We start from the raw sequence: 57,671 nt of genomic DNA on the forward strand, positions 1-57,671 counted from the left end.
CAATAGGTCAGCGAATTAACCGGCCGGGACACTAGTGTCCCGTTTGGTTAATTCGCTGATCCACTGAGCCCCTGAAAGCCTTGAGAGCAAGGCGCGGTGGTGAAGGTTTGGTGGCTCCAAATCGAGACACCGCAACACAGCTATCAAGGCTTTCAGGAGCTCCCGAAGGGCTTGCCGCTGGCGCCTCTGGACCTGTGTTGCCAGCCCTTGATGTGGAACCACCACACCTTCGGACTGGCGCCTTGGCCAGAGGCGCCAGCGGCAAGCAGTGGATCAGCGAATTAACCAAACGGGACACTAGTCTTTCCTGGGTCGCCCGAACAGGTCCCGGAGCTCGTCTTTCGCCTGCTCGAGCCGATCCCGCTGGTCATCGGAGAGTTGGCTGCCGGCCCTGTTCATGTAGAAAGTCAGCATGGACATGGCTGACTGGAACGGGTCTGCCTTGCGTCGGCCGCTGTCTTCTGCCGATCTCTTCAGGGACTTTGCGATCTCCCGGGGATCCTCAAGAGTAAACACTCCTTCCTCAAGATCCAGAGAATCACTTTTCTCGGTGACCTCCTGGGACCACTGATTGTTGTCATCGGAGCTGCCGGATTTTGGTTTATCTGACACGACGTTTCCTCGCTTCAAAGTTCTCGAGCCCCCTCCCCTTTCCTGTAAAACCGGAACAAGAGACGGGCGCGATCCGGATCAGGACAAAACTGTTCAACTCACCACGGCGTATCGGCTCACTGAACACCTACTATCAAGGCTAGCAGAACATGAGGAATTAACGTGGTGTACATAGCTTTTCCACGGGCATCCGTCACCACTCACCACCCACCACCCACCACCCACCGTCCCCTGTCGACCGTTGCTGCGGAAACCCATCTCTTTAATTGTTTTAGGCTATAGGTTCATCTTATTTATTCAATTATCGCAATCATTAAAATTGTTTGATATTTCGCCCGTACGCCAGCGCGTCGCCGGCCGAGGAATGGAAAGTTCATGACCGATTACGAACAGGCACGCCTCTCGACACTGAGGCGACTGAATATTCTCGACACATCGCCCAGCGAGAGTTTCGATCGAATCACTCGCATGGCCAGCCAGCTCTTTGACCTGCCGATTGCCGCGGTCTCCCTTTCCGACGCGGATCGGCAGTGGTTCAAGTCACGGGTCGGCGTCGATCACCGGGAAATCCCCCGGGATCGGGCCTGCTGTGGCGAGGTTTCAGATACCTCAGAGGTTCTGGTCGTCAACGACCTTATGGAATCCGAGCATTACCGCACCGGTACCCTGGCCGAATCCGGTATACGGTTCTACGCGGGCGCCCCCCTGACGACCCGTGATGGCTATACCCTGGGCGCCATGTGCGTACTTGGCCATGAGCCCCGGGAAATCACCGAACACGAAAAGGCCATCCTCGGCGACCTCGCCGCCATGGTCATGGCCCAGATCGATCTTCAGCACGCAGTGGGACGAGTGGACGCCACCACGGGCCTGCCCAACCACCTGCAGTTTATCGAGGATTTTCAGGACCTGGAGATCGACAATCCCGGTGGCGCCTGCCATGCCCTGTGCGTGGAGCTCCTGGATTACAGCCAGGCCGGGGCGTTGCACCAGGCCCTGGGACCGGGCTATGTCAGGGAAGTGATCCGCTCAGCCGCCACGGTTCTCCACGAGACTCTGGGGGATCGCGGCCGGGTGTACTACACCGGCCCCGGACAGTTCATGTGCCTGGACGCCGGCAACGAGGCGACGGTGATGACCCATGCCCTTCGGATACACGAGGCGCTGGCGTCATCGAATCGGGACGGCACCTCGCCATTCATGGTCCGTCCCGCCATCGGGCTGGCCCCCTTCACCCTGGGCACGCACAAGCCGGATTCCGTCCTGCGAATGACCCTGAGCGCGTCACGGGACGCCAGGGCAGCGGAAAACCCGACGGGGCTGTATTCCTGTCAGTCAGATGAGAGCCACCAGAGGCGGTTCAGCCTGATCGCCAGCTTCAGTGAGGCGCTGGAGGCGCCGGATCAACTGCGCCTTGTTTTCCAGCCCCGGGTTGACGTCAGGTCGGGCGCATGTGTTGGTGCCGAGGCACTGATCCGCTGGCAGCATGGAGAGCTTGGGAATGTGTCACCGGCGGAATTCATTCCCCTGGTTGAAAACACTCCCATGGCCCGCTCCTTGAGCGACTGGGTTCTGCGTGAAGCCATCGCTCAGGCCGGCATCTGGTTCAGGGAACGCCGGGGCCTCCGGGTTTCCATAAACATTGCCGCCGTCAACCTTGAGGAACATGACTTTACCGAACGTGTGCTGGCTTACCTCAGCCAGCAGGGTCTGCCGGTCAGTGCCATTGAGCTGGAGCTCACGGAAAGCGGCCTCATCGGTAATGGCCGCGTCGCCAGAAAGCAGCTGGACGCACTGATTGATGCCGGCATCGAGATTGCCATTGACGATTTCGGTACCGGATACAGCAGCCTGGCCTACCTGCAGGAGATCCCAGCCCACGTCGTAAAAGTGGACCGCTCCTTCGTGGATGGCATTGAAGGTCACAAGCGAGGTCAGATCCTGGTGAGGTCCATGATCGAGATGGCCCACGCCCTGGGCTACCGGGTGGTGGCGGAAGGCGTCGAAACCCGGGAGGGCCTGGCTTTCCTGCAGTCACTGGACTGCGACGAGGTTCAGGGCTATCTGTTCGCCAGACCCCTGGAAAAGCAGGAGTTCGAGGGCTGGCTTGCAGCCGAAGGTGGGCGACCGGCCGCCTCACCCTAGCGCCCTCGAACAGGAACGCCATCAAATTCCTTCAGTTTATTTCCATGTTTATTGCCCCGGGCGGTAAGCCGCCGGGGCACCGGATCCGTATTGTTGTCCGTTTTTTCTAAGCAACCGCTCGCCGAGAAGAGTTTTATGCGCATCAACCAACCTGTTTCCCAAAGAAATATCCCGGTCGCCGAGGATGCCAACATCCTGTCGACAACCAACCCAAAAGGGCAGATCACCCACATCAACGATGAGTTTGTCGAGATCAGTGGGTTCTCGAGGGAGGAGCTCATCTCCCAGCCCCACAACATTATCCGGCATCCGGACATGCCCCGTGCGGCCTACGAGGAAATGTGGCGGCGTCTGAAGGCCGGGCAGTCCTGGATCGGCGCGGTGAAGAACCGTTGCAAAAATGGCGATCATTACTGGGTCCAGGCTTACGCCATTCCGGTAACGGGCAAGAACGGTGAACTGGTGGAGCTGCAGTCGATTCGGTCCCGACTGAGCGAGGAAAGAATCAAGAGGGCCGAAGCTCTCTACGCCCGGGTCAAGCAGTCCGAACCGGCCAAAGGTCCGCTCCCGGCTGTTTCACTGAAGCGTTCGCCAGCCCTGGCCTCCCAGCTGGCACTGGCGGCGGTGATTCTTCTCTCGCTCCAGGCAGCCGGGCTGTTTCTTTTCGAAAGCCCCGCCGCGATGGCTCTGACCTGGCTGAGTAGCGTCTTCCTGGGTCTCGGGGTCATCGCCTGGCTGACCAGTCCCCTGAAGCAACTGGTCAGGCGGGCCAGGAATATCATCGATGATCCGGTCGCTGAACAGATCTTCAGCGGACGGCTGGACGATATTGGCAGCATTGAACTGGCCATCACGCAAAAAACCGCCGAGCTGGATGCCGTGGTCAAACGGCTCGACGATGTCATCGGCCAGCTCGATCAGGGTTCCGAGAATACCATCCGCCTAAGTGAGAACGCCCACGGTGCCGTCCGGGAACAGGCCAGCAAGACCGGTCATATAGCAACCGCAGCGGATCAGATGTCTGCCATGTCGCAGAATGTGGCCGACAGTGCTGCCCGTATGAAGGAGCAGGTCAAAAAAGCCAATGAGCGGGTGGCACAGGGCCAGAGCCTGACGAAAACCACCCGCGATAGCATGGATTCGCTGTCCCGTGAGCTTCGGGAAGCATCCGATGCGGTCAGCCAGCTCGCCGAAAACAGCCGTGGAGTTACCGACGCGCTACGAGTTATCGCGGAAATCACCGAGCAGACCAACCTGCTGGCACTGAATGCGTCGATCGAGGCCGCGCGGGCCGGTGAGGCCGGCCGGGGATTTGCCGTGGTGGCCGATGAGGTTCGTGGGCTCGCCTCACGCACCAGGCAGTCAACAGAGCAGATCGAGGAAACCCTCGGTGAGTTTCAGAACACCGTAACCCAGGCAACGCAGTCCATGCACCAGTGCGCCCGCTATGCCCAGACGACGGTTGAGAATGCCGTCGGCTCCGAAACGACCCTGACGGAGCTGGTTAACTACATCGAGCAGATTGCAGCAGACTGCGACGCCACCTCGTCGGCAGCGGAACAGCAGCATGACTCCGCCACGGAAATCTCCACCAAGATTGAGAGCATCAATGATCTGGGTGATGAGGCCAGAAATCTTGTTCAGGAAGCGCAGACCTCAACGAAAACCCTGAAGGACCAGATCGTTCAGGTCTCCGGATTGATTCAGAGGCTGCGCTCTCGTAGCCTGTCCTGAGGCACGGGCCCTTTCATTCCATTTCAGCAGGAGGTTCATGACAATGACCCAGGCTTACTCCCCAGATGCACCGGATCGTGATGAAATCGACCGCATGTCGGGTCCCGTAGTGGTGGAATTCGGCACCGACTGGTGCGGTCATTGCCAGGCTGCCCAGCCACTGATTGCCGACGCTTTCGACGATCACCACTCGGTTACCCGTCTGAAAATCGAGGATGGCAAGGGTCGTCGGCTGGGGCGGAGTTTTGGCGTGAAGCTGTGGCCAACCCTGATCTTCCTGCGGGACGGCGAGGAGGTCAGCCGTCTTGTCCGCCCCCGGGACAGTGCCGAGATCAAGCGAGCACTTAACGGGATCGACCGGCACGGCCAGGAGGATTAGGACCCAGGGAGAGATCACTGGCAGTTTGCCGTCAGTGGCTTCCCGGTTCGCTGATTCCGTGGATGAGAGCCGACCAGAACGGCGGCCCTTCGTTTTGCCGGGCCCTTCCGGACCCGGCATTTTGTCTCTGGGAGCCTCTTATTCAGGCCAGAGATCCCAGACCTCTTTGGAATGCATTTCCTTCACTTTTTTCAGCTCGCCCGGCTCGAGATGCCGATCCATGACCTTCAGGACGGCTTTGACGGTGAGCTCGGCGTCAATGTCAGGGCCATCGATATTGCTGTTGACGGCTTCGAGGTACTCGTCCCTGTGACGCCATTTCCTCGGAGTTTCTGTCGGTTTCCACTGCTCATAGAAAAGCCCCCGGACAATGATGGGAAGCTGGGCCCCGAAATGGATCGCCTCATCGGTCTCAATACGATCCCGCACAGTCAGCAGAACCGCCCGAAGCCGGCCCCACGCCTGCTCCTCGTCAATATCTCCGATTTCCTCCGAGATGTCCTTCAACCATGTATTGATGATGACGATATTGCGATCGATGATATCTATACTGCGTTGCATAAGGATCCTCGCTGTCTTGAATCCAGGTGAATTATCTGACTCCTATCAAAAGACATTTGCGGCTGTAAGCATTTTTTCAACCGTGGCGTCGTACTGTCTTACCCTCCCGCATAGTCGATTTTTTTGCTCACGCCCCTTCCCCGGGGAATGCGCCGCAAAGGATCCGCTTCGGTCGAAGTGACCGGTATTCCGGTTGAAATTCCCACTGCGGGGACCAAGAACTGTAGAGTACCCAATACATTCAAGGCAAAGGGGGAGTTTATGTTGCAGGTCAACCCGGACACCGTGTGCCGACTGATTGAGCTGGCCCAGAGTTTTCATGTCAGGGAGCCAGCGAGTATCCCCGAGGAGGGCAGCAATGCGGCGGACGACTGGACCCAGCAGATGCTGGCGGACCACGCCGACAACACCAGTTATGATGAGTTCAAGTCCATCATCAAGGACCTCGACGCCGATCATCAGCAGGAGGTTGTCGCCCTTCTCTGGCTGGGACGTGGTGACTACACCCTGGAAGAATGGGACAGCGTCGTGAAGCAGGCGAAGGAGCAATGGTCGCCAGAAACCGCGGAATACCTGATTGATCACCCGCTGCTGGCCGATGAGCTCCGTGAGGGACTGGAACTTCACGGCTACACCTGTGAGGAATTCGTTGCAAAGCCCCCCTACTGACTGGCCGCTATGACCGGGCGTCAGGAACCGAGCGCCTGACGCCGCCGGTTCCCTGGCGAGATCACCACGCAATTTCCCGTCATTGTGGCTGTCCCATCCGAAACCAACGGCAAAAGGCCCTTGTGGTCATTTGACCAAGGAGCCAGACTTGCATCACACAGGCAACAAGGGAGGTTCGGCCATGCCGACCATCGGATGGGTATTCATCCTGGCTGCTTTCGCCCTCGTTCTGGGCAGCCTTTTCATGCTGCGTGACAGCGCGAACATGCCGATTTCCAGAGAAAAGATGAAGAAAATTCGCGAGCGAAAAGCGGAAGTTGAAGAAGAGGAAAGGCAGGAGAAAAAAGACGACTGGTAGGTCCGCCTGAACCGCAGGACGGCGACCATACGGAGCGCCGTCCTGACAGATCCGGTTTCTAGCCGGCTTCCTCCTCGTAATGGGGATAGGAATGTTTCAGGGTGGCATGGTTGAGCAGCATCTCCGCCTTGAGGACCGTGCCGCCAGCGTCGTAGATGCGAGACCGGACCCAGTAGGATTCGGTGCGCTTGCTTTCAGACAGGGCGACGATTTCACGGCGGATCAGGTATTCCTCGCCAACAAAGAGCGGCCCATCCACCATCCGGATTTCCTGATCGGCGAAAAGACCCACCACCGGCTGTTTGACCGGAAACTTCGCCAGCTTGCTGCTGTATTCCGCCAGCACACTGACCATTTCCAGGGGAATGATGGCGCGGCCCCAGGGCGAACTGCCGGCCTCGGAATACCAGGGCGAATTCTCGGTAATGCGCTCCAGTTTGTCATTCAGGGAAAACGGATACAGGTTACCCATGTGCTTGTCGGCATCCATGCGAACGGGCTCGTCCTCGGCACCGGCCATACCCTCCCTCAGCTCCGCCAGAATCACCAGCTTGTCGGGGGCGCGCAACTTTCTCATGCGTTGGTCCAGCAGGGTCTCACCGTGATCTGGCCCAAGGCTCGCACTGGCTTCAAGTACGGGCGTTCCATCGGCCTTTTCCGCCCAGGCCCGAACCCGGGTAGCGCCCTCCGCCGGCCGCTCCACAAAAGCCCGGACCTGCTCCCCCTCCACGACCATGTTCTGGAAGTGAGCGGAGAAGCAACCGCGCTCGAACCAGGCCTGCCCCCAGATCTCGGCGAGCATCGGCACAAACTGGCTGAAATGGGTCGGCCCCTCAATGGGACCCGCCTTGAAACCCAGCTTCTCCGCCATGTCATTGTCGTGAATCGAGGTATGGCCACTGTACTCCTGATCGGCCAGCATCTGCCGCGGTTCCCGCAGGGGACCGCACAGGTAAAGAGGGGTGTCAAAACTCATGGGTATGTCCTTGTTGTTGATGATAGCGACGTTTCCAGCGCCCTATTATCGCCAACTCAACGCCCCTGTGCACCCCGGCGAAGCCAGTCATGGATGAAAGCGAGTTTCTCGCGGGCAGGCTCCGACAGCACGAACGGATAAAGGTCTGCCAGCTCCATGGAACGGTTGACGTTATTGACCCGCATCGCCAGGGTCGCTGCAGACTGGATGAGAAGCGCCGAATCCGATTCTGAATACGGGTCCCAACCTGAATAGGGCAGCTCCGGTGAAGAAAGACCAGCGGCCACAAAGCTGTCGGCGATATCGGTCAGGTGTAGCAGATGCGCAGCGGTTTCTGCCCAGTCTTCGTGGGGGTGGGCGGACGCGTAAGTGGTCAGGTACCGCTGTTTCCAGTCCTCTGGCGGCCCATTGACATAATGTTGCTGAAGAGCGGCGCCGTAGTCGGCTCGCTCATCGCCAAACATCCGCCGGAAGGCATCGAGGAAGTCCTCCCTGAGGCTCAGCCGCCACCACAGCATGTGCGCGATTTCGTGGCGCATATGGCCGATCATTGTACGGTATGGCTCCTCCAGCGCCTCGCGACGGGTCAGTCGCAGTACCGGGTCAGCCTCCTCCACACTGATGGTCACCACGCCATAGGCGTGACCCATCTGCACGGGGGTAGGCCCCTCGGCAAGCATGTGGAAAACCGGACGCGTACCGGGATCTTCAGGTCTGAACCAGTTCCAGCGGCCAAGGTTGTCCAGCGCCCAGCGCTTGGCGGCCTCCGTCTTGGCCCAGTTGGGCATGGCGTTGGGTATCGAGGGGTCCGGGGCCAGGGCCGTCATGGCGCAGGAGCGACAGAAGGCACCCTCCTCGGGCGCAATCCAGTTGCAGCCGATCACCGCCCGGTTTTTGCAGAAGGGCGGCATGGTCAGGAAGGCGCGGGCCTGGGGATCGTAGGCCACGGGAACGCCGTCGGCAGTGGCAAGATTATCGAACCAGAGTGATCCGGGACCTACCGGATTTGAAAAGACGCGCATATGACAAGCACTCCCGAAAGCAGCAAGGCAACACTGACAGCATAGACGTTATCGCGTTGCGGCTTATGATTTGTGGTGGCTTTGCTGTTCAGGTGTCTCCAGAGTGCCACTGCAGATCAGTGCCGGGAATCCCTTCAGCCCGTTTTTCTACCTTCCATGTTACGCTGGCCGGACTACGATTCATATGGAGTAACGGAAGATCATGAGTCAGAAGTCATCCACGACCCGCACACTGACCGATTTCACGGGGCCGGCGGCGGAATCGGCCTGGCGATCCATCAATGACACGGTCATGGGCGGTCATTCCGAGGGAGTTCCGGCCATACGGGATGGAATTCTGCATTTTACGGGTCACCTTTCCCTGGATAATAACGCGGGTTTCGCTTCCGTCAGGGGTCGGGAACAACAGTACGATCTCAGTGACAGCGAAAGCCTGCAGATACGGGTAAACGGAGACGGGAGGACCTACCAGATCAGGCTGTACACCAATGCACGGTACCAGGATTCAAAGATCAGTTACGCTGCGAGCTTCTCTACCCCGGAAAACCAATGGACTACAGTCAGGGTTCCCCTCAACGATCTGACGCCCACTTTTCGGGGGCGCGAGCTTGAGGGGCCGGCTTTCGACCCATCCGAGGTGACTGAAATAGGCTTCCTCATCGCCGACAAGCGCGATGGACCGTTTCAACTGCTGGTGGACTGGATCAAAGGACAGAGCCATGGCGGGAAATGACTGGCATCCCCCCCACCATGACACCGACCGGTTTTTTGGTCACAGGCCCTGATCAGGCCCATTCCCTGCGGAACAACAGGGCGTAGTCCTCAGGCAGCTGGCCCTGGACGTCCGCCATCTCGCCGGTTGACACGGCCTCGTTGAGAACGCCCATCACCACCTGGGCATGATGGGTGGCCTGGTTCTCCGGCACTCCCTCGCGCTTACTGACCCGGGCGATAAAATCGTCGACGTTGAAGCGTTCGCCCTTGCCGGCGGTCCCGGTCTTCAGGTGGTTGCCGATCTCCCCTGGCAGCTGGGCAGCGAGGTTTGCCGGCTCATTGCCACTCAGGCGTTCCGCGAGTGTGTTCAGTGTCGCACGGGTCGCCAGCATGGCGGCATCCGGGGAATCAAGCTTGGCGCGATTCTGTACCTGGCCGAGAAATTCATGGAATTGCATATCTGCACCTCCTTTTTCGGTTGCGGCAGTCTCGATTACTGGTGTTCCTGTGACTCGGGATTCGAATCCCAGTCAACGGGTGGTTCTGCTTCATCAGCGCCGGTCTGGGGGCGGGCGCCGGGCTTGTTGATGATCTGCACGGTGGTGGCCCGGGGGCCTTCCTCACTCATGGCGGATTCAAAGCGGACTTCGGTTCCGGGCGTCAAGCGATGAAAGTCGTCATGGAGAACAGCGTTGCGGTGGAAATAGTATTCCTGCCCGTCCACGGGCGACTTGATAATGCCGTAATCCTGCTCCGGGTAAAGCTGCACCACCAGGGCATTGGGAACATCGTGAAACTTGACCGCTCCCCTCTGGCGGGCCGTTTCCTTTTCGATCTGCTTCTCGATCGCTTCAAAAGCCTTGCGGATAATCGGCCGAAGCTGGACATGGGGATCAGCGACGGTACCTTCCTTATCGGACACAAGATCCTTCTTGGGCGGTAAGGTGACCTCGACACGGACACGATAAGGGTTTCCGGTATTGTGGTGATGCTGTGCACGCTCCACCACCACCCGGCAGGACATCAGGTGGTCGCACATGCGGTCAAGGCGGTCGGCCCGTTCGCGGATATAATCCTCAACCCATTGAGTGTGATCGACATCGGCAAATTTCACTTCCAGAGGGATTTGCATGCTTGAGCCCCCTTGCATTGTTTGAGAATGGTATCAACCGCCGACTCTCTGATCGGCTCGCTTAATAACTACCTGAGAGCGGCATCGGCGATTTCAACCCTCCTCGAAGAGATCCGGCACACAGAATCCGGTCGCTCCCCTTATGCGCCGTTGGCCCTGGCCACCCAGCGCCTGGCAACGTCATGGGAATCGTAGGGGAACGACCGGATCTCCGCATTGACGAAGTGAGACGCAACCCGTCTCACAATGTCACCCACGAAGGAGTCCGTAACAAATGCGACCCGCGCGATATCCCGATGATGGTTTTTCACGAATCGCAGATGGGAAATCAACGCCCCGAACGACTCCCAGCCGTGGAAAGACGGAGTGCAGACAATCAGCCCATTCAGTTGGCCGTGTTTCTCGATCACCGGATCAACCACCTCGGCGGCGGTATGGAAGTCGACCTCTGACAAAGGGGTCTCGGGTTCCAGAATAACAATCAGATTGTCTTCGTCGACGGTTACACTCAGCATGACCTATGCTCCCTCTCGGAAGGATGGACGCCACCTGTCACTGCCCGGGATGCCCGGTTACACGGCTGGCGACCCACCCTGTGAGTATAGGCCGGATTTTCGATGAAGGAGGCCAGGCAGCCATGAAGCTGACGTTCCTTGGCACGAAAGGTTACGTCGATCCGGTCACCGACCGGCATCGGCGACACACATCCACGCTGGTAAGCTATCGTCGACGGCACGTCATGATCGACTGCGGTGCAGACTGGCGCCGCGAGGTATGGAAGGTCCGGCCCCACGCCATTGTGATCACTCACGCTCACCCGGATCATGCCTTCGGCCTGCAGGATGGTTCCCCCTGTCCGGTCTGGGCAACCCGTGAGGCGTGGGAAATGATGAAGGACTGGCCCATCGGGGAGAATCAGCGCCACCTCATCAGCGAACGGACTCCCCGGACGATTGAAGGGATCCAGGTGGAAGCGTTTCCGGTAATTCACTCCACCAAGGCTCCGGCAGTGGGATTTCGCATCACGGCGGGTCGGGTGGCGGTTTTCTATGTTCCTGACGTGGTATGGATCGAGGAACGCGGCGATGCCCTCTCAGGCGTCCGCTGCTATATCGGCGACGGCGCCAGTCTTGATCAGAACCTGGTCCGCCGGGACAAGAACGGCAACCTGATTGGCCATACGCCGGTTCGTACCCAGCTTACGTGGTGTGAAAAAGAAGCCGTGCCATGGATGATCGTCACTCATTGCGGAAGTCAGATTGTCGGGGGCGATGAGCGTCAGCTTGGAGCCAGGCTCAGGCAGTACGCCGATGAGAGGGGTGTAAGGGCAGAAATTGCCCACGACGGCATGACGCGAATCCTGCGGTGACGGGGCCACGTTTTGAATCATCTCGAATCAGACAGTGAATCAAGAGGGCTCGATGCTTTCGTACCATTCCGCGTAGGGGTGTTCTCAACCCTGCACTGACTGTAATCCGGTTCCCCGTCTGTCCACCAGACCGGGCCCCGCTCTCCAAGGGCGCGCTTGGACTCATCAACACTCGCCCTGGCCTGTTTTTCAGCCCCGGCATCGCCGTCCCGCCTGGCCTGCCCGACTGCCCGGCGAGCACTCATCAGCCGGTCCACCCAATACCGGCGCTCACTTTCCGGCAAGTGCGGATCGGTGGCACGCCAGAGGCGACCGCGAACCACAATATAGCGTCCGTCCGGTGTTTTCGGTGCTTGGGAGGAAGACATGCGGCTCCGCTTGTGTGGGGTCCATCTTTTACCCGGGGCCTTTTCCCCGTTCCCGAGAGCAATGACAGCACTTGCAAATGTGCCACGAAGAACCAAGCTTTAAAAGACGGGCCCGCTCTCGGCAGGCCAGCAAAGATTTTGCCCCCGCCAGTTCGCCCGTATTTGCATGACAATGTGGAGGAACAGCGAATGACTCAGTACAGTGTCCTCGTAGCCGAAATGGCAAGAGCGCGGATTTTCACCCTCGAGTCCTCCGAGACGCCGGAAATAGAAAACAGCCCATTTCTGGTGGAACGCAAGACCCTGACCAACTCCCAGCACAAGGCCAGTGATTCACAGCTCTGGACCGATACCCGACGCGGCGCGAACCGTGAACACCAGGGCGGCCAGGTTGCCGGCCAGACCACCGGCATACCCCACCATAACTACGATGAACACCGGGAGAACAATGAACGCAAGGCGAACCGGGAGTTTGCCAGTGAGGTGGTGTCCGACCTCAAGCGCGTTATCGACAGGCACAACGTGGACCGGGTGGTGCTATGCGCCGAGAAACAGATGCTCGGCTTCCTGCGGCCTGAACTCAGCGGGTTGCCGGAAGGCAAGGTTCAGCTCACGGAAGTGCCAAAGGACCTGACCGGCCTGAAAACCCACGAACTGCATAAGAGGCTGGCAAGTGATGACCTGCTGCCTCCGTCCCGGAAGCCAAGAACGCTCGTCTAGTGTCTCGGCCGGTTAATTCGCTGACCTACTGAGCCCCTGAAAGCCTTGAGAGCAAGGCGCGGTGTCGAAGGTTTGGTGGTTCCAAATCGAGGCGCCGCAACACAGCTCTCAAGGCTTTCAGGGGCTCCCGGAGGGCTTGCCGCTGGCGACTCTGGACCTGTGTTGTCAGCCCTTGATGTGGAACCACCACACCTGCGGACTGACGCCTTGGCCAGAGTCGCCAGCGGCAAGCAATAGGTCAGCGAATTAACCGGCCGGGACACTAGTATCCCGAAGGAGGCATTGGCGGAATCGACATTTACAGGAATTCGCTCCGCAGCTGCTCCCAGGTCTGGACCATCTGTTTTTTTGCGGTGCCCCATCGGTAGCCTCCAAGGGCACCACTTTGCTGGATGACCCGATGGCATGGAATCAGCAACGCCACGGGGTTGGCACCAACGGCGTTGCCAACCGCCCTCGATGATCCCGGCCGCCCCAGAGCGGCCGCGATCAAGGAATAGCTGGCCAGCCTCCCCGGCGGGATGCGAAGCAGGGCCCGCCATACCGCCACCTGGAAATTGGTACCCGTCACATGCAGTGACAGCGGGCCGGTCGGCCTGCCCGGTCGATCACGGAACAGGACGTCAATCACATGGCGTGTGGCCATTTCGCTGCTGATCAAGGTGCTCTTCGGCCAGGCACGGCGAAGCTCTTTCAGGGCGGCCCCGGCATTGGTGTGGTCAATAAATCCCATGCGGCAGATACCTCGGGGGGTGATCGCCACGAACATCTGTCCCAGGGGAGTCTGATGAAAGCCGTACTCGATACAGAGCCCCTCCCCCCCGTTTCTGAACTCACCGGGAGTGACCGCTTCCAGTTGCACAAAGTGATCATGGAGTCGCGAACTGCCACTGAGCCCCACGTCATGTGACACCTCAAGCAGAGCTTTATCTTCCCTGAGCAGCCGCTTCCCGCGCTCCAGGGTGATGGCCTGCAGGAAACGTTTGGGCGTCGTGCCCGACCAACGGCAGAACACCCGCTGAAAATGAAAAGGACTGAGATGGACGTGAGCCGAAATCTCGTCCAGGGTCGGCTGGCGACTGGCACTGCCAGCCATGAACACCATGGCTTTTTCGATGCGGCGATAATCCGACATCTGCTGCAATCTCAGGTCATCCGACTGATCCATACCTGCCCACCACCCCGGTTTGTAAACGCACTCATCGCTTCTTTTCCAGTACCTGTCCACGACTCCTTCGTGGGTACATGATCAGTTTACGGCACTGGTCTCGCTCTTCCGACCCGGATCTTGCTGTTTTGTCAGCCGCTCTGGACCTGCTCGCTGGCAGGGAGAATTTATCACGCGGGGCCTTACTTTCGACCTTTCCTGCCATCCTGAATGACCGAAGCCCTTGAAATACGCCCGCAAGTACCAAGGGTTAAGTACAGAGGCGAACCCCGGGCAGTGCGACTAACAATCTCGGGACCGTTCGCGAACATACGCAGCAACCAGGAGGTACAGCGAATGGCTGAATACAGCGTTCTCGTAGCCGAGATGGCGCAAGCGCGAATCTACACCCTCGAGTCCTCTGAGGCACCGGAAGTGGAGAACAGCCCTTACCTGGTGGAACAGAAAAGCCTGACCAACTCCGAGCGCGAGGCCAGCGATTCGCAAGTCTGGACGGACACCCGTCGCGGTGCCAACCGGGAACACCAGAGTGGCCAGGGTGCCGGTGGGACGGCCGGAATCCCCCACCACAACTATGATGAGCATCGCGACAATAACGAGCGGATGGTCATCCAGTCTTTCGCCAACGACGTAGTAACTGAACTGAAGCGCGTTGTTGACAGCCAGAACGTCAAGAAAGTGGTGCTCTGCGCCGAAGTGCAGATGCTGGGGTTCCTGAGACCGGAACTCGATGCCCTTCCCGGCGACAAGGTGCAGATCGAGGAGGTTCCCAAGGATCTGACCGGTTTCAGCGCCCACGAGCTCCACAAGAAGCTGGCAGACGATGGCTTGCTTCCTCCGCAGAAGCGGCCACAGTCACTCTCTTGATGGCTGTTCTTCACGACTGAAATATCGTGTCGCGTAACGGTTGCCGGGTAAAGCAACGCCCAGCATCCGTTCCAACGCCGATCTGATGTTCCAAGTAGCAGAAAATCGAAAGCTCATCGATAAAACGAGGAGAAAACGAATGTCCAGCCCAGAGCACAAGCAGAAAATCTGGAGTCTCATCAAGGATATCAAAACCGGAATGCTGACCACGAAGCACGGTGAGGAGCTGCGTTCGCGCCCCATGGTTCTGGTGCAGGACGAGTACGACGGAACACTGTGGTTCTATACCGACCTGGAATCCGAGAAGGTCTTTGAGGTTGAGGGTGACAACGACGTCTGCGTCACTTTCTCGGACACCGAGAACCACGTCTACGTATCACTTACGGGTGTCGGAAGAACCACCGACGACAAGTCTCTGATCGAGAAATACTGGAATCCGTTCGTGTCCGCCTGGTTCCCGGATGGCAAGGACTCCCCCAATGTCGGTATGCTCGAAATCAAGGTCGAGAAAGGCGAACACTGGAACAGCGACTCCAGCAAAATGGTCAAACTGGTCAAGACGGCCAAGGCCAAGGCCAAGAACGAGCAGCCGGATCTTGGCGAGAACGAGAAATTCGGCACGAAATAACCGAAGATATCGGTCGCCGCTGCGCGACCTGATCGCCTAAAAGATTGTCCGGCCTACCATAGCCTATGGCTGGCCGGCAATTTCTGGCGGCCTGACTCTCCCAGTCAACCCCAAGGCTTCTTCCACAACACTGATCAAACCTTGAACTGCCCCACCAGCTGTCGGAGATTCTCGCTCAAACGCGCCAGCTCATGGCTCGCTTCATTGGTCTGGGTCACGCCACCGTGACTGCGCTGGGCAGCATCCACAATACGCACGACGTTCTGGTTGATCTCCTCGGCGACCTGGCTTTGCTGCTCTGCGGCCGTCGCAATCTGCGTAACCTGATGGTGAATCTGCCCCACCGAGGTCTCGATGGTCCCCAAGGCGTCGGTGGCATGATTGATCCGTGCGACCGTTTCCTCCGAGCTCTTGCGGGAATCGCCCATGCGATCGACTGCCGCCCGGGACTCGGAGACAAAACCATTGATCATTTCCCGGATCCGATCAGCCGATTCGGCGCTTCGCTTGGCCAGCTGACGCACTTCATCGGCCACCACCGAGAATCCCCGACCATGCTCACCAGCCCGGGCGGCCTCGATGGCGGCATTCAGTGCCAGTAGGTTGGTCTGCTCGGTCACCGCGTGGATAACATCCAACACCTGTTGAATGTCATCAGATTTCTCCGCTAATGCGGTAATTGCGCCAGCGCTACCTTCAATCTCACCTGACAACCTGTTGACAGCGCCTTGGGCACTGCTGATGGTTTCGCCGCCTTCCCGCGCCATGCGGTCGGCATCAGAGGCCGCATTCTGTACTTCCCGGGCATTCCCCGAGATCTGCTGGATAGTTGTTGCCATTTCATGGATGGCAGAGGCGATCTGATCGGTCTCAGAACCCTGCTCCTGAACAGATACCCGAGTTTCGGTTGCCACCCGACTGAGCTCTTCAGCCGCCGAGGCAACCTGGTCGGTGGTCGTTCCCACTTCGCGCATGGTGTTCTGAATCTTGGTGACAAAGGCATTGAACCGGCGCCCCAGCTCAGCCAGCTCATCATTCCCTTCATCTGGCAGCCGGTGCCGCAGGTCGCCCTCACCTGCAGCGATTTCCTGCATCATGTTGCTGATGCCTTTCAGCGGCAGAGTCACTGTGCGGCCGACAAAGAGCCCGATCAGCAGGGAGCCCACCACGACAATTACGGTTGCCAGAAAAATAAAGCCCAAGGCAGCGTTTACACTTTCCTTGACTTCCTGCCGGGCGGCCAACAGCTCCTGCTGGATACCAGTGGTATATACGCCGGCGCCAATCATCCAGTCCCAGTCTGGAATAAGCGTGGCGTAGGACATCTTTGGCTCTTCGTTGCCGGAAGCAGGATTCATCCAGTCATAGCCGTAGAATCCGTCGCCCGCGGCTGCAGCGAAGAGAGCCCCCACCAATTCTTTCAGAACCGGATTTTTAGTCGGACCTTCCTTTGAGGGATCAGGAGCGTATGCCAGGTTATAGACATCACGGGTGTAGGCGAAAACGTAATTGGACTCGTCGAAACGAATCGACCGCAGTCTTTCTGCCGCCTCCGCCTTGGCCTCCTCCTGACTGAGCGCAGGATCGTTCTTGGCTTCGAGCACCACGGCCCGGGCCGCATCAACCAGGTTCTGAAGGCCAGCCTTGTTGGCCTTTGTCAGGCTGCTCTCCAGCCGCTTCAGTTCGTCTTCTCCGTGGGCCTGGATCTGGCTTACCGTGATCCACGCAATGGCGGCCGCCGTGAGCAACACGGGCACGAGTATGGCCAGTAGCAAACGGGTGCGAACGGTGAATTGGTTCAAAAATCGCATCGGTTCCGGTTCCCATGATTGTTCGGATTGCGAATTATCTACGGGAAGTCCGGCCGTTTCTGTTTCAGTTTTGTTACCAGCAATGCGACATCGATGATGTGTTTTGCATACCGGTGCGGGGGTAACGGGTGCGATTTTCCTGCCGCTGTTCAGTGTTACTGACGCCCAACGCCTTCAGCTTGCCCCCCATGTGGTTTACCTCGAGTGAACGGCCTCACCCCTCGCCATTACCATGTGGTGAGGCTGGTGAGGTTTGCGCAGCCGCGAGTTCTCCAATTCCACCTTACGCAGCCCGGGGTCCGGGTTATGGAATGCCATGTACGGTCTCCTCTCGTTCGATCCCTGAGCCATCATTCCAGATTGGCCTTGCCTTTTGGCCCGGATTTCCCACCCGCCTGAGCCCCCCTTTTCCCCTCTTCGGGTTTCAGTCGGGAAGGCCGGGATGCCCATCGTCCGGTTACGAGGCGTAACCAGCCTTTTTCGCGCTGATCGTAAAACAAGCGTATGATGTAAGTATTGTCCCTAATACCCGACCCGATGAGTCGGGTAGCCAGTATCCAATGGAGCGGAGTAGCGGCACAAACACAGACCAACCCAAGTCACTCAGGATAACCCGCATCATGATGTACTACAGCCACGAATTGAGCCGTCTCGCACTGACCCCGGCCCGCTTGCTGGCCGGTATCCAGAGCAAACTGCTTCGCCATGAGCTGAATCCCTTTTCCGGGGCTCCTGGTACCCGCAGTATCGCCTCGGCCCTGCATGTGTTTGAGGATCTCACCAAGCGTTATCCGAAGCCCGCCTTCAATCTCGACACGACGGTCTGTGACGGCAAGACGGTTCTGGTCAACGAAACCATCGTCGAGCGCAAGCCTTTCTGCCAGCTTAAGCACTTCGAGCGCAACATTGATCGTCCGGATGATCCCAAGCTGCTGATTGTGGCGCCACTTTCCGGCCACTTTGCTTCGCTGCTCAGGGGCACCGTTGAGGCCTTGCTGCCAAATCACGACATCTACATCACCGACTGGCGTGACGCCAGTATGGTACCGATTTCAAAAGGCAATTTCGGACTCGATGATTATATCGATTATGTCATTGACTTTATTGATCACATTGGCCCCGATACGCACGTTTTGGCGGTGTGCCAGCCGGTAGTGCCGGTACTGGCAGCTACAGCTCTGATGGCCGAGGATGAGCACCCAGCAGCTCCCCGTTCCCTGGCCCTGATGAGTGGTCCAGTGGACGGCCGGGTGGATCCCACGGAGCCTTGCGAGCTTGCTGTCAAACATAAGCTTTCCTGGTTCAGGCGCAACCTGATCCACACGGTGCCGGTGAATTACCCCGGCGCCATGCGAAAGGTGTACCCCGGTTTTTTACAGTTGACCGGATTCATCAACATGAACTTTGACCGTCATCTGGATGCTTATCGTGGCCTGTTCAGGTCCATTCGCGACGACGACGATCAGGAGGTCACGCGCCACCGGGAGTTCTACGATGAATATCTGGCGGTAATGGATCTGCCCGACGAGTATTACCTGGACACCATCGAGCGTGTCTTCCAGGAATTCCATCTGGCCCGTGGCTGTTTCAAGCACCGCGGCAGGCTGGTAAACCCTGGCGCCATCCGCAAAACGGCGCTGATGACCATCGAGGGCGAGAAGGATGACATCTCCAGCCCAGGCCAGACCCAGGCCGCCCACAAGCTCTGCAACAATATTCCGGATGGGCGCCGGGTGCATCACCTGCAGCCCGGAGTCGGTCACTACGGCACCTTTAACGGTCGCCGCTGGCGGGAGGAAATTTCCCCGAGGCTGCAGAAATTCATTCGCAACGCCTGAATCGACCCTTTCTCCGGCGTTTCTTGTTGCCCTCTCTCCCCTCTGCTAATTTGAAGTCAGTCGTCCTGATAAATTCACCGCAGAGGAAACCCCCGGGTTTCCTCTGCGGCTGACAGGAAAGACATTGCTGTGTTTGCGACCGCCCAGACCTCCCGGTCTGTCAGTGGTGGTGAATCGAGGGAGAGAGCATCCATGTCCACGAAATCCGTCAAGAAATTTTCCGAAAGCGATCAAGAGCCTCGTGTCGTGCGCAAGTCCCTGGCCAGGATCGGAACACACGGAAGCCGCCTGATTACCCGCTCCGTGTTACGTCGCCTGAAAGGCGGGCGGCCTGATCCGGTCAGCAAGAAGAGTGTGGCGAAACCCTTTGTCCGCTTCACCCTGAAGTTTGCCACCCAGCCGGATGCCATCATCACCGCTCAGATGCGCCTGGTTCAGAACACGGCCATTCTCAGTGGTGGCGCGGTAATAGGACTTGTCAGCCGGGAGCCCATGCAGGTGGCGGTCCCGGAGAAAGGCGACAACCGCTTCAGGGATGATGCCTGGACCAACGTCGGCTATTTCAATTTCCTCAAGCAGGCCTATCTGATGTCGGACCGGTGGGTGCGGGACACCCTTGATGATGTTCGTGGCCTTAAGGATCACGACCGCCAGAAACTCCGTTTCTACACCAGCCAGGTGACCAATGCGCTGTCGCCCAGCAACTTTGTTCTGACCAACCCCGTGGTGTTGCGGGCTACCGTAGACAGCCGGGGCCGCAACCTGGTGCGTGGTCTTGCCAATTTTCTGCGGGACATAGACGAGGCCGATGGCCATCTGTTTTTCAGGATGTCGGATCCTGACGCCTTTGAAGTCGGCCGAAACCTGGCGGACACGCCAGGCGAGGTGGTCTACCAGAACGATCTGATGCAGCTCATCCAGTACCGGCCGACCACCGAGACGGTTCATCGCCGGCCTCTGCTGGTGGTGCCGCCATGGATCAACAAGTATTACATCCTGGACCTTGGGGCGAAAAAGTCCTTCATACGTTACTGGGTGGAGAAAGGCCATACAGTTTTCGTGATTTCCTGGGTTAATCCCGGCAAGGAGCACATTGACAAGGGGTTCGAGGACTACATGCTGGAGGGGCCCGTTGAAGCCCTGGATGCCATCAAGCAAGCCACCGGCGAGAGCGAGGTCAACACCGTCGGTTACTGTATTGGCGGAACACTGCTTGGCTGCACGCTTTCCTGGCTGGAGGCTCGCGGTGACGACCGTGTAAAGAGTGCCACTTTCTTTAACAGCCTGTTGGATTTTTCTGACGTCGGTGACCTGAATGTCTTCATTGACGAGGACATGATCAAGAAGCTCGAGAAAGCCATGAAAAAGCAGGGCTATCTTGACGGCACCTCCATAGCCGCCGCGTTCAACATGCTACGGCCCAACAACCTGATCTGGTCCTTCTTCATCAACAATTATCTGTTGGGTCTCGATACACCGCCATTCGATCTTCTGTACTGGAACTCGGACACCACCCGTCTGCCAGGCTCCATGCAGAGTTTTTACCTGCGCAACATGTACCTGGAGAATCGCCTGAAAGAGCCCGGCGGCATCACTCTTGCCGGAACGCCCATCAACCTCGCCAAGGTCAAAGTACCCGCCTACTTTGCCTCCGCCATCGAGGATCACATTGCTCCCTGGATCTCCTGTTTCAGGGGGTCAAGATACCTTGGGGGACCGGTTCGCTTTGTGCTGGGTGGCTCAGGCCACATCGCCGGCATCATCAACCCGCCCTACCAGAACAAATACGGCTACCGAATCAACGAAAACGATGCTCAGACACCGGATGAGTGGCTCACCGGAGCCGAGCAGTTCCAGGGTTCCTGGTGGCCGGACTGGGTCAGGTGGGCGGAGCAGTTCGGCGGCGGTGAAGTGCCGGCAAGAATACCGGGAGACGGCGAACTGGCCATCATCGAACCGGCCCCCGGATCCTACCTGCGCAATGAACCGGCTCCGGCGATGCCATCGAAGCGCAAGCCCGGAACCGTGACCGCCAGGGGGACCACCCGCAAGCCTGCAGCCCAGAAAGCAACCCAGCGCCGGGGAAGCCGGAAACCAGCCAAAGTGGGCTGACCGCCGGATCGCCATGGAAGGCGGCTATAGGAGGAGCCCGGGGACCGTAGGATAAACCCGTGCCCTGTTGTAAGCTGGGCAGGAAGCCTATTCCATGGTCGTGCGAGGCCAATTATTGAAAACCGCAGCCATCCTGCTTGTACTGGCCATGTTGCTGGCCGCGTTCACCGCGGGCGTTCATGATCCCCAGCCTCTGGAGCACCGCCTCGTTCGCATCCAGGCCCACGAAAGCCTCCCGGGTATCCCGGGGCTCGAGGATCTGCCCCTGGAACTCCAGGCTGCGTTATTGGACCTCTCGGATGATCCGCTGGTTTCCCTGAAGGCCCGGGCGGCGGTGATCCGGTATCCGGACATGGCGGCGCGCGTGTTCCCCCTCTATGCAACCGAGCCGGAATTCCACGACATCCTCCGCCGTTATGGCGAAGCGATTCTGCCTCCCCTGGATTACTTCCTCAGCAACCCGGTTGCCACCATCGAGGCCATGAACACCATCGCCCGGCGCTTTGACCAGGCCCGCAACTATGTGGAACGCTGGGGAAGTGACGATGAGGGTGGGACTGGCCAGCCATCCTCTCCCGCGGAGGCAGAGGCCGACGCCCCGTCCGACCAGCTTACCCCTGAGCAGCGTGGCTGGTACGCGGTGAATTTCATTGACGCCGAGGGGCATGGGTTCCTGGGCCAGTTCGAGGTAGCCGAGGATGGCTCGGTGCACTGGATTCAGACCGAGCGTATCAGCGAAGGCGTGACCGACTTTTTTACCAGCGGCATCCGGCAGTTGGAGACCCGGCAGCGCACCGGCGAGGAGATTCGCCTGTCCGACATCGGCTGGGCCTCCGTGGATGTGCTGCTTTTTACCAGCGCGGTGAAAGTGTTACGGGCGGGCCGCGCGGTCGCAGCAACCACCCGGGGCGCGAGCCTTTCGACACGGTCCGCGGCCCTGGCGGCCAGGGTGACCGGCGCCGGCCGGATGGTGCTCCGCAGCGCCCGTTACGCCCGCTGGCCGGTGATCATCGGGGCCGGATACCTGGTGGTTCGCCACCCTGCGGTCATCAGCGATGTGCTGGCGGAAGTCGCCCGGGTCGTTGGACTGCCCGCCTGGTTCATGCAATGGCTGGGCTGGACATTGATTCTGCTGCCGTTACTGGTACTGGCGCGATGGCTTCTGATTCCGCTGGCCGCCCTGTTGAGGGCGCTGGTGCCCGTGCTGCTCTGGCTCGCTGGGAAGGGGCGCGAACGTTTTGGCCGCGGGGTGTGGTAACAGGTCTGTGCACCCGGGACTTTGTGGCTGCGCCATTACTCTCTTGTAATTGACTGGCGGTGCCGCGGTGCCTGCTGCTAGCTTTAAAATGGCAGTACCCATTCCGGTTCAAGAAGGAGACACGCCATGAAGAAGTCAGAGGAAGACAAGGCAGAAGGAACCCTCGACAAGGCCAAAGGCAAGGTGAAGGAAACCACCGGCCGGCTCATCGATGATGAGGAAACCGAAGAGGAAGGCAAGCTCGATCAGACCAAGGGTAGTGGCAAGAAGGCCAAGGGCGAGCTGAAGGACGCGGTCAAGTCCGGGAAAAAATAGAGCGCGCTCCTATGCAGCTCTGATGAAGTCATTGTGGCTGAGCCATGTACTTACGGCGATGGTGTCGGCGCAGCCGCAATGTCTGCTGATCTGAAAGTAACGTTGCCCTGCCCCTGATCCAACTGATCAGCCGTCGATGTTCAGCACCGGCCTGCCAAAGTCCCTGCCCCGGAAAAGCATCTCAGGATGTTCGGGGAACCTCTCCAGACCTCAGAAATTACGCCACTGGCGTTTCAGGCGGTCGTGGGGCGTCCAGGCCGCCATGTCTGTTTTCTTATGGGATCACCTGACCTTTTCCCATCCAACTGCATCGGTTTTTTTTGAGCATGACGATGGCAATTCATCCAAACCCGTCTATTGTGATAGCAGAAGAACATAACGGGTGTTATGTTCAGGTGTAATCCTGTAAATCCCGGGTCCGTTCTGAGGAATTGCCATGACAGCGACACAATCACCGCCGGCCTCCGGTTCGGCATTCGAACCGCTCGATCAGGCCGTGGCGGAACTCAAGGGCAATGCACGTACCTGGGCCCGGACATCTCCGGAGGAACGTGTCCGTCTTCTTTCCGAGGTCCGCGACCGCCTGATTGACGTCGCCCCCGCCTGGGCAGAAGCAGATTCCCGCCGGCTCAACCCTGGCCGGCGAGGAGTGGATATCGGGGCCCTACGCCGTAATGAGCGCCTGTAACCAGTTGATCCAGACTCTCTCGGCGATGGAGGGGAAGAGCTTCCTCGATAACATTCCGGTCAGAGAGTCGGTGACCGGACAGGTGGTCGCCGGCATCGTGCCTCATTCAATCTGGGACCGTTTGTTGCTCTCCGGCGTGCGGGCCGAAGTCTGGATGCAGAAAAGCGTCACCAAAGCCAATCTGGCAACCCATACCGCAAGCGCCTACGACATTCCCATAGCGCAACGGGAGGGCAAGGTGGCGCTGATTCTCGGGGCCGGCAATATCGCGGCCATTCCGGCACTGGACTGCTTCCAGAAGCTTTTCTCGGAGCATCAGGTGGTCATTCTCAAGATGAATCCAGTGAATGAATACCTGGATACGTACCTGAAGGACGCCTTCAAGCCCCTGATTGATGCCGGCGCGCTTCGAATTGTCCGGGGCGGTCTCGAGGTGGGGCAGCATCTCTGCAATCACCCCGATGTTGACGAGCTGCATATTACCGGTGCCGGCGCCTCCCATGACGCCATCGTCTGGGGCGGCGGTGAGGAGACCGCGAAGAACAAGGCTGCGGGCAAGACGGTCAACAATCGCAGGATCACTTCTGAACTGGGTGCAGTGTGCCCCACCATTGTGGTTCCCGGACCCTGGACCGATGGGGACATTGCTTTCCAGGCCGAGCACATTGCCACCCAGAAGCTGCACAACTCCGGATTCAACTGTGTGGCCTGCCAGATGCTTGTTCTTCCGCGGAACTGGGGCCTCTCCGACAAGCTCATGACCCGCGTTCAGGAAACCATGGCAAGGATTCCGGCCCGCCCCCTGTATTACCCCGGCGCCGCCGACCGTATGGCCGGGTTCTCGGCTCAGGGCGACAACATCCTCAGGTTCGAGCGTCCCGGTGCGGAAGCCTGCATTGTCGAGCCCTTGTCGGAAGACTCATCCACCGGAGGCACCAAGCCCTGGTTTGGCAACAATGAAGTGTTCGCGCCCGCCATGAGTACCCATCGGATCGAGGGCGATGATCCAGCCGAGTATCTGCGCAAGGCGGTCGCCTACGCCAACGATCACCTGCATGGCACCCTCGGCGCCAATATCCTGATTCACCCGGCGACAATCCGTGAGATGGGCACTGATACCTTCGAGGCCATCATTGCCGAACTCCGCTATGGCGCCGTTGCCGTCAACGCCTGGACAGGCCTCGGGTTTCTGATGCCACAGTGCCCCTGGGGCGCATTTCCCGGCCACACCCTGGACGATGTCCAGAGCGGCATCGGTTTCGTTCATAATACCTACATGTTCGACAGGGTCGAGCGTTGCGTCGTGTACGCGCCATTCCGGCCGTTTCCACGAAATCTGGGCAGCCTCAGCTTCACCTTGCTGCCGAAACCACCCTGGTTTGTCTCCAACCGGAAGCAACACGTGCTGGGCAGACTGCTCACGGAGTTCCAGTATCAGCCTTCGATCCTGAAGGTCCCCAGAATCTTCGTGAATGCCTTGTTGGGGTAAAAGGGGTGGGTTAAAGTCAGGCAAAATCGTCCTGGAGATATGATGGCAACCGTTGAAAAAGCACGAAAGATCAAGGCGGATGCCCGAAAGCGATCGAAACAACGGGTCGAGGCTAGGAATGAGCTCGCTTCCCATGCCATAGTGGCGCTCTCCGAGCTTGGCTACGCGAGGACAGGCCTGCGGGACATTGCGAGCCTGTCCGGACGTTCCGTTGGTGCGCTTACCTACTATTTCGACGACAAGATCGATCTCATTTCCTACTGCGTCCGCGTTTATAAGGAGCAGTTCGTCAGGCAGATCGATGCGGCGATGAACGGCCAGGGCAGCAATACCGAGGTTATGGAGGCAGTGACCAGTGCCTTCGCCTGGGCCATCGAAAATGACGCCCACAAGCACCGGCTTTGGTATGACATACGCTCACAGGCCCTGTTCGAGGAAGCCCTCCGCCCGGCGGTACAGGAAATCGAGGACAACCTGACGGCCATGGTCCTCCGCTTTCTTGCCAGGCTTGGACGGCCCAACGAGAACGGCCAGGCAATGTACTTCCTGCTCGATGGCCTCTTCCGCGTTCACCTGCAGGCGGCTCTGGAGGGCGACACCTACGCACCGGAGAACCTGAAAGCCGCCATGTATGAGGTGCTGGCACCCAGCCCATGAACAAACCAGAGCCAGGCACCATCTGAACAAACCAGGGCCAGGCACCATCCGTATCGGAACCTGATCCGCCAGCCATTCCCGGCCATGGCCACCTCATGGTCGGAAACAATTCCCTTTCCTCACCCAATTCCTGTCCGGGCCGGCTCCAGTCCGGCCCCGGCGAACGCACAAGTAGTTGCCGGGGGCCCATATTCAGCAGGCTGACTCTGTGACCGCGGGTCCGGTAGCGACTATAGTTAACTTCGCAGGCCATGGATCAGAATCGGGACGAACCGCGCATGCAGGAAGCACGTATCAAAGCCATCAAGGAGAGTTTCTGGTTTCTCCCCGCCATATATAACGCGATCGCCTTCCTTCTGGCGATTACAACGGTTCTGGTGGATTACCAGTTGACTCCCGAGATGTCGTTGCTTGGTATCGCTCCGCTTTCCCTGAACCGTACCACCGACATGGTAAGCTCGCTGGCCGGCGGCATCCTCACCATGACGACGATCACCTTCTCGGCCATTCTCATTGTACTGACTACCTACTCATCCCAGTTCTCACCACGGGTATTACAGGATTTTATCTCCAGTCGCCCTACCCAGCGTGTGCTGGCGCTTTTCAGCAGCGGGTTCACCTTCTGCATTTCCGCCATGCTGATTGTCAGTGAAGAAAAGACCTACCAGCTTCTGGCAACGCCGATTCTTGCCGTCCTCTGGTCGCTGGCGGGAATCGCCGCGTTTGTTTTTCTCCTCAACCACACTGCGGACTGGCTGCGGGTCAACAACCTCATTGGCTATATCGCCGCCGAGACAAGCGCCACCATCGACCACATGCTTGCGCGGGATGTGAACAGGATGCGCCAGAGTGTTGAAGCCGATGACCCGGCCTGGAGCAAAGAGGGCGTTGAGATCAAGTCGCCCGCTTCAGGTTACGTCGTCACGATTGCCCTTGAGCGCCTGATCGCCAAGGCTGCCTCCGACAACCTGGTGGTGCGCCTGGAAGTGTATGCAGGCAACTTCATACTGGAAGGGCTGCCGTTGATGACCCTGACCGGGGAAAACGCCAACGACGTGAAACCCGGTAGTTATGCGGATCTTGTCCGCGTTGATAACGAACCGAAAAGCTGGCAGGACATTGGTTTTGGCATTCGCAAGGTGGCGGAAATAGGCCTGAGGGCAATTTCGCCGGGTATCAACGACCCCTACACCGCTGCCACCTCCATTCACCACATGTCTGTATTGCTGGTCATGCTCTCCCAGTTCAGTGAAGACCGGAATGGCTTCTTTGAGGAGGAGGAACTACGCCTCCTGGCTCGCGAACCCGGTTTCGAACACTACCTGCTGAGTGCGTTTCAGGAATTAAGGCGCTATGGCAGTAAGGACAACACCACCCAAGTGGCCATTCTCAATGCCCTAGGCTGGATCGCCCGCCTGGTGGACCATCGCTGGCACAGCCTGCTGTGGGACTTCGGAGCGAACACCTACCGCCTGGCCGTGACCAGCCTCGATCTGCAGGAGGCCGAACATGCGCGCCTCCGGGCGCCCCTGGGAGATCTGGCCCACGCTACCGGCAGGCGTCATGACTACAGCGAGCTGCTGTCAGCCTCCTAGTGTCTCGGCCGGTTAATTCGCTGACCTACTGAGCCCCTGAAAGCCTTGAGAGCAAGGCGCGGTGTCGAAGGTTTGGTGGTTCCAAATCGAGGCGCCGCAACACAGCTCTCAAGGCTTTCAGGGGCTCCCGGAGGGCTTGCCGCTGGCGACTCTGGACCTGTGTTGTCAGCCCTTGATGTGGAACCACCACACCTGCGGACTGACGCCTTGGCCAGAGTCGCCAGCGGCAAGCAATAGGTCAGCGAATTAACCGGCCGGGACACTAGTATCCCTCGACGCCAGGAGCCATTTCGGCGATTCATCAATTTTGCGGATCTAAACTAGACTCATAAAACAGCGGTGCCTCCTGCGGGATGAACCGCCCCTCTCTGATGTCCATACGGTAGAGAACTCTTCATCAAACCAGACAGGCTGTTATTCCGCGGTGCCAGCGTGATGCGTTCGCGCGCACCAGACTCATGGGGTGACCAAAATGGATATCGAACTCATAACCAAGAATGAAAAACTCGCGGAAATCGTCAGAATCACCAGAGAAGATTGTGAAAACAAGAGCTTCAGCGATGTAGTCGACGCATCTGGCCACCAGTATATTGATCTGGTCATGGAAGGTGGAGGGATGCTCGGAATCGCTCTGGTGGGCTATGTATATGTTCTGGAGCAGATCGGTATCCGGTTTCTCGGTATTGCCGGAACCTCCGCCGGTTCCATTACCGCGTTACTTCTTGCCGCTCTTGGCACCCCTGACCAGGCGAAGGGCGAAAAACTGCTGCAACTTATGGCGGAAAAGGACTTCAAGGAGTTTGTGGATGGCGATTCGGACGCCAGGGATTTTGTCGAGTCATGGCTGGATGGGGCGGGGAAGATAAAGCTGGCGTTCAAAGCGGCCCAGGTCATTGATAATTTCCAGGAGGACATGGGGCTGAACCCCGGCCTCAACTTTCTGGAGTGGATCCGTACCATCCTCAGGAACGAGAATATTTCCACGTCGCGGGATCTGCAGCAAAGGATGCGGACATTGCCACAAGGTATCGGCGTCAGGGAAGGCATAGAGCCATTCGCCACGTCGGATGAATTATTCGCCCGACTCGCCATTATCGCGGCGGATGTCGCCACCGAGACCAAAGTCGAGTTCCCCAGGATGGCCCCCCTTTACTGGGAAGACCCGGAAAACGTGGACCCGGCGCTTTTCGTGCGGGCATCCATGTCCATTCCGTTTTTCTTTCATCCAATGGAGGTAAAACCCCTGCCACGGGACAGCAATTGCGTGACCATGTGGAAAGAGTTTGCCGGACTCATCTGCAGGGAGGAAGAGGATTATTTCCCGAACAGAGGACTTTTCATTGACGGGGGAATAATCTCGAATTTTCCCATTAACGTTTTTCATGACAGCACCCGGGTTCCACGCCTTCCAACCTTTGGCGTGAAACTTCAGCTGGATGAGAGGCTTCAGAAAATTTCCGGACCGGTAGATCTTGCTCTGGCGATCTTTAACTCGGCAAGACATGCCCTTGACTACGATTTCATTACCAACAACCCGGACTACCGCAAGCTTGTGCAGTGGATACCCGCCAAGGGATTCAACTGGCTGAACTTCTCGATGACCGATGAGGAAAAGGTCAACCTCTTCCTGGAAGGTGCGTTCTCGGCACAAAAATTCCTGAGGGAGTTCGACTGGCAGAATTACAAACGCATCCGTAGGGAACTGCTCAGCGGATTACAATAAGAACCCGTTTTTTCCGCAAGTCAGTGCGCCAGCGAACCGACCAGCCGACGCCGATCGTCTAATCTTGACCCAGATGAGGCAAAGGAGTCGAAGGAGCCGCCTGAACAGGACGTTACATCGCGCGCCACAGGGATGTTGGCGCAAACAGGATTCTGGATTAGCCAAGGGAGGAATTATCCATGAACAATATTGTATATATCGTCGGTGTCGTTGTTATCGTTGCAGTGATTCTTTCCTTTATTGGTTTTGGTTAAGAATTCTTTTCAGGATTTATCGACACGAAAGCGTTAACCCGAAGACTCGGTTTTTTAGGTCGCCCTGCCAGAGGCGGCCGTTTTTTTGCCTGACCTTTTTACTCCGCTTTTGACCGCTCTTTTTACCGCCCCTGGAATCCATCTTTACCAGTCCGTTGAACGCCACCAGTCCTGATGGCATGTCCCCCTTTGCCAGTGCCCCTGAATTAACCAATGCCCGGCGTGGAAAAGAGGCCAGGCGCGTCTATACTCCCTGTATTCCCTTCCGATATGCCTTATTACTGAAGGCAGGCAGTCCGGTCTGAGCATGGAGAACAGGTGGCGGGTGCTTGATGACCAACCCGTCTGAACAATGTCTGTCGCAACGGCGGATGTCGAGGTTCCGAACCTGACAGGCCGTCGCCGCCATTAACGGGGTCGTCTCCCGGGCACTGGCGGACAGCGACAAGAAGGGGGCTCCACCATGGAAGAGCAGGCGCCGGCGGAAGAAACCCGCGACCGACTCAATCCCACTGTATTCTACGGCTCAACCATTGGCATTGTGCTTTTTGCGCTCTGGACCATGTTCTTCACGGACATGGCGGAAGGCGTTATAAACACAGTGCTGGGCTGGGTATCCAATTCCTTCGGCTGGTACTACTTTCTCACAGTGGTGGCCTATCTGGCATTCGTGATCATTATCGCCAGCTCTCGCTTCGGTGATATCCGGCTGGGCCCCGACCATTCCAGACCTGAGTTCAACATCGTCTCCTGGGCGTCCATGCTTTTTGCCGCAGGCATTGGCATCGATCTGCTGTTCTTCTGCATTGCCGAACCGGTGACACAGTTCCTGGCACCGCCCCAGGGTGAAGGCGGCACCGTTGAGGCGGCTCGCCATGCCATGGAACTGACGTTCCTGCACTGGGGCGTCTCCGGCTGGGGCATCTACACCCTCGTGGGGATGTCCCTGGCCTATTTCAGTTATCGGCACCAGCTGCCGCTGACCATTCGCTCCGCGCTGTATCCCATTTTCGGCCGGGGCATCCATGGCCCCATTGGCCATGTGGTGGATATCGCCGCGGTTCTGGGCACTGTCTTTGGCATTGCCACAAGCCTGGGCATCGGCGTTATCCAGCTGAACTACGGGTTGTCCACCCTGTTCGACCTGCCCGAAAGCACCTGGGTCCAGGCCGCACTGGTACTGATGATCGTGGTCTTCGCCACCCTGTCAGCAGTGAGCGGCGTGGAGAAAGGCATCCGCCGGCTGTCCGAGTTCAATATGCTGCTCGCCGCCTGCCTCGTCATCTTCGTGCTGATTGCGGGACCCACACTCTTCCTGCTCAATGCATTCGTAATGAACGTCGGCGATTACATCACCAGCTTCATCGCCCTGTCGTTCAACACCTACGCCTATGACCAACCCACGGAGTGGCTCAACGGCTGGACCATCTTCTTCTGGGCCTGGTGGATTGCCTGGGGGCCCTTCGTGGGGCTCTTCCTGGCCCGTATTTCCCGCGGACGCACCATTCGCCAGTTCACAATAGGCACCCTTATTCTGCCAATGACCTTCATGATGGTGTGGATGTCCATCATGGGTAACAGTGCCATCGATATGGTCATGGATGGCGCCGAGTCCTTCGGCGAAGCGGCCATGACCAATCCGGCGTCGTCCATCTACCTGTTCATGGAAAGCCTGCCCCTGGCGGGCATCACCACTATCGTCGTCTCCATTCTGGCCCTTGTGTTCTTCGTCACGTCCGGGGATTCAGGTGCACTGGTGCTGTCGAACTTCACCTCCATTCTCACGGACGTGAACCATGACGCGCCGGTCTGGATGCGCATTCTCTGGGCCACCGTTATAGGCCTGCTCACCCTGGCCCTGCTCATGGCAGGCGGACTGACCGCGTTGCAGAGCACAGTGGTGATCATGGGGCTGCCGTTCTCGGTTGTGCTTTTCCTGATGATGTGGGGGCTGTACAGGGCCCTGAAGACGGAATCCCTCAAGCAGCGCAGGCCCCGCCTGGCCCCGTCGGGTGCCCCTGCCGGCGCGGATGGCAATGCGCCCACCTGGCGTCAGCGCCTGACACGGGCCATGAGTTTCCCGGATCGCAAACAGGCCATGCGTTTTCTCGAGCGGACAGTAAAACCGGCCATGGCCCAGATCGAGCACGAGCTGCGCGAACAGGGACTGAAAACCGGGATTACCGGCATGGAAGACGAACCCCGGCACCTTGAGCTGAACGTGGACCTGGGCGAGGAAGGACGGTTCACCTATCAGGTCTGGCCCCGGGCCGCGGCCATGCCCGCCTTCGCCATCCGGCCCCATGCGCAGCACAACACCTATTACCAGCTCGAAGTGCATCTTGAGGAAGGCGGCCAGGGCTATGACCTCATGGACTACACCCAACACCAGATCGTTGAGGACATCCTGGACCAGTACGAGCGTCATCTGTTCTATCTGGAACGCCGCCGGGAAGCCCCCGGTGATGTCTCCATGCCGGGGCCCCACAGCAGGGAATAAACCAGCCGCCGGAGGGGAGCTCTCCGGCGTTGACCACCAGGAAAATCCCATGGGCATCAAAAAACCACACCACAACAACGTTTTCCCAGGCACCGCCTTCGGTTCCCTGATAGGCCTGGTTGCCATGGCCCTCTGTTCGCCCGTGCAGGCGCAGTTGGACGAAGGGGCCAGCTTCGGCACATTCGGGGGCAGTGTCACCCTGGCCAGTGACTACATGTTCCGGGGCGTATCGAACTCCAACGAGGAGCCCCAGATACAGGGGGACATTAACTGGTCACACGGTAGCGGCGCCTACATCGGGGTATGGGCCACCAACACCAACTTCGGTGGCCCGGGCAACAGCATGGAGCTGGACCCTTACATCGGCTTTGCCGGCAGCATCGGGGATGCCGGGCTCAGCTACGACGTCGGCTACTGGCTCTATACCTATCCGGGTTCTGAATCCGACTTCGATTACAGCGAACTTTACGCTGTCGGCACCTGGACCGCGGGAGATCTGAGCATCAGTCCCAGCGTCTGGTACGCCCCCAACTATTTCGGCGAGGATTTTCTGGACGGGGTGGAGGGACTCGCCTACGACCTGACACTGAGCCATGCCCTGCCCTGGGACATGGGTGCGTCGGCCCGGATAGGGAAACAGACCTTCCACAGTGGCGGCGATGGGCTGGACTACCTCTACTACGATATTGGCGTAACCCGAGCGGTCGGCGAGTTCAGTCTGGGTCTCCGCTGGCATGATACTGATGACGTCGACGCAGCCCTGGTCGGCGACACGGATCTGGCCGACGGACGTTTCGTCGTCAACATCACCCGCAGTTTCTGAGCCCGCCTGATGGACAGACCGGCAATTGCAGGAGCAGATCATGACTGAACAGGACTTTGATCGGGAATTCGATTACATCATTGTCGGCGCAGGATCAGCCGGTTCCGTATTGGCGGACCGCCTGAGCGCCGACGGTGCCCACGAAGTGCTGGTACTGGAATTCGGCGGCAAGGACAACTCCGTCTTTATCCAGATGCCCCTCGCCTTTTCCATTCCCCTGAACAAGCCGCGTTTCGACTGGGGCATGCACACCGAGGAGGAACCAGGGCTGAAAAACCGCACTCTTCATCAGGCCCGGGGCAAGGTGATCGGAGGCTCCTCCTCCATTAATGGCATGGCCTATGTGCGGGGCTGTGCCGGTGATTACGAGGAATGGGTGGAGCTCGGCGCAAAAGGCTGGAGCTACGCCGATGTCCTGCCCTACTTCAAGCGGGCCGAGGACTGTGTCTACGGGGCCGATGCCTACCGGGGTGCCAACGGGCCGGTGGGAATCTGCAACGGCAACAACATGCAAAACCCTCTTTACCGGGCATTCATCGAGGCCGGCGCGCAGGCGGGTTATGGCAGGACGGACGACTACAACGGCTACCGCCAGGAAGGCTTCTGCCGCATGGACATGACGGTACGCAACGGCGTACGCGCATCCACTGCCAACGCCTATCTCAAGCCGGCCCTGAAGCGCGCCAACCTCCATCTGGAAATGCACGCCCTGACCCAGCGCGTGATCATGAACGGCCAGAGCGCTGTTGGCGTGGAATATGTACAGCGAGACAAGAGGTTCCGGGTGCGGGCACGGAGGGAAGTCATCCTCTCGGCCAGCGCCTTCAACTCGCCAAAGCTGCTCATGCTCTCCGGCATTGGACCGGCGGCGCAGTTGCGCGAGCATGGTATTGACGTCGTACATGACCTGCCCGGTGTGGGCGAGAACCTCCAGGATCATCTTGAAGTCTGGGTCCAGCGGCGCTGCACCCAGAAGATCACCCTCAACGGCTGGCTCAACCCGATCGCCCAGGGCTGGATCGGTGCCCGGTGGTTGCTCACCAAAACCGGGCTGGGAGCGAGCAACCAGTTTGAATCCAATGGCTATATCCGCAGCCGCCCGGGACTCAAATGGCCCGACCGTCAGTACCACTTCCTGGCGGGCGCCATTGCCTACGACGGCTCGAGCGCGGTGAAGGGCCATGGCTTCCAGGCCCACCTGGGGGCAAACAAGCCCAGCAGCCGGGGCCGTGTCTGGCTGCGCTCGGCGGACCCGGCCGACCCGCCCCGGATGTTCTTCAATTACCTTGCCGAGGAAGCGGACAAACAGGCCTACCGTGACGGGCTTCGGCTCACCCGGGAACTCTTCGCCCAACCCGCATTCGATCCCTACCGCGGCGAAGAAGTCTCCCCCGGAAAAGACGTTCAGAGCGACGACGAAATCGACGACTGGGTGGCCGAAACCGCCGAGACCGCCTATCACCCCTGTGGCACCTGTCGTATGGGGGAAGACGAAATGGCTGTGGTGGACACGGAATGCCGCGTGCGCGGCGTGAACAACCTGCGTGTCGTGGACTCCTCCATCATGCCCACGGTTACCAATGGCAATATCAACGCACCCACCATTATGATTGCCGAGAAGGCTGCCGATCACATCCTGGGACGGGAACTCCTGGCTCCCTCCGACGCGGATTTTTATGCTGCTGAAAGATGGGAAGATCACCAGAGAGAGGGTTCGCCGGAAAGGAAAGACAGCCCGGAGGGCTGATGCCTTACCAGAACCACGCCACACCACTGCAAGCATCCAGATACAGAATATGATCCCGGCCAGGAGGGCCGGAAGACGCCACCTGTTCCGGAGAACAGGTGGACGACACCATTTTATTCCCGACGACCAAACAGGCCCGCGCCAGCTGCCGCCCCAAGACCGAGGAGAGAGGCGATGAAAAGCCACAGTGCAGCCGAAGCGACGGTACTCTGGATATCATTTGCTGTCGCGATCACCCGGTCCTGAAGATCGGACACGGTCTGGCGCAGCGTCTCAACCGCTGAGTTAAATGAACTTTCCACTTCATCCACGAGCTCTTGCGTCTGTGCGTCGGTGAGGCCGAGACGGGTCTGCAAAGCATTCTTCGCCTCGGTAAAGTCCTCCTCGTTGATGACAGCGTTTTCTCCCATGAGAAGCTGGTCCAACATACGTTCGACCTCCTCGCGGAACGACATCGGTCGCGCGGCGATGTCGGACAGTGTTGAGGTGAGGAGGGCCCTGGCCCGCTTCATCTCCTGCTGGCTGACCACATCGCGAAAAGCGTCGCGGAGCTCGGCGCGCAATTGCGAGGGCGTGATGCCGGCGTCCTCGAGTTCCTGCCGGACTTCAGGCGGCAGGTCCTCCATCGAGACCGATTCAGCGATCTCTGAAATGTCCGGGAGCGAAATGTCATCGGGAGTGATGGCACGGACGGCGTCAGCTGTCGTTTCCGCAGTCTGGGCCACGAGAGCGGTGGAGGAAGTGATCGTCGATGTTCCGGCACTGATACCACCGAAGGCCACAAGCAGCGTGGTCAAGGCCCAGACCGCAGCGCCGGCGAGCATTGCGGCGGTCCCATCGGGAGGCGACATGAACCGTGCCGCGGTAAAGCCGCCAGCGGCGAGAGAAATGATCTGCGTCAGCACAATGTAGATTGCGGCGCCGATTCCAAGACCCTCGCCGACCGCTTCGAGACTCGCGACACCGATAGCAAGGCCGAGAAGCGTGAACAGGACCATCAGACCCAGTGCCACAATAGTACCGGCGATGATGGCTGTCAGTGTGGGTCGATCGGCATCAACCGACCTTGTGTAAATGGAAGAATCAGTCATGGGAAGCCTCGTTTTGCGAATTTAAAAAAAGATATGTGAGGCGCAGCTTCGCGCAACATCATTCCGTGGAAAGCGATTTCTGATTCAGGAATTTTATCGAACAGCGTGATAAAAACAGCTGATCCACAGGAAGTGTAGGCAGCGGATTCCTCTACTTCCACCGACGCCTGGTGAGACGCCGACGAATAACGACAGAAGTCTTTCTAAAACCCTGTCGGGCCCGTGAGGCGACTTTCATTCGCAGTTAACCCCATGGGTACAAAGAAGCGGCAGGATCTTCCCCAATATTGATCAAATGGGCCGTTTTCATGTTAAACATGTCGCCAAACGTTCTGACCGAATTCTTCTTTCCTCCTTTCAGCCATACCTGCCCTGATTGATTTGTGACACCTGACCTTGATCAATTTTTGAGCTTCCACCAAGGCATTTTTTGTGCATTTCATGTGATAGCACGAGGTAAGCCTGGCTCTTACACTCCTTGACAACCTATCGCGCAGTTCCGTTTTAAAGTCTGAGCGTGGGTGTTGATCAGTACGTTTTCATAGCTGTAATTTGAATCCTTACTTTCAGGAAAGGTTGAGTTACGAATCGTAATTATCAACATAACTTATAACAAGAGGTCTTTTATGAAAATTTCAAACAAAGCAAAACTTGCGGCTATCTCCGCGACTTTAGTGTCAGGACTCGTCATGTCAGGTTCCGCACTGGCTATCGGTGGCGGCAGTAGCGGTGCTTGCAGTGTTGATACTCAAAGGGGATCCGGTGCCCAGTTCTTTGTACCCAGCGGTGGTGATGGTAACTACAACATCCTGGGCTGGGGTAACGGCACTGGTGGTACCGTTGGCGTTTACAGCGGTATGCTCGAGTCCGTTGCTGAGCAATGCATTCTGATAGCCGCTGCCACAACCTCCCAGTCCGGCGACGGCCGGGATGTAGCGGCCGCCGTCAACCAGGCGAAGAGCCGTTACCGCGACATTGTTGGTTCAGATCCTAAAGTCTGTACCTCCGGTCACTCACAAGGTGGCGGTGGTTCCTTCAACGCTGCGAACCGTCTTGATGCAGACTGTGTTATCGCGGTCCAGCCTGACACCGTGTTCACCACCCGCATCGAGCGTCCTGTAGCCAGCGACGTTGACGTGGTCTGTATCTTCAGCACGGGCGACGTTCTGGCACCAGCACTGCCCTCGAACGGCCGCAACTGTGAGCGCAACTCCACCCGGTACACCCAGGAAATCACGTCTGGTACCCACTTCACACCGACCTCTGGTGATGGTGGCGCAGTTGGTGATGTAATGCGTGAATATGCTGAGCGTTGGTTGGTTAACTAATTGATTTTGCCTTAGGTTCTTTAAAAAACCTCAGCCTGTGTGGTTGGGGTTTTTTATTGGCTGCCAGATAATCCGAATCGGAACACGCCCCCGGCATGGTTTTTTGGATTATTCATTTAATTTTGAGTCCATAAAGGAGATCACATGAATAAGTCTGTGAGCGCTGTTGCCCTATTACTGGTAACCGCCGTCTTCATGGGAGGCTATAGCGAACAGGCCCGGTCTGAAGCTTCATCGGTAAAAAAAGAAATTACCTCCGATGACGTGCAGCACGAATTCAAAAACCTTAACGATCGTTATAGCTATGCTTATGGCGCTGACCTGGCGGAGAAATTCAAGACAGAAGGCGTTGAATTGAATGTGGATATGATGGCTGAAGCAATGCGGGATGTGTTTGGTGACGGAGACAGGAAGATGTCGACGGGAGAAATCGCGGCCACAATAGATATCTATATGAAAATTCATGAAAAGAAGAAAGAGGCAGAAAGAGCTGCCGCCGGGAAGGAAAACAAGAAAAAAAGCGAAGCTTTCATGGCGGAAAACGCCGGCAAAGACGGCATGGTCGTCACAGAGAGTGGCCTGCAATACAGGGTCATTTCCGAAGGCGATGGCGGGTATAGTCCCACAGAAGACGATGTAGTGACTGTTCATTACCGAGGCACGTTTATCGACGGTACCGAGTTTGACAGTACCTACAGCCGTAACCAACCATACAGTGTTAAAGTCAGCAAACTCATCGAAGGCTGGGGGGAAGCGCTCCAACTGATGTCAGAGGGCGCAAAATGGGAACTATACGTTCCCGCTGAACTTGCCTACGGAGAGGAAGGATCCGGGGAATACATCGGACCAAATACTGCGCTGGTATTTGAGGTGGAATTACTCGACATCGAGGAAGGTCAGGAAAGCCAAAAGGACAGTTAGTACCGGGTGGCGACTACCCTGGATTCCGCGAGCCCTGTTATACTCGGCGGTGCCGGAAAAGCCCCCCAACACCCCTTCCCAGTGAGTCTCCATGCCGCCCAACAAGCTGTACACTGACCTGTCAGGCTATTACGACTTCATGTGTGCTGATATCGACTATCAGACCCAAAGCCAGGGTGTACGGCGACTCCACCAACTTCTGGGCTCCGATGGATGTCGTCACCTGGACCTGGCCTGCGGCACTGGACCGCATATCCGACATTTCGTCGGGTTCGGCTACCAGAGCCAGGGGCTGGACATCAATCAGCCCATGCTGGACAGAGCCGCGTTACGCTGCCCTGAAGCCGGATTCATCCTGGGCGACATGTGTGACTCTGAATTAGACGGACCATACGATCTGGTTACCTGTTTTCTGTATTCCCTCCATTACAGCAGCAACATTGACCAGCTGAAGTCCTGCATTGCCAACGTCCATAACGCGTTATCCACCAATGGCGTGTTCTGCTTCAATGCGGTGGATAAAACCAGGATCAATAACAGCTTGTGGGTGACACACACCGCAGAGCACGAGGGGGCGCGCTTTGAGTTCAGCTCGGGATGGTATTATCCCGGATATGGTGACAGGCAGGCCCTGAAACTGAGCATCAGGAGAACCGTCGGAGATACCACCGAGTCGTGGCAGGACGAGCATCCTATGGTGGCGTTAACCTTTGGGGAGTTGAGAGACATTCTGGCACCCTGGTTCGAAGTCCATGTATTCGAGCATGACTACGGCAGGATAGTGCCCTGGGACAGACATTCCGGAAATGCCCTGTTTGCCTGCGTAAAAATCTGAACAACGCGCAGGGGGTGGATACACGGTTAATGGTTTTCACCGGGTTTGCCGCTGCCGGAAATGGAATGGGCGTCTACACTGACCCCAGAGAACAGCAAGACGTGCACCAGTCTTCCATGACCTCTTTAGTACAACCTGGCGGGACGTTCGCGAAACCGGAACGGTTCAGCATTTCCGGGGACCATCTGACGGAGGCGGCATGAAGTTTCCTTCGAGCACAGGGTTTGCGCTCTTCGGGGCGGCGCTGGTTGCCATCAGTTACGGGCTTGCCCGCTTTGCCTTCGGCCTGTTCGTCCCCCCTATCCGCGCTGAACTCGAATTAACGCCGTACGTGATAGGCATAATCGGTGCATTGCCGCTCGTCAGTTTCCTGCTGGCAACACTGGTGGCGCCGCTCGCCGCTGATCGTCTCGGTGCCCGCAATACCGCCATGCTGTCCGGTGGTTTCGGCGTTGTCGGTCTGGCGCTGATAAGCCAGTCCTCCGGACCACTTTCCCTAGGTGCAGGTGTGTTTGCCTGCGGTATATGTACCGGCCTGATGATGCCAGCCCTGACAGCTGCCATGCAGGCGCTGGTAAACCGTTCCCTGCATGGGCGCGTTAGTGCGGTGATGAACGCGGGGACCAGTATTGGCGTGGCCGTTGCCGTACCGGCCGTCCTCTTCCTGGCCGGCGCCTGGCGTTACGCGTATCTCTCCTTTGCCATACTCGCCGGAATCGGTGTGGTTGCTGCGTGGTATTTCATACCCTCCGTGTCGAGAATCATCCCATCGGACGCCGCACCCCCGCCTCCGATCAATGCCCTGCAATGGTCGCGCCTGTTCAGGCTGTCGCTCTTTGCATTTGTCATGGGTTTCGTCTCTTCCGCCTACTGGATTTTCGCGCCGGACCTGGTGGTCACGCTCGGCGACCTCCCACCGACTGCAACCGGATGGCTTTGGCTGGCGGTTGGTATCGCCGGTCTTGGCGGAGCGGTGGTGGCCGACCTCGCCGATCGCAACAATCCCGCGATCACCCATGCACTGATGCTGATGATGTTGGCGGCAAGCCTGGCGCTGCTCGCCGCCAGCCCTGGCCAGTTGCTGATTGCGGCGTTTTCCGCCCTCGTCTTCGGGCTGGCGTACATGAGCCTGACAGGCCTCTATCTCATGACCGGCATCCGCTTACTGCCGGGCCGACTGGCGCTGGGGCCAGTGTTCCCTTTCATGGCCGTATCGCTCGGACAGGCAACCGGCTCACCCCTGCTCGGCACATTGGTGAGCAGATTTGGTTACGCCGATGCGTTTGCCATGTTCGCTGCGATTGGCATCCTGGTGGCTCTCCTGTCGCCACTCTACCCGCGCCACATCGAACATGAGCCCGTGGAGGAGATTGAGGAAGAGACGGGCCTCCAGGCGGCATACGATTACCAGCTTCAGGATGAGGAGGGGGAGCCAATCCGGTCTGAATCCTGACCCTGGGCAGCTTCACCCATCATTTTTTTCATGGCAAGGCGCGCCCTTGAGGGTCGCCGCCCCTTCACAAGTCTTAAGCTTCTGTAAAGGGCCATTTGGTATAGTTTTTTAAAAACACGAACCGTGGCACACTTCGTCTTTTCTAGTGGTTGTCGGTCTTACGCTGTGTCCGAACACTGATCACCCATAAGTTCGAGCACCCGCACCATGTATTTTGAAAACCTGTTTGACAGCAGTTACGAACGCATCCGCCAGCAGGGCGACGCCTTTTTCGAGGCCTTCTACCAACGCTTTCTGGCCTCTTCGTGCCTGGTACGGCAGAAGTTCTACCATACCGACATGGTGGCCCAGCGCCGCATGCTCAAGAAGTCGTTCTACTCCATGGTGGTATTCTATGCCACGGGATCCGCTGACGGTGTCCTGGTCGAGATTGGCCACAGTCACAGCGCACGTCGCTACAACGTCATCCCCGCCCTTTACGATTTCTGGCTGGAGAGCCTGATCGCAACCATCCGACAGTTTGACTCCCAATGCGACGATGACGTGGAGTTGGCCTGGCGACTGGTACTGAGCCCTGGCATCACCTATCTGAAGTTCAAATACGACCATTCCGGCGTGCCTTCGGAGCCCCGGAGATCGGCCTGAGTCTGACAGCGGATCGGCTGCTCTCAGTCCGCCTCAACGTCGTCTGCCGGGTCGATGCGAATGACCTCGCCGGATTTCCCGTCGGTCAGCAGGTAGAGTTCACCCTCCTCGCCGACGACGACGTCGCGAATGCGCTTGTCGAGCTCGTGAAACAGGCGCTGGTCGGATACAAGATCGCCGTCTTCGAGCTTCAGCCGGAACACGCCGCGGCCGGCGAGACCACTGACGAGCAGGTCGCCGTTGAACTCCGGAAAACCATCGCCCCGGTAAACCGTAATGCCGGACGGCGCGATCGAAGGTGTCCAGTGGTTCAGGGGCCCCCGCATGCCCTCAAGCTCTTCATGGGGCGTAATGCTGGAGCCGGGATAGTTTATGCCCTCGGTCGCCAGCGGCCAGCCGTAGTTCACCCCGGGCTCGATGATATTGACCTCGTCGCCACCGTAGGGCCCGTGTTCGCTCTCGTACAGCCGCCCGGACTCGGCGTGGTAGAAAAGTCCCTGCGGATTTCGATGCCCGTAACTGTAGATCTCTGGCCGCTTACCCTCCTGTCCGACGAACGGGTTGTCCTCCGGCACGGAGCCGTCCATGTTCAGCCGGACCAGTTTGCCGAGGTGATTGCCCAGGTCCTGAGCATCCTCGCGGTAGTCGAAACCGTCGCCAACCGACACGACCATCGTGTCATCGGGAAGAAACTCTATGCGCGAGCCGAACTGGACGCCGGTGTCCTTCAGCGGCTCAGCCTGGAAGATTCGCCGGAAGTCTCGCAGCTCGCCGCCATGGAGCTCGCCGCGCCCGACACACAGATTGTTGGCGTCGCTTGAGCCACAGGCATAGCTCAGGAAGATGGTTCGGTCCCGCTCGAAATCCGGTGAAAGCGCCATGTCCAGCAATCCGCCCTGGACGCCGATAAATACTTCGGGAACACCCTCCAGCGGCTGTTTGAGGAGCGCTCCTTCGACATCAATGATGCGGATGTTGCCGCTACGTTCGGTGACCAGCCGCCGCCCGTCGGGGAGTTGCACCATACTCCACGGCTGGTCGAGGCCGTCCACGAGGATGGCGACCCGGTAGTTTTCCAGCGGATAATCGTCGATTTTCAGCTGGCGCTCCGGCCGCATCGAAAGATGGAGGGCAAACGCAGCGATCAGGATGACGATCGGAAACGCCAGGTGAGTCCAGGTGAATCCTTTCTGGGAGCGGAACTCCGGCCGGCCGCTGGTGAGCGCAAAGACCCATGCTCCGATAATGCCAGTCACCATCATAGCCACGAAGCCGACGATGTTACGTGTTGCCGAGATCAGCGTCGGAATCGCGGACACCTCGTTGGCGGCGAGGAACGCGACGGCCAGGCCCACGGCACCCGAAGTGCCCAGCAGTACGGAGCGCAACCCGGGCCATTTGCGCGCCAGCCATAACGCCCCGGGAAAGGCACACAGGAACGCGACGCCGACGATCAACCCGTAGAACGGCGCGAACGTGATCAGGTCCTGGATGATCGTCCGCCGCCATTCTTCCCAGGTCGAGTAGGTTCCCATCTCAAGGACATTGATAAGATTCAGCGTGGACTGAACCAGCGAGCCGAGCACGGAGGTGACCAGCACGGCGAGCAGCCAGGGCAGCAGATTGCGCCCCAGCACCCGCCAGGAGTTCTTGAGCGTCTTGTGAGTCAGATAGTCAATGGCCATGCGATTCCTTGCGTTTGGCCGCCTCAGCGGGAAAGACGTACCTCACTGAACTGGATGAGCGGCTTGACGTTGGTGTAGTTCCCGATGTCCTGCGCCAGCTCTTCCCGGTGCGGGTCCAGGGCTTTCTCATAGGCCTCTGACGAGTCAGCAAGAAAATGGCACATCGCGAAAAATGGTGGCCGGGGTCCCTGGCTGCCCGCGCCGATGCCATGATCCACCCATACCCCTTTCACCGCGGAGCCGAGTCTGTCCAGAGCCAGCGGTATATGCGAATCCAGGTAGTATCCCAGGTCAAACCAGGCGCCCTGCTCATTGGGATAAAGAATGGTGACCCTGATCATTGCGATCTCTCCTCTGCAGAGGTGCCATTGCCCTCGGGGAAACCCCGGGGCAGCGTAAAACGCTGGCTCAGAACCGCCAGTTGGCCTGAATCCCGACAATATTCGCCTGAGAGTCAAAGTTACCCCGCAGCCGATTACCCTGCTCGACCTTGTTGATCTGGCTGTCGTCCACGAAGAGGTGGGCATAGCCGACATCCACCGAGGCGTTGCGGGAGAAAGCGTAGTTGAAGCCGACACTGGTCCAGAATCGGTCCTGGTCGGGAATGCGAACGCTGACAAATTCCTGGTCAGTCTGGGGCGCTTCGTCGAAGGCGAGACCGAAACGCCAGGTCCACGGTCCCTGGGGCTCGAAGCTGGCGCCCAGGGCATAACGCATGGTGTCATCGTATTGCAGATTGAGATTGTCGATGGTCTGGTTACTGTCGATGTTGACGATACCGATTTCCTTTACGGAGCTCCATTCGGTCCATGCGATGTCAGCGTGAAGCTGCCATGCTTCAGTCAGCCGGTGTGAGGCGCTCAGGGTGAGTGTGTCCGGTAGTTCCAGGTCCGCTTCGACGTTACCGTCAATGGCCTGACCCGTGGCACTGCAGGCGGGATCCGAGGCACAGGTGGACGAAGGCGAAAAGTCGGCATCACCCTCGATGGTAAAGTCCCCGCCCTGGCGCCATACCAGGCCGACACGAGTTCCCTGGAGTGGCCGCCAATGGACGCTCAGGTCCGCCACCACGTCGCTGTCATCGCCCTCGATCTCCACGCTGCTGTCCGCTGGACGGTTGCCCGGTCCACCGTGAGCCGCGGCGCAGGTCGGGGCCGTGGCGCCAGGCGCGGCCAGGCAGGCCGCAAAGGAGTCCACTTCGTTCTCAAGGGTGGTATCGATGCGCTGGTAACTGAGCCCAAAACCAACGGAAAGCTGGCCGGTGACCTCAAACGCGAAGGTAGGGTTGATATTGAGAACCTGAAGTTCACTTTTGGTGCCGTGGTAACGTCCGATCCAGCCATTGTCGTATTCCGTTACCAGACCAAAAGGGGCATTGATGCCCAGACCGAAACGCCAGCGGTCGGCAATCGGCTGCACGAAGTAGAGATTCGGGACAAACCCCATCTCGTCGGTTTCGCCGCTGCTCCCGCTCAGGGGCTGCTGAAGGGGGCTGCCATCGGCAGCCGTTGAGCCCTCATTGTCAAAGCTTGATTCGACATGTATCAGGTGACCTGCCGCTGAGACTTCCCGTCTACCCAGCTCCGTCATTCCAGCCGGGTTGAAAAAGACCGTGGTCGCGTCGTTGGCCGCTGAGGCAGTGCCGGAGAAAGCGGTGCCCAGCCTGGCAGGACTCTGTTCGAGAATCTGGAACGAGGATGCCTGTGAGGCCGCAGGAATCAGCCCCATCAGCCCCGCGGCTGCAACAGCTATTCTGAATCCGTTTTGAGGTTTCATAGACTGGCACTCCGTCGGTACGTTTGCACATGCCGGGAGCACAGAAGCGGAACCGGTATCCAGGAAGTAGCTTCAGGCTTCTGGGGGAAACCGCTATTTGTGCCTGACCTTGCCTGAGCTTAGCCAAGGTGTCACAAAAAACCAGCGCGTCAGGTCAAAACGACAAAAAATCAGGAAAGATCTATGTTTCGATGGCCCTTGAAACAGAACTGTCCCGGTTTTCAGGCGTGATGATAGTGCATTCGATAGGCGCGATAGAAGTTGACCAAACCGCCTGTAAGGAACAGTACGCTGGCGAAAATGAACTGACCGGCCAGATAGGTAAACAGTATCTGGGGGAGGTTCAGGTGGCCCGAGCGCCAGAGGTAGGGAATCGAGGGGATCAGAAACAGAATCGAGCCAATGATGAAACAGATAGCAACGGCGTTCAGGAGTTGCAGGCAAATCATCGTTCCTGCCTCAGTGATCTGAGTCACACTGATCGTCGCGCCGGCAGCGAAAAGCGCGCTGCCAATGATGAAGCACCAGGCCGCCAAGGCTTCGCTGAACACACCCGGCAGAAAAAAAACGCTACCGAGCAGGAATAGAACGCTGGCGGTAACGTGGCCAGTCAGGGTAAGAAATTCGAGAGTCGTCTTGAGGCCCCGTTGCCTGTTGTGGCGGTAGTAAATCACCGTTTCGACGAAATCATGCAGCGTAACTCCCAGATAGCTCAGCGAACCGATAATGAACAGCCACGGGCCTGCTGTAGAATACTCATCAAAGCCGGGCAGAAAAAAGACGCTGCCCATGACGAAGCAAAGTGCTCCGACGATGTAGGTAGAGGCATTTAGTCCCTCCCAGAAGAAGCTCGTCGATCCTGACTTGTAGCTGCGTTTTCGATTTGTAATGTGATGGGCCATAACTACATTGCTTCTTTGGTGCCTCGTTTGATCAGCCACCAGTTAACGGGATAAGACGTCAGAAAGCCAAAAATCATGGCGATCTGCATCATGAACCAGAACTCCGCTGACGACACGGCCAGTTTATAGTTCAGTACGACAGCAAAGAGATAAAAGTGGGCAAATGCCATGAAGCCATACATTCCGATTTGCCATGCAGTTAACGACAGAAAGTCTGCCTTGGTAGCCTGCACCAGCCCTTTGCCAGGGGACAGTCCGCGCATCGGTACAATGGTGAAGTATTGAAAGGCAATACCCAGGATGAAGGCCAGCAGGTAGTCAAAGCCCCAGACCGCAAATATTTTCTCGTCGAAAATTGTTTTCCATCCGAACCAGATAGCAATGACTGGAAAAAATAACGCCACGGACTCAGCGATGATGTCGCCCAGCGTGCAGCCACTGCCACAGTGGAGAGTGCCTTTGGCGACCTTCAACGGGAAAGGCGTCTGTTGCACGTGGGGTGGAGTTTCGTTCTTTTCCATCGCCGGGTGAGCTATTTCGTGAGCCGCCAGGCGGCCGTAACTGAGGTAAAAAGCAACGATAAACACATGACCGAATAAGGCGCATATCGGCCAGACGTAGTTCATGATCCTCATATGCTGGGGATGGCGGATCACATCCAGGGTGATGTACCCGGCGCAAGCAAAACCTGTCAGTAACGATATCCAGCTAACGACGTATAGCCAATCAGGTAACATTTGGAACTCCTTTTCCTGTTTTCGTAAAACACGTTTCGCCCTCGACTTGTCACTGCGGGCCTTACCTAGCCTTACCTGGCCCTGGTGGCAACGTCGGTGCGGTATCCCACCAAGCGAAAGCGGAAGATGCAGTAGCCTGATCTGGATTAGCCGCTGTTTTTCGCGGCCTCTATTGCCCGCTTCGCTTCCTTGATGAGTTCTCTATCAGTCTGAGGTGGCGGCCTTGCATCGTGTCCACTGATGCGGCAGAACTTTCCCAGGAACGGGTAATGGTCGGACCCGAACGATGGTAGCCGCTCCAGAGAAAGCGTAGCAAACCCTGGCTCGTGGAAAATGTGGTCCAGTGGCCAGGACATCCACACGGAGTTCGCACTGAACGTGGGAAGATAGCCGTGGCCACGGCGCGGCTCCTCAAGATAGCCAATCTGGCGCATCCGTTTGACGGCACTCTCCCAGGGCGTCGCGTTGAAATCACCCGCAACGATACCGGTCCTCTCGCTCTCACGCAGGAGCAAAGCTGCCTTGAAGAGCACCGCGTCGCGGCCCAACGTCGTATTTGACTGCCGGGGTGTGGGCGGGCGCGGATGAACTCCAAGAAAATCCACGGTTTCTCCGCTGGCCAGCCTTACCCCTGTGACAATCTGGGGGGTGTCCTGCCCCGCCAGGAACCTGATCTTTGGCGATTCAAGGGAGAGCCGGGAGAACAGATGAATGCCGAAGGAAGAATCCGAGACGTGGGAAACTGAATGGGGCATGGTCTCCTCCAGCGGAGACAGGGCCTCATTCCACTTTTCATTCGTCTCCATGGCCAGAAACAGATCTGGCTCTACCTGACGGACCAGGTCGAGCAGACGGCCGTCAGGATCATTGCGCATTTTCACGTTTGCGATCATGACCGACATGGTGCTTCCTGGTCGGCATTCAGCAACGGGAAAATCCTTTCCCGACTGAAAGTAAGGGAACAGGACAAAGCCATGATAGGCCAGAGCCGAGAAAATAAGGATCATCGCCAGGGCCGCCATGTTCCGGAAGTACCGGAAATAGAGCATTACTGGCAAGGCCAGTATCAGCAGCGCTACCGCCTCTTGCAGCCGGGGAAAATCAAGAATCCGCACCCACCAGCGATTGGTGTCAATCAGCGGAACAAAGCTCAACGTTGCGAACAGAAGAACAAGTGAAAAGACGAATCCAAAGCCGACCTTGTGTTTTACGCTTCTCTGGTGGACGTTTCCCGAGTCGTGCGTCACAGGACCTCTCCTTTTGCCTGCAGTCCGTCAGCCAATCCCCTGCCATTGCCTACCGTAAGCAATCAGTGTTGGCCTGTGGATAGGCTAGCTCATGTCAGCCTCCTGCATGGGCCGGTTGATCCTGGGCGACTCCCGGCCTGCTCCGGGTCTCGGGCCATGGGAGGCTGGCGCGATGATTTTCGGAGATATTTTCGATGGTTCGACAGAACTTAAATATATCTGACCGATTTTTCATCTATTGGAAACTCGAGTAAATGTTTCCGGGAGTCGGTAAATTTTTCCAGAACTGCTCTTCCCACATCAGAAATCCAGGCAGATGCCGCCCAGTTTGAGAAACGTCCTCTTTATCAGAATTTTACCCGAAGTTCCCGCTATCTCCCTCTCCGACACCCTTGGCAGATCCTGAGTATTTCATAATCCTGGACGCTAAAGGGAAGCCAATAACAGTGGCATGGACCTTGCCAACGAGAAGGTGGGGTAGCCGATATTTCCTGAAAAATTCAAGGAGAGCGACTATGAATAGGAAGTTTATCAGTTTAATGCTGGTTCTGTTGCTGGGGTTAGGCGGTACCGCTCTGGCACCTGCTTATGTTGCGGCCGACGACTGGAACAACGACAACTGGACCGAGGATGACTACGGGTATTACGACCAGGACTACTACTGGGAAACCGACGATGACGACTGGGATTCCTGGTTCGAAGACGATGACTGGGACGACGACTGGAACTACTACTACGAGGATGATAACTGGGAAGAAGAAGAGGAGTGGTGGGACTGGTGGTAAGCGCAGGCAGGGAACGGTCATACCAACTCGCAGGAACTAAAGGAGAAAGCTTATGAAATCGGTAATTACTGCAATCGCACTGAGTACGTCTCTGGCCCTGGCAGGTCCAGCGCTGGCCAGCGATGATCAGAAAGACAGGATGAAAAAAGGTACCATGTCGATGGTGGGTACTGTGGTCGACACTACTAACGTCAATCTCGCAGGGGCTGCTGGATCAGGCCATTATCTGGTCAAGCTCGAGAGCGGTAAGGACAAGCGCCGGGTAGTTGTAGACCTGGGGGTCCAATCCGACGCCAATAAAGCGATCGAGAAAGGAGACAAGATTTTTGCCGTAGGCAATGCCGCCCGGATCAATGACCGCCCCGTGGTCTTCGCCAGGTACTATGGCGAACTTCAAGAAACCACCAAGTAGTAACTTTTTCGACCCTTCGGAGATCGGCTACCCCGATCTTCGGGGCTGTAAATCAAATCGTGTAAACGCCCCCCTGAAAACCCGCTTAAAAAACCTCCGGAACGAATTGCAACGACTTGCTAGAGGGTGAGCCCTCACCGCCCTTGCCTGCGAGCCATCAATAGATCATGGCTCCATATGAAACTTGCCGCAGGAAAGGACTGCTCGAATTGCTGCCTTCAGTTTCCTGTTTGTCAGGGCGTTACGGTGACGGGGAGACTCAGCGCTGCCAGTAGCTCTTCTGCGCCAGGTGCGTTAAAGAGCGCGCACTCCCGACTGATTACCAGTTGCGAGGCTCGCTCCTCCCGGAGCACACGGGCTACTGTTAAAGGATTTGTATCAGACAGGATCTGCAATCGGGTGCCTGGCCCGATCACATCAAGATCCTGCCGGATCGCTTCGATCTGATCAGCCGCAGGTTCGCCGTCGGTTTCCAGAATGACCGTCACCGGCTGACAATAATGCCGGGCAATCTCGGCGGCGGCCAGCGCAGCCCGATGGTTTGCCTCTTCATGATCATTGAGGAAAACAACCACCCGTTTCTGGTATGGCAACCTCTGTTCGCACCACAGTAACACTTGTCCCGGTGCCTGCCGAATAAGCCTCCGTGCCGTGGAGCCCAGGCGAGCGCCAGCCGGGGAGGACCAACCAGCACGACCCAGCACTAGCAGATCATCCGGGCCGGCCAGTGCCAGTACCTCTTCAATCACATGGCCACGAGCAATACTGAGCGCCGCCCTGCCTCCACGCTGCTTCACTGCCTCGGCAAGTGCCACACGGGCATGATCCGCCAGTCGCCGCATGCGCTGCTCCAGTATGCCGGGATCAAATGGCCGACTGATACCGGAAACCGAGCCAACCTCGCGGGAAAAGCCGTACCCGGCGCTGCGCACCAGGTTTAACTCCTCAACAAACACGCCCAGCATGTCGGCATTCCGTTTACCGGCAATGCCAGCAGCCGCCGTCAGGGCGGCATAGCTCATTTTTGAACCGTCAATAAGCACCAGCACACGCCCACGGGCCGAAGCCTGCTCTTGGGGCTTTTCCGTGTTAACCACGGCTTTCTTCTCCAGGGCGTTCACGACTTCCCTTGCGGCCGCCCTGCTTTTTGCTGGCTTCGGCGAACCGGCGCAGGCGACTGGCAACTGCGCGGTTGAAGGACCCCAGGGGGAACTTACCCTTCTCATCCGCTTCGCCGGCGTCCATACCCGTCAGAAGTTCAATTGCCTCATTGATATGGGTGACGGGGTATACGCTGAAGTCACCGTCGGCAATGGCCTTGCGAACCTCGGAGTTGAGCATCAGGTGTTCGACATTGGTGGCCGGTAGAATGACTCCCTGTCCGCGAACCTTTCCGGCCCCACGACAGACCTCGAAAAAGCCCTCAATTTTCTCGTTAACCCCGCCCACCGCCTGGACCTCGCCATGCTGGTTCATCGAGCCGGTGACGGCAAACGCCTGGCGTAACGGCAGACGGCTGATCGCCGACAGCAGAACACAGGTTTCCGCAACGGAAGCGGAATCCCCTTCCACGCCCCCGTATGATTGCTCGAACGCCAGGCTTGCCGACAACGACAACTCACCATCACCGCCGTATCGGCTGGCCAGGAAGCGGGAGAGAATCATCACAGCCTTGCTGTGAATCGGCCCGCCAAGCTTGGCTTCCCGCTCAATATCCACGACCTGTGCTTTGCCCGGGCGGGCGGTGGCGGTGATCCGGGTTGGCCGTCCAAACATGGAAGCCCCGAGTCTGAGCACCGATAGCCCGTTGACCTGGCCCAGAGCTTCACCCTCAGTTGCAATCATCACGATCCCACGGGCGATCTGCTCACGGCTCTGGTCGCGAACCCTGCTGGCACGGAACTCCCGCTCATCAATCGCCTGTTGGAGATGCTCCACTTCGATCGTGGCGGTACCTGACCGATTGGCCCAGTGGTCCGCCTCACTGACCAGATCCCGAAGTACCCGGTCGTGTGCCGTAAGCTTGCGCTGATCCGCCGCCAGGCGGCTTGCATGCTCTATCAGTCTTGCCACAGCAGCCCGGCCCAGTGGCCGGCATTTCAGTTGCCGCGCGATGGTGGCAATCATGCGAGCATAGAGCCCATAACTCTCGTCATCCCGATTGAGATCGTCCTCAAAGTCGGCCTCAACTTTAAACAGATCCAGAAAATCAGGATCGTGTTGGGACAACAGGTAATACAGCATGCGGTTGCCCAGTAAAACGACTTTGACTGACACCGGAATGGGCTCCGGCTGAAGGCTCATTGTGCTGGCCAATCCATAGAGACGTTCGAGAGACTCGATCCGTATCTCGCCGGAAAACAGAATGCGCTTGAGGCTTTCCCATGCCATTGGCTGGCTCAGTATCCGACGGGCGTCGATGATCAGATAGCCCCCGTTCGCCCGATGGACAGAGCCACCCTTTATCAGTGTGAAATCGGTATACAGGGTGCCTTGTCGGGCACGATGCTCAATCTGGCCCGCCAGATGCTGATGAGTCGGCAGGTCCTCATAAATGACAGGCGCGCCGCTTGTCCCGGCATTGTCCACCAGCAAATTGACTTTGTACCGGTCCAGCAGACCATTGGGTGGCCCTTTTTCGCTGTCCTGGAACGCTTCCGCATGTTCCACCACATCCTCACGTATGGCGTCCAGATAATCGACAACCGCAGGAACGTGCCGCCATTTTTCGCGAAGCTCGTTAATCGGACCGCCAAGTGTCAGTTGAACCATCTCTTCATTCAGCGTATGGCTCCGCTCCCGGAGCTCCTTCCGTAAACGTGGAAACTGTTGGATGGCTTGCTGCAGTTTCTTCTGGAGCTCCTCAATTTTGGATTCGATGAGTGCCTTTTCCTCATCAGAGAGGGATTTATAGTCCTCCGGATCAATAACTTCCCCCTTTCGCATTGGCGCAAAGGTGAAGCCCGCAGGCGTCGTTATCATGGCGATGTTATTGGCGCTGGCCTCTTTCTGGATGTCAAACAGACTCTGCTGCTGGCGCTTTGTAATTTCCTCCTGCAGCTCCTGCAGACGCGCCTGATACTCCTCACTTTCGAAGGTCGCCGGAATCGCCGTGCGCAGCTCCCCGGCAAGATCACTCATGTCTTTCTTGAATTGCCGCCCTTGCCCCGCGGCGAGACCAATAGCCCTGGGCCGATCCGAGAAGTCAAAATTGTGAACATGGCACCAATCCGAAGGCACAGGCTGCCCCTCAGCGTGTTTGGCCAGAAAACGCTCCACCAGCTCGTGCTTGCCCGCACCGGCGGGACCCAGGACAAACAGGTTGAAGCCGTCCGCCCGCATGCTGGCGCCAAACTCCAGGGCCCGTAGCACGCGCTCCTGGCCAAAGGGCAGGTCCAGGTCCTTGAGCGCGTCAGTGGTATCGAAATCCAGCTGGTCGAGGGGGCATTGGTGATAGACCTGTTCCGCTGTCAAGGGCGTGGGTAGTGACATCAACATCCTCCTGATGAGTGACGGGCAGCCCGGGAAACTGCGAGGAATTTATCTCAAGGATAGACGGGAAACACTGGATGTGTCGTGCATGATCAAATTCACTTTTTTGGTCACGCACTGGGTGACCGGGCGGAGGCTGTTGTCCTGATTGCCAAAAGCGTAAGATCAGACCTATGGTTTCTAAAATCGCGTCATGAACAGGCGGGTAATCGGTTATGAATCGTTTGAGACTACATCTGGCCACGGCCGTGTTTATCGCCGGATCGGTGTTCGCGTCTTCAGTAGCTGCCGAAACCTGTCCATCGTTTCTTGACCACGACCAACGTAAACTTCATTCCAACGAAACAATCAATCTTTGTGATATCGCCGCAGGCAAACCCCTTCTGGTCGTCAACACCGCCAGTCACTGCGGTTACACGGGCCAGTTTGAGGGGTTGCAATCACTACACAATCGCTACGCGGATGAGGGCTTGGTGGTTGTTGGATTCGCCAGTGACACCTTCCGGCAGGAAGCGGATTCGGAGGAGGAAGCCGCCAATGTCTGTTTCATAAACTTCGGAGTCACTTTCACAATGATCGCACCAAGCGCCGTGACCGGCGCCGGGGCCAATCCGGTTTTCCGGAACATTAACCAGCAGAGTGAACCTCCTCGCTGGAACTTTACCAAATACGTGATCGATGCCAGGGGCAATGTGATCAGGTCTTTTCCGAGCAGCGTCGGGCCAGACGACCCAGAGCTTATCAAGGCTGTAGAGTCGGTACTTTAACCCGACCGTTTGTGGCAAAGGCAATCCAGGCACAGAGCGAACAGCTATTTCTGAAGCAGTTTCCTCTTCCCCTGACGCCGTTACTTCATGTCGAAGGCGCTGTCAGGAACAGACCATAGCTGGAAATTCTGTTATCACTGAGCGACTACCTGGAATTGGTGGATTTCACTGGGCGAATCATCAATCCCAACAAGCGCGGCCATATCCCGGAGCATCAGCCACCGATTCTGAAACGGCTGGGGCTCAGCACAGACAAGGGGCTTGTCGAAGCCACCGAGTTTGAAGCCCGTTATCAGGATAACCGGCGGGGTTCACCTGGATGGGCGACGATCCGCGGCCTGACGTAACGCTCTCACCCTTCCCTATCCATTACTGGCGATGGCCCTGGACAGCTATCGGTCCTAAACTGGCCAACTGGCCAACTGGCCAACTGGCCGAGTTTTGGGCCAAACCTGTCGCTAAAAGCTCTTTGCGAGCATTTCTGTCCGATTCACTGCGCTTCGCCAACCCCAACGATTACTCTCGGGAGGCTTCTTTTGCCAATGCCTGTCCTAGTCCGTCCATGACATCTCGCATCTGGTGAACCCGCGCATCCCTGGTAAATTACTTTAATAATTAGACTGTCGAACTTTTTTACACCGGAAGTTACTTGATCAGCATTTTCCCGCGCGTTGGTCACTCTGTATCTCCCTTTCCTTTGATTAGAACAACAATTCTTAAGGTGGGTATGGCCTATGCTTACAATGCATGTTCACTCAGACCAAAAGGAGTACGAGTGATGCATCCTATAAAGTATTTGCTGTTACTCGCGGGCGCCGCAATCAGTTTGCCGAGCCAGGCTGTTCCCGTGTATTGGAACGTTTTTAATATCGAGGGTGAGTCCTCTATCGGCGCAGATCTGGTTACCTATGATTCCCTGACCGATATGCTGACCGACATCAACCGGACCAGTGTCAACACGCTGTCCGGAGTCGGGGCCAATGTGGTGGGCGGCGGTTCCGATGGTACAAACTTTTGGAATGTATTTAATATCGAAGGTGAGTCCAGAATCGGTGCGGACATCGTAACCTACGGTAGCCTGATGGACATGCTGACAGATACCAACCGGGCCAGTGTTAACACCCTGGGTGGGTTCGGAGCCAACATTGTCGGCAGCGGTTCTGATGGTTCGAGCTACTGGAATGTGTTCAACATCGAGGGCGAGTCCGCCATCGGTGCGGACATCGTAACCTACGGCAGCCTGGCGGATATGTTGTTAGACACCAATCGAACCAGCGTTAACACTCTGGGTGGGTTTGGAGCCAACATCGTAGGCAGCGGTTCTGATGGCACAAGCTACTGGAATGTGTTCAACATCGAGGGCGAGTCCGACATCGGTGCGGACATCGTAACCTACGGCAGCCTGGCGGACATGTTGACCGACGTAAACCGCACCAGTGTTAGCACCCTGACTGGGTTCGGAGCCAACATTGTCGGCAGCGGTGCCTTCAATTTTGACAAGGGCATTCAAGTTTCCGAACCTGCCCACTGGGGGATGTTACTTTTCGGCTTGTTCGGACTGTACCTCCGCCGCCGATCCAGCAACGGAGTCCGGCTGAAAATCGTTTTATCCGGAATACCAACCACCTGTCCTGACGCGCCCGGGGTTCATCGCCGATGAGCAAATGACAGAAATCACGGTGTTGGAGGCAACGCACGAGGAATCTTGCTGCAACAGCCAACGGCCGTTCAAGGTCCTCTTGGTTCAACCGCCACGTCCAGACGTCGGCGGCATTGGCCCAGGTATCAAGATTCTCGTCGAAGGTCTCGTAGATGACGTTGGCCCCGGCACCATCGACAAAGCCCGGATTATTCCCGCTCCGGGTGGACCTGAAACGGGGTCAGGATCACCACTGTCAGGAAATATTACAACACCCAACAAACGCCGGGGTGCCAGTGATTGCAATTCACTCATTACGGAAGTGTTTCGTCCTGATGGTGCGTTAATTGCGCGAGATTCCACATCATAAACGCGCTGGAGAATCACTATGGGCTATCGAGCATTCACATCATTGGTCGCGCTGCTGATAGCGGTCGTCGCAGCGCCTGTACATGCCCTACCCATTACCTTTACTGCGACACTGAGCGGCGACCAGGAAGTACCCCCGGTGAACACCACGGCCAGCGGCACAGCGACACTGACCTTAAACGATGCCCAGACGCGTCTGGAGATGATGGTCGAGCTTTCTGGCCTCGACCTGGACGGCTTACAGACACCGGATTCCGGCGACAATGTGGTGGGAATGCACATCCACGCGGCACCGCCCATGACCAACGGGGGCGTAGTCTTCGGCCTCATGAATCCGAACAATGACCTGAACGGCGATCTCCTTATCGACCCCGTCAACGGAACCGTATTCAGCGCCTGGGATCTGTCGGAGGGCAACAATACGACACTTGCCGCACAACTGTCGGCCCTCCTGGAGGGTCATCTCTATCTCAACATCCACACCGTCGAGTACCCGGGAGGGGAGTTGCGAGGTCAGATTGTAAGGGTTTCCGAACCCGGTTCGTTGCTATTGCTGGGCCTGGGCCTCCTGGGGCTCGTCACTACCAGACGCCGTCGGTAATTGGCCTGTTCATCGCCGGGTCCCTCTTTCGCAATCACTTGCCAGGCCTGGCGAGGCAATTGGTGTTAACCCGGATAAGGCATATTCTGTCAGCTTGCCGCGTCGTCACTGGTCAGCGATAACCTATATATCTAACCAATAGAGATATAGCCATGTCTAATCACCCTCCTAAAGCCAGTCTGAACGTAATACCTGACGCCCCCGACCTAAGGGACCGATACTACCAACCCAGCCTTTCTCCTTTGCGGGATGAACTTCCACCTCCCCAGGATCTGTACATTCTCGACCAGGGCAACGAAGGCGCCTGCACCGGCTTCGGCCTGGCGGCCACAATCAATCTGCTTTACCGGTTCCAGAACAAGTCCCTGAAAGTTAGCCCGTGGATGTTGTACACAATGGCGCGGCTCTACGACGAATGGCCTGGCGAGGACTACGAGGGCTCAAGTTGCCGAGGGGCCATAAAGGGTTGGCAGAACAGTGGCGTTTGCCTGGAAGACGTCGCGCCCTACGAGCCCGAACAGGGCGGTTTCGTCATAACACCCGAAATATCGGCCAACGCGAAGAATCAGACCATCGGCGCCTACTACAGATTGCGGCCCGACATAACGGATTTTCACGCCGCCATTAACGAAGCCGGGGTGATCTATGCCTCTGCAAAGGTCCATAAAGGCTGGTACGTCACCACCAGCGACGCTGATGGGGAAAGTTACATCCCACCTGGCGATGCTGTGGTCGGAGGCCATGCCTTCGCCATCGTAGGCTATAACCGCAAGGGGTTCTGGATTCAGAATTCGTGGGGCGAAGAGGGCTGGGGTGACCGGGGACTGGCGCTGTGGCTATACAGCGACTGGGCCAAACATGTGATGGACGCCTGGGTTGTGCAGATGGCCCTACCAACCCCGGATATTTTCAGTGGTGGCAGCCTGCCCAACCGTAATTCAGTCGCGAACCGTCCAGAATTCTTCCGCACCGTCGCACGACATGAGATCGAGCACCACTTCGTTCATATTGACGATGGCAGTTACCATCCATCCGGTCGCTACTGGAGTAATGGAAACCACATGGCTGTCATTCAGCAGGAGCTGGAGAGCCGTGAATTTGATCATCTCCTTATCTACGCCCACGGAGGACTGAACAGTACCAAAGCTTCTGCCAAACGTATCAAGGCTATGAAAAACACGTTCCTCGACAACGGCATTTACCCCTTTCATATCATGTATGACACAGGATTACTCGAGGAACTGAAAGACGTCGTGCTGGGGAAGCGTGACGCTGCCGAGAAAATTGCCGGTGTCATCACCGACTGGATCGATCGCCGTATCGAGAACCTTACCCGCCGACCTGGCAGGGCACTTTGGCGCGAAATGAAATACGGCGCTGAAACGCCCTTCGATACCGCGGACTCCGATGGAAGCGACATACTCCGGCGAATCCTCGGTGCCGCTTTTGGCTTGGACCGCGAGATCAAGATTCACATCGTCGGCCACTCCACCGGCGCCATTCTTCATGCCTACCTGTTGACCCGTGCCCTGGAGCTATTTCCTGAGCTGACCATCAGCACTTGCTCACTGCTCGCACCTGCGGCCACCAATGAGTTATTCGATGCCCACTATCGAGAACCGCTGTCTGATAAACGAATCAAGGACATGTGCATCTATAACCTCACGGAACAACAAGAGCTCGATGACCATGTGGCTGGCGTTTACCGAAAGTCATTGCTGTATCTGGTGTCCCGTGCATTTGAAGACAAACCCATCACTCCGCTGCTCGGAATGCAAAAATACAATAAGGCGCTGGATACTGAAGGCCTGCCGGTGGACTTCGTCTACAGCAAGCACTCCAAACGACCCCGAAGCAGCAGCGACAGCCATGGCGGCTTTGACAATGATCCACACACCATGAATGACGTGCTGAAACGTGTCCTGGGGAAAAAGCCAAGAGCAGAATTCACAAAGGAAAATCTCTCGTACTGATAGTTGAGCCAGCAGGGTTAAATGTAACGATGCTAGCGTAGCTGGTAAGCCCCACCCTAGATATCAATAGCTCGGCGTCGGCAAAAGCCGCGGTGGCAACGGTCTGAAAACCGCTTTGCCTACCGCATGACGTCCCGCAAGGACCGCTCAATCTGACAACCACAGTAGGCGTTGCCCAAATCCCGTCGCTGATTGCCCAGAAAACGTTGCATAGAGGGGCTATCTTCCACTCTGCGGCAGAGATGCGCCACCCGAGGGGCATTGTGTTTCAGGTCGCCGGCGAGTTCCGGGAAGCTGTGGATGAGGGTGCCGAACAGTGCGGCAGTGGCGATATCAGCGACCGTGAGCCTTGAGCCCAACAGATAGCCGGTAGCCGGCATCCGGCTCGAGTCGATGCGCCGCGCCGGTCTTCTCGAAGATGGTCATCCAGTCGGCCAGGCGATGGGCCCTGAAATCGTTCCACGAATCCTGATCCCTCATCACCATGCCATTGTGATTGGTGATTTCCATAAGAATATCGTTGCAGTCCAGCATCACCTTCAGAGCAACGGTTTGCTGCTCAGGCTCGTCGGGAAGAGAATGGAAGTCCTTCGCCAGATGTATGAGAATCGCCGGCATCTGGGCGAGCCAGATCCAGGCCCTGCTGTCATAAAGATACGGGGTGCCATCCCCGGATACTGAAAATTCAGGTTCTTTTCAGGGTAGACCTCGCCTGCATCCTGCTTCCGATAGTCCGCCCCAACCTCTTCCAGGAAAAGCTGGATAAAATTTCCGCGGAAGG

General features: G+C 57.6%; 53 protein-coding genes. 33 read left to right on the forward strand and 20 right to left on the reverse strand.

Features of this window, described 5'->3' with window-relative positions:
* Positions 1-297: 297 nt before the first annotated feature.
* Entirely contained in the window at positions 298-612 is a 315-nt protein-coding gene (locus BM346_RS02945) for a DUF3175 domain-containing protein (protein WP_194242267.1), read from the reverse strand.
* Between the two features lie 375 nt (positions 613-987).
* Between BM346_RS02945 and BM346_RS02950 the strand changes: the two genes are divergently transcribed.
* The 3 genes from BM346_RS02950 (at position 988) to BM346_RS02960 (ending at position 4,870) form a co-directional block, all read left to right on the forward strand.
* Positions 988-2,757 carry a sensor domain-containing phosphodiesterase gene (locus BM346_RS02950; RefSeq protein WP_092008796.1) on the forward strand — a complete coding sequence of 590 codons (1,770 nt, stop codon included), beginning with the start codon at positions 988-990 and terminating at the stop codon, positions 2,755-2,757.
* A 135-nt stretch (positions 2,758-2,892) separates the two neighbouring features.
* Positions 2,893-4,491 carry a methyl-accepting chemotaxis protein gene (locus BM346_RS02955; protein ID WP_092008797.1) on the forward strand — a complete coding sequence of 533 codons (1,599 nt, stop codon included), beginning with the start codon at positions 2,893-2,895 and terminating at the stop codon, positions 4,489-4,491.
* A gap of 43 nt (positions 4,492-4,534) precedes the next feature.
* Positions 4,535-4,870 (forward strand): thioredoxin family protein, encoded by a 336-nt coding sequence (locus BM346_RS02960; protein WP_167812703.1) that lies wholly within the window; start codon positions 4,535-4,537, stop codon positions 4,868-4,870.
* A 138-nt stretch (positions 4,871-5,008) separates the two neighbouring features.
* Here BM346_RS02960 and BM346_RS02965 read toward each other — a convergent pair whose 3' ends face one another.
* Positions 5,009-5,431 carry a DUF2267 domain-containing protein gene (locus BM346_RS02965; protein WP_092008799.1) on the reverse strand — a complete coding sequence of 141 codons (423 nt, stop codon included), beginning with the start codon at positions 5,429-5,431 and terminating at the stop codon, positions 5,009-5,011.
* Positions 5,432-5,692: 261 nt separating this feature from the next.
* On the opposite strand from BM346_RS02965, the gene BM346_RS02970 reads away from it, so the two are divergent.
* Together BM346_RS02970 and BM346_RS02975 are read left to right on the forward strand one after the other, a co-directional pair.
* Entirely contained in the window at positions 5,693-6,100 is a 408-nt protein-coding gene (locus BM346_RS02970; protein WP_092008800.1) for a DUF3775 domain-containing protein, read from the forward strand.
* Positions 6,101-6,281: 181 nt separating this feature from the next.
* Positions 6,282-6,458 carry a DUF2897 family protein gene (locus tag BM346_RS02975; protein ID WP_092013242.1) on the forward strand — a complete coding sequence of 59 codons (177 nt, stop codon included), beginning with the start codon at positions 6,282-6,284 and terminating at the stop codon, positions 6,456-6,458.
* A 58-nt stretch (positions 6,459-6,516) separates the two neighbouring features.
* On the opposite strand, the gene BM346_RS02980 is transcribed toward BM346_RS02975, so the two are convergent.
* A complete protein-coding gene (locus BM346_RS02980) occupies positions 6,517-7,434 on the reverse strand; it encodes a hypothetical protein (protein WP_092008801.1) in 918 nt (305 codons plus the stop codon).
* Between the two features lie 56 nt (positions 7,435-7,490).
* Positions 7,491-8,456: a zinc-binding metallopeptidase family protein gene (locus BM346_RS02985; protein WP_092008802.1), complete on the reverse strand. Its 966-nt coding sequence runs from the start codon at positions 8,454-8,456 to the stop codon at positions 7,491-7,493.
* A 202-nt stretch (positions 8,457-8,658) separates the two neighbouring features.
* Between BM346_RS02985 and BM346_RS02990 the strand changes: the two genes are divergently transcribed.
* A complete protein-coding gene (locus tag BM346_RS02990; protein WP_092008803.1) occupies positions 8,659-9,189 on the forward strand; it encodes a CIA30 family protein in 531 nt (176 codons plus the stop codon).
* 52 nt (positions 9,190-9,241) lie between these two features.
* Here the strand turns inward: BM346_RS02990 and BM346_RS02995 are convergent, their stop codons facing one another.
* From BM346_RS02995 to BM346_RS03005, 3 genes are all read right to left on the reverse strand, one after another.
* Positions 9,242-9,628: a DUF2267 domain-containing protein gene (locus BM346_RS02995; protein ID WP_092008804.1), complete on the reverse strand. Its 387-nt coding sequence runs from the start codon at positions 9,626-9,628 to the stop codon at positions 9,242-9,244.
* A 35-nt stretch (positions 9,629-9,663) separates the two neighbouring features.
* Positions 9,664-10,302 (reverse strand): HPF/RaiA family ribosome-associated protein, encoded by a 639-nt coding sequence (locus BM346_RS03000; RefSeq protein ID WP_167812692.1) that lies wholly within the window; start codon positions 10,300-10,302, stop codon positions 9,664-9,666.
* A gap of 140 nt (positions 10,303-10,442) precedes the next feature.
* Entirely contained in the window at positions 10,443-10,817 is a 375-nt protein-coding gene (locus BM346_RS03005) for a SpoIIAA family protein (RefSeq protein WP_092008806.1), read from the reverse strand.
* A 122-nt stretch (positions 10,818-10,939) separates the two neighbouring features.
* Between BM346_RS03005 and BM346_RS03010 the strand changes: the two genes are divergently transcribed.
* Positions 10,940-11,671 carry an MBL fold metallo-hydrolase gene (locus tag BM346_RS03010; protein WP_092008807.1) on the forward strand — a complete coding sequence of 244 codons (732 nt, stop codon included), beginning with the start codon at positions 10,940-10,942 and terminating at the stop codon, positions 11,669-11,671.
* A 557-nt stretch (positions 11,672-12,228) separates the two neighbouring features.
* A complete protein-coding gene (locus tag BM346_RS03020) occupies positions 12,229-12,759 on the forward strand; it encodes a host attachment protein (RefSeq protein ID WP_092008808.1) in 531 nt (176 codons plus the stop codon).
* Positions 12,760-13,057: 298 nt separating this feature from the next.
* Here BM346_RS03020 and BM346_RS03025 read toward each other — a convergent pair whose 3' ends face one another.
* Positions 13,058-13,927, reverse strand: a complete 870-nt coding sequence (locus BM346_RS03025; protein ID WP_227663041.1) for a bifunctional transcriptional activator/DNA repair enzyme AdaA — start codon at positions 13,925-13,927, stop codon at positions 13,058-13,060.
* Between the two features lie 336 nt (positions 13,928-14,263).
* Between BM346_RS03025 and BM346_RS03030 the strand changes: the two genes are divergently transcribed.
* Together BM346_RS03030 and BM346_RS03035 are read left to right on the forward strand one after the other, a co-directional pair.
* Positions 14,264-14,794: a host attachment protein gene (locus BM346_RS03030; protein WP_167812693.1), complete on the forward strand. Its 531-nt coding sequence runs from the start codon at positions 14,264-14,266 to the stop codon at positions 14,792-14,794.
* A gap of 139 nt (positions 14,795-14,933) precedes the next feature.
* Positions 14,934-15,422, forward strand: coding sequence for a pyridoxamine 5'-phosphate oxidase family protein (locus BM346_RS03035; protein ID WP_092008810.1), 489 nt, complete (start codon positions 14,934-14,936; stop codon positions 15,420-15,422).
* A 134-nt stretch (positions 15,423-15,556) separates the two neighbouring features.
* On the opposite strand, the gene BM346_RS03040 is transcribed toward BM346_RS03035, so the two are convergent.
* On the reverse strand, positions 15,557-17,233 hold the full coding sequence (locus tag BM346_RS03040) for a methyl-accepting chemotaxis protein (protein ID WP_092008811.1): 1,677 nt from the start codon (positions 17,231-17,233) through the stop codon (positions 15,557-15,559).
* A 620-nt stretch (positions 17,234-17,853) separates the two neighbouring features.
* On the opposite strand from BM346_RS03040, the gene BM346_RS03050 reads away from it, so the two are divergent.
* The 12 genes from BM346_RS03050 to betA all read left to right on the forward strand — a co-directional run bounded on the left by BM346_RS03050 (position 17,854) and on the right by betA (position 34,232).
* On the forward strand, positions 17,854-19,071 hold the full coding sequence (locus tag BM346_RS03050; protein WP_092008813.1) for a polyhydroxyalkanoate depolymerase: 1,218 nt from the start codon (positions 17,854-17,856) through the stop codon (positions 19,069-19,071).
* A gap of 192 nt (positions 19,072-19,263) precedes the next feature.
* Positions 19,264-21,183: a PHA/PHB synthase family protein gene (locus BM346_RS03055; protein WP_092008814.1), complete on the forward strand. Its 1,920-nt coding sequence runs from the start codon at positions 19,264-19,266 to the stop codon at positions 21,181-21,183.
* Positions 21,184-21,277: 94 nt separating this feature from the next.
* On the forward strand, positions 21,278-22,441 hold the full coding sequence (locus tag BM346_RS03060; protein WP_092008815.1) for a hypothetical protein: 1,164 nt from the start codon (positions 21,278-21,280) through the stop codon (positions 22,439-22,441).
* 126 nt (positions 22,442-22,567) lie between these two features.
* A complete protein-coding gene (locus BM346_RS03065) occupies positions 22,568-22,756 on the forward strand; it encodes a CsbD family protein (protein ID WP_092008816.1) in 189 nt (62 codons plus the stop codon).
* A 436-nt stretch (positions 22,757-23,192) separates the two neighbouring features.
* Complete coding sequence (locus BM346_RS17875; protein ID WP_139229891.1) at positions 23,193-23,444, forward strand: hypothetical protein; 252 nt, start codon at positions 23,193-23,195, stop codon at positions 23,442-23,444.
* A complete protein-coding gene (locus BM346_RS03070; RefSeq protein WP_139229892.1) occupies positions 23,431-24,933 on the forward strand; it encodes an aldehyde dehydrogenase family protein in 1,503 nt (500 codons plus the stop codon). Before BM346_RS17875 ends, BM346_RS03070 begins: the two co-directional genes overlap by 14 nt.
* Positions 24,934-24,975: 42 nt before the next feature.
* Positions 24,976-25,590 carry a TetR/AcrR family transcriptional regulator gene (locus BM346_RS03075; RefSeq protein ID WP_167812694.1) on the forward strand — a complete coding sequence of 205 codons (615 nt, stop codon included), beginning with the start codon at positions 24,976-24,978 and terminating at the stop codon, positions 25,588-25,590.
* A gap of 278 nt (positions 25,591-25,868) precedes the next feature.
* Positions 25,869-27,185: a DUF2254 domain-containing protein gene (locus tag BM346_RS03080; protein ID WP_167812695.1), complete on the forward strand. Its 1,317-nt coding sequence runs from the start codon at positions 25,869-25,871 to the stop codon at positions 27,183-27,185.
* Positions 27,186-27,657: 472 nt separating this feature from the next.
* Positions 27,658-28,908 (forward strand): patatin-like phospholipase family protein, encoded by a 1,251-nt coding sequence (locus BM346_RS03085; RefSeq protein WP_092008819.1) that lies wholly within the window; start codon positions 27,658-27,660, stop codon positions 28,906-28,908.
* A 717-nt stretch (positions 28,909-29,625) separates the two neighbouring features.
* The gene (gene betT, locus BM346_RS03090; protein ID WP_092008820.1) at positions 29,626-31,662 is read left to right on the forward strand and encodes a choline BCCT transporter BetT; all 2,037 of its coding nucleotides are present in this window, start codon (positions 29,626-29,628) and stop codon (positions 31,660-31,662) included.
* Positions 31,663-31,711: 49 nt separating this feature from the next.
* Positions 31,712-32,485: a TorF family putative porin gene (locus BM346_RS03095; RefSeq protein WP_167812696.1), complete on the forward strand. Its 774-nt coding sequence runs from the start codon at positions 31,712-31,714 to the stop codon at positions 32,483-32,485.
* Between the two features lie 40 nt (positions 32,486-32,525).
* Positions 32,526-34,232: a choline dehydrogenase gene (gene betA, locus BM346_RS03100; protein WP_092008822.1), complete on the forward strand. Its 1,707-nt coding sequence runs from the start codon at positions 32,526-32,528 to the stop codon at positions 34,230-34,232.
* 113 nt (positions 34,233-34,345) lie between these two features.
* Here betA and BM346_RS03105 read toward each other — a convergent pair whose 3' ends face one another.
* Positions 34,346-35,323 (reverse strand): hypothetical protein, encoded by a 978-nt coding sequence (locus tag BM346_RS03105; RefSeq protein ID WP_092008823.1) that lies wholly within the window; start codon positions 35,321-35,323, stop codon positions 34,346-34,348.
* 689 nt (positions 35,324-36,012) lie between these two features.
* Here BM346_RS03105 and BM346_RS03110 point away from each other — a divergent pair.
* From BM346_RS03110 to BM346_RS03130, 5 genes are all read left to right on the forward strand, one after another.
* Positions 36,013-36,651, forward strand: coding sequence for a hypothetical protein (locus tag BM346_RS03110; protein WP_092008824.1), 639 nt, complete (start codon positions 36,013-36,015; stop codon positions 36,649-36,651).
* A 144-nt stretch (positions 36,652-36,795) separates the two neighbouring features.
* A complete protein-coding gene (locus BM346_RS03115; RefSeq protein WP_092008825.1) occupies positions 36,796-37,572 on the forward strand; it encodes an FKBP-type peptidyl-prolyl cis-trans isomerase in 777 nt (258 codons plus the stop codon).
* Positions 37,573-37,663: 91 nt separating this feature from the next.
* Positions 37,664-38,407 (forward strand): class I SAM-dependent DNA methyltransferase, encoded by a 744-nt coding sequence (locus BM346_RS03120; protein ID WP_092008826.1) that lies wholly within the window; start codon positions 37,664-37,666, stop codon positions 38,405-38,407.
* 199 nt (positions 38,408-38,606) lie between these two features.
* Complete coding sequence (locus BM346_RS03125; RefSeq protein ID WP_092008827.1) at positions 38,607-39,860, forward strand: MFS transporter; 1,254 nt, start codon at positions 38,607-38,609, stop codon at positions 39,858-39,860.
* Between the two features lie 207 nt (positions 39,861-40,067).
* The gene (locus BM346_RS03130) at positions 40,068-40,505 is read left to right on the forward strand and encodes a globin family protein (protein WP_092008828.1); all 438 of its coding nucleotides are present in this window, start codon (positions 40,068-40,070) and stop codon (positions 40,503-40,505) included.
* A 23-nt stretch (positions 40,506-40,528) separates the two neighbouring features.
* On the opposite strand, the gene BM346_RS03135 is transcribed toward BM346_RS03130, so the two are convergent.
* The 6 genes from BM346_RS03135 to BM346_RS03160 all read right to left on the reverse strand — a co-directional run bounded on the left by BM346_RS03135 (position 40,529) and on the right by BM346_RS03160 (position 46,852).
* Positions 40,529-42,190 carry a PQQ-dependent sugar dehydrogenase gene (locus BM346_RS03135; RefSeq protein ID WP_092008829.1) on the reverse strand — a complete coding sequence of 554 codons (1,662 nt, stop codon included), beginning with the start codon at positions 42,188-42,190 and terminating at the stop codon, positions 40,529-40,531.
* A gap of 23 nt (positions 42,191-42,213) precedes the next feature.
* Positions 42,214-42,531 carry an EthD family reductase gene (locus BM346_RS18020; RefSeq protein WP_092008830.1) on the reverse strand — a complete coding sequence of 106 codons (318 nt, stop codon included), beginning with the start codon at positions 42,529-42,531 and terminating at the stop codon, positions 42,214-42,216.
* A gap of 67 nt (positions 42,532-42,598) precedes the next feature.
* Positions 42,599-43,966 carry an OmpP1/FadL family transporter gene (locus tag BM346_RS03145; RefSeq protein ID WP_092008831.1) on the reverse strand — a complete coding sequence of 456 codons (1,368 nt, stop codon included), beginning with the start codon at positions 43,964-43,966 and terminating at the stop codon, positions 42,599-42,601.
* Positions 43,967-44,187: 221 nt separating this feature from the next.
* Positions 44,188-44,868 (reverse strand): YrhK family protein, encoded by a 681-nt coding sequence (locus BM346_RS03150; protein WP_092008832.1) that lies wholly within the window; start codon positions 44,866-44,868, stop codon positions 44,188-44,190.
* A gap of 2 nt (positions 44,869-44,870) precedes the next feature.
* Positions 44,871-45,605 (reverse strand): DUF4396 domain-containing protein, encoded by a 735-nt coding sequence (locus BM346_RS03155; protein ID WP_092008833.1) that lies wholly within the window; start codon positions 45,603-45,605, stop codon positions 44,871-44,873.
* A 146-nt stretch (positions 45,606-45,751) separates the two neighbouring features.
* Positions 45,752-46,852 (reverse strand): endonuclease/exonuclease/phosphatase family protein, encoded by a 1,101-nt coding sequence (locus tag BM346_RS03160; RefSeq protein ID WP_092008834.1) that lies wholly within the window; start codon positions 46,850-46,852, stop codon positions 45,752-45,754.
* A gap of 515 nt (positions 46,853-47,367) precedes the next feature.
* On the opposite strand from BM346_RS03160, the gene BM346_RS03165 reads away from it, so the two are divergent.
* The gene (locus tag BM346_RS03165; RefSeq protein WP_139229895.1) at positions 47,368-47,637 is read left to right on the forward strand and encodes a hypothetical protein; all 270 of its coding nucleotides are present in this window, start codon (positions 47,368-47,370) and stop codon (positions 47,635-47,637) included.
* Between the two features lie 52 nt (positions 47,638-47,689).
* Positions 47,690-48,049 carry a hypothetical protein gene (locus BM346_RS03170; RefSeq protein WP_092008836.1) on the forward strand — a complete coding sequence of 120 codons (360 nt, stop codon included), beginning with the start codon at positions 47,690-47,692 and terminating at the stop codon, positions 48,047-48,049.
* A 233-nt stretch (positions 48,050-48,282) separates the two neighbouring features.
* Here BM346_RS03170 and BM346_RS03175 read toward each other — a convergent pair whose 3' ends face one another.
* Together BM346_RS03175 and BM346_RS03180 are read right to left on the reverse strand one after the other, a co-directional pair.
* Complete coding sequence (locus BM346_RS03175; RefSeq protein ID WP_167812690.1) at positions 48,283-49,146, reverse strand: universal stress protein; 864 nt, start codon at positions 49,144-49,146, stop codon at positions 48,283-48,285.
* Entirely contained in the window at positions 49,139-51,541 is a 2,403-nt protein-coding gene (locus BM346_RS03180) for a Lon protease family protein (RefSeq protein ID WP_092008838.1), read from the reverse strand. Before BM346_RS03180 ends, BM346_RS03175 begins: the two co-directional genes overlap by 8 nt.
* A 215-nt stretch (positions 51,542-51,756) precedes the next feature.
* Here BM346_RS03180 and BM346_RS03185 point away from each other — a divergent pair, with 215 nt between their 5' ends.
* The 4 genes from BM346_RS03185 (at position 51,757) to BM346_RS03205 (ending at position 56,890) form a co-directional block, all read left to right on the forward strand.
* Positions 51,757-52,308, forward strand: a complete 552-nt coding sequence (locus BM346_RS03185) for a glutathione peroxidase (protein ID WP_092008839.1) — start codon at positions 51,757-51,759, stop codon at positions 52,306-52,308.
* Positions 52,309-52,957: 649 nt separating this feature from the next.
* On the forward strand, positions 52,958-53,968 hold the full coding sequence (locus BM346_RS03195; RefSeq protein ID WP_217648224.1) for a hypothetical protein: 1,011 nt from the start codon (positions 52,958-52,960) through the stop codon (positions 53,966-53,968).
* A 367-nt stretch (positions 53,969-54,335) separates the two neighbouring features.
* Complete coding sequence (locus BM346_RS03200) at positions 54,336-54,917, forward strand: CHRD domain-containing protein (RefSeq protein WP_092008842.1); 582 nt, start codon at positions 54,336-54,338, stop codon at positions 54,915-54,917.
* Between the two features lie 152 nt (positions 54,918-55,069).
* Positions 55,070-56,890, forward strand: coding sequence for a C1 family peptidase (locus tag BM346_RS03205; protein WP_092008843.1), 1,821 nt, complete (start codon positions 55,070-55,072; stop codon positions 56,888-56,890).
* A gap of 119 nt (positions 56,891-57,009) precedes the next feature.
* Here the strand turns inward: BM346_RS03205 and BM346_RS18420 are convergent, their stop codons facing one another.
* Together BM346_RS18420 and BM346_RS03215 are read right to left on the reverse strand one after the other, a co-directional pair.
* The gene (locus tag BM346_RS18420) at positions 57,010-57,270 is read right to left on the reverse strand and encodes a glutathione S-transferase family protein (RefSeq protein ID WP_092008844.1); all 261 of its coding nucleotides are present in this window, start codon (positions 57,268-57,270) and stop codon (positions 57,010-57,012) included.
* Positions 57,224-57,508, reverse strand: coding sequence for a hypothetical protein (locus tag BM346_RS03215; RefSeq protein WP_092008845.1), 285 nt, complete (start codon positions 57,506-57,508; stop codon positions 57,224-57,226). Before BM346_RS03215 ends, BM346_RS18420 begins: the two co-directional genes overlap by 47 nt.
* Between the last annotated feature and the right edge of the window lie 163 nt (positions 57,509-57,671).

It is taken from the genome of Marinobacter daqiaonensis (assembly GCF_900115285.1).
GTDB classification, from domain to species: Bacteria; Pseudomonadota; Gammaproteobacteria; order Pseudomonadales; family Oleiphilaceae; genus Marinobacter; species Marinobacter daqiaonensis.

Bases quoted from the DNA above. Each gene is read 5' to 3' on its own strand.
- BM346_RS03030 (WP_167812693.1), top strand. From the start codon at position 14,264: ATGGCTGAATACAGCGTTCTCGTAGCCGAGATGGCGCAAGCGCGAATC.
- BM346_RS03080 (WP_167812695.1), top strand. From the start codon at position 25,869: ATGCAGGAAGCACGTATCAAAGCCATCAAGGAGAGTTTCTGGTTTCTC.
- betT (WP_092008820.1), top strand. From the start codon at position 29,626: ATGGAAGAGCAGGCGCCGGCGGAAGAAACCCGCGACCGACTCAATCCC.
- BM346_RS03000 (WP_167812692.1), bottom strand. From the start codon at position 10,302: ATGCAAATCCCTCTGGAAGTGAAATTTGCCGATGTCGATCACACTCAA.
- BM346_RS02970 (WP_092008800.1), top strand. From the start codon at position 5,693: ATGTTGCAGGTCAACCCGGACACCGTGTGCCGACTGATTGAGCTGGCC.
- BM346_RS02965 (WP_092008799.1), bottom strand. From the start codon at position 5,431: ATGCAACGCAGTATAGATATCATCGATCGCAATATCGTCATCATCAAT.
- BM346_RS03170 (WP_092008836.1), top strand. From the start codon at position 47,690: ATGAAATCGGTAATTACTGCAATCGCACTGAGTACGTCTCTGGCCCTG.
- BM346_RS03050 (WP_092008813.1), top strand. From the start codon at position 17,854: ATGATGTACTACAGCCACGAATTGAGCCGTCTCGCACTGACCCCGGCC.
- BM346_RS03065 (WP_092008816.1), top strand. From the start codon at position 22,568: ATGAAGAAGTCAGAGGAAGACAAGGCAGAAGGAACCCTCGACAAGGCC.
- BM346_RS03105 (WP_092008823.1), bottom strand. From the start codon at position 35,323: ATGACTGATTCTTCCATTTACACAAGGTCGGTTGATGCCGATCGACCC.
- BM346_RS02960 (WP_167812703.1), top strand. From the start codon at position 4,535: ATGACCCAGGCTTACTCCCCAGATGCACCGGATCGTGATGAAATCGAC.
- BM346_RS03020 (WP_092008808.1), top strand. From the start codon at position 12,229: ATGACTCAGTACAGTGTCCTCGTAGCCGAAATGGCAAGAGCGCGGATT.
- BM346_RS02955 (WP_092008797.1), top strand. From the start codon at position 2,893: ATGCGCATCAACCAACCTGTTTCCCAAAGAAATATCCCGGTCGCCGAG.
- BM346_RS03135 (WP_092008829.1), bottom strand. From the start codon at position 42,190: ATGGCCATTGACTATCTGACTCACAAGACGCTCAAGAACTCCTGGCGG.
- BM346_RS03110 (WP_092008824.1), top strand. From the start codon at position 36,013: ATGTCAGGTTCCGCACTGGCTATCGGTGGCGGCAGTAGCGGTGCTTGC.
- BM346_RS03115 (WP_092008825.1), top strand. From the start codon at position 36,796: ATGAATAAGTCTGTGAGCGCTGTTGCCCTATTACTGGTAACCGCCGTC.
- BM346_RS03145 (WP_092008831.1), bottom strand. From the start codon at position 43,966: ATGAAACCTCAAAACGGATTCAGAATAGCTGTTGCAGCCGCGGGGCTG.
- BM346_RS18420 (WP_092008844.1), bottom strand. From the start codon at position 57,270: ATGCCGGCTACCGGCTATCTGTTGGGCTCAAGGCTCACGGTCGCTGAT.
- BM346_RS03130 (WP_092008828.1), top strand. From the start codon at position 40,068: ATGTATTTTGAAAACCTGTTTGACAGCAGTTACGAACGCATCCGCCAG.
- BM346_RS03185 (WP_092008839.1), top strand. From the start codon at position 51,757: ATGAATCGTTTGAGACTACATCTGGCCACGGCCGTGTTTATCGCCGGA.
- BM346_RS03215 (WP_092008845.1), bottom strand. From the start codon at position 57,508: ATGCCGGCGATTCTCATACATCTGGCGAAGGACTTCCATTCTCTTCCC.
- BM346_RS03060 (WP_092008815.1), top strand. From the start codon at position 21,278: ATGGTCGTGCGAGGCCAATTATTGAAAACCGCAGCCATCCTGCTTGTA.
- BM346_RS03205 (WP_092008843.1), top strand. From the start codon at position 55,070: ATGTCTAATCACCCTCCTAAAGCCAGTCTGAACGTAATACCTGACGCC.
- BM346_RS02980 (WP_092008801.1), bottom strand. From the start codon at position 7,434: ATGAGTTTTGACACCCCTCTTTACCTGTGCGGTCCCCTGCGGGAACCG.
- BM346_RS02990 (WP_092008803.1), top strand. From the start codon at position 8,659: ATGAGTCAGAAGTCATCCACGACCCGCACACTGACCGATTTCACGGGG.
- BM346_RS03150 (WP_092008832.1), bottom strand. From the start codon at position 44,868: ATGGCCCATCACATTACAAATCGAAAACGCAGCTACAAGTCAGGATCG.
- BM346_RS03165 (WP_139229895.1), top strand. From the start codon at position 47,368: ATGAATAGGAAGTTTATCAGTTTAATGCTGGTTCTGTTGCTGGGGTTA.
- BM346_RS02985 (WP_092008802.1), bottom strand. From the start codon at position 8,456: ATGCGCGTCTTTTCAAATCCGGTAGGTCCCGGATCACTCTGGTTCGAT.
- BM346_RS03025 (WP_227663041.1), bottom strand. From the start codon at position 13,927: ATGGATCAGTCGGATGACCTGAGATTGCAGCAGATGTCGGATTATCGC.
- BM346_RS03005 (WP_092008806.1), bottom strand. From the start codon at position 10,817: ATGCTGAGTGTAACCGTCGACGAAGACAATCTGATTGTTATTCTGGAA.
- BM346_RS03040 (WP_092008811.1), bottom strand. From the start codon at position 17,233: ATGCGATTTTTGAACCAATTCACCGTTCGCACCCGTTTGCTACTGGCC.
- BM346_RS03120 (WP_092008826.1), top strand. From the start codon at position 37,664: ATGCCGCCCAACAAGCTGTACACTGACCTGTCAGGCTATTACGACTTC.
- BM346_RS03035 (WP_092008810.1), top strand. From the start codon at position 14,934: ATGTCCAGCCCAGAGCACAAGCAGAAAATCTGGAGTCTCATCAAGGAT.
- BM346_RS02950 (WP_092008796.1), top strand. From the start codon at position 988: ATGACCGATTACGAACAGGCACGCCTCTCGACACTGAGGCGACTGAAT.
- BM346_RS03125 (WP_092008827.1), top strand. From the start codon at position 38,607: ATGAAGTTTCCTTCGAGCACAGGGTTTGCGCTCTTCGGGGCGGCGCTG.
- BM346_RS02975 (WP_092013242.1), top strand. From the start codon at position 6,282: ATGCCGACCATCGGATGGGTATTCATCCTGGCTGCTTTCGCCCTCGTT.
- BM346_RS17875 (WP_139229891.1), top strand. From the start codon at position 23,193: ATGACAGCGACACAATCACCGCCGGCCTCCGGTTCGGCATTCGAACCG.
- BM346_RS03070 (WP_139229892.1), top strand. From the start codon at position 23,431: ATGAGCGCCTGTAACCAGTTGATCCAGACTCTCTCGGCGATGGAGGGG.
- BM346_RS03200 (WP_092008842.1), top strand. From the start codon at position 54,336: ATGGGCTATCGAGCATTCACATCATTGGTCGCGCTGCTGATAGCGGTC.
- BM346_RS03085 (WP_092008819.1), top strand. From the start codon at position 27,658: ATGGATATCGAACTCATAACCAAGAATGAAAAACTCGCGGAAATCGTC.
- BM346_RS03055 (WP_092008814.1), top strand. From the start codon at position 19,264: ATGTCCACGAAATCCGTCAAGAAATTTTCCGAAAGCGATCAAGAGCCT.
- BM346_RS18020 (WP_092008830.1), bottom strand. From the start codon at position 42,531: ATGATCAGGGTCACCATTCTTTATCCCAATGAGCAGGGCGCCTGGTTT.
- BM346_RS03010 (WP_092008807.1), top strand. From the start codon at position 10,940: ATGAAGCTGACGTTCCTTGGCACGAAAGGTTACGTCGATCCGGTCACC.
- BM346_RS03180 (WP_092008838.1), bottom strand. From the start codon at position 51,541: ATGTCACTACCCACGCCCTTGACAGCGGAACAGGTCTATCACCAATGC.
- BM346_RS02995 (WP_092008804.1), bottom strand. From the start codon at position 9,628: ATGCAATTCCATGAATTTCTCGGCCAGGTACAGAATCGCGCCAAGCTT.
- BM346_RS03075 (WP_167812694.1), top strand. From the start codon at position 24,976: ATGGCAACCGTTGAAAAAGCACGAAAGATCAAGGCGGATGCCCGAAAG.
- BM346_RS03095 (WP_167812696.1), top strand. From the start codon at position 31,712: ATGGGCATCAAAAAACCACACCACAACAACGTTTTCCCAGGCACCGCC.
- BM346_RS03155 (WP_092008833.1), bottom strand. From the start codon at position 45,605: ATGTTACCTGATTGGCTATACGTCGTTAGCTGGATATCGTTACTGACA.
- betA (WP_092008822.1), top strand. From the start codon at position 32,526: ATGACTGAACAGGACTTTGATCGGGAATTCGATTACATCATTGTCGGC.